This is a genomic window from Candidatus Poribacteria bacterium (assembly GCA_026702755.1).
In the GTDB taxonomy this organism is placed as follows: domain Bacteria; phylum Poribacteria; class WGA-4E; order WGA-4E; family WGA-3G; genus WGA-3G.
In genome coordinates, this window is record JAPPBX010000115.1 from 1 (window position 1) to 57,671 (window position 57,671).

Here is a 57,671-nt window from a genome sequence, read left to right on the forward strand (position 1 = left end):
CACGCTCTTAGGCAACGCCTTTAGTAATGTGACAATAACTTTGATAAATGTCAGTACAGTTTTCTTGCTGACGAGGTTTGAAATCTTAAAATCGCGTATCTTGTGGACCTAACTGTTGGAGTGTCTCCAAATCCTGCCACCATCTCGGAAAAACCTATACAAAAACGCGAACCTTTTTCGGAGAGATTTGACTAAACAAGTGGCAGTAAAGTGGAAGTGCCGCATGGGGAATTCACCTACGTTCCAGTTTCAAATTGAGTACAATACTCCAGTTAGAAGTGCGACGCTTTTGGATTTGACGGAAAATTACCTATGTGGGTGCTCCAATAATAGTAGTATATGTTTTCTCCAATAATAACGGAGTGGACACTTGAATAATAAGAGGAGATAAGATGCGCAAATTAATAGTCCTTGCGGCTGCTATAACAGCATATCTTGCTGCAATAGTGGTTTTGCCGAGTGTTGGTGTATCTGCACCAATGGGAAAGGTAGCAATTTTTACAGAGCAAGCCGGCTGGATGGGGCAACCTGCTGCAGCCAGAGAAGGTCTGGAAATGCAAAAAATGCTCAAAACCCCGACGGATGTTGTGATATTAACCGATAAACAGATTGGCGATTGGGCAGAAGATCACACGGATAATGGGGTCTCTGACATTATTGTCACATTCGGCTGGTTTCCGACAACCTTATACACCCCCGGTAACGCTGATCCTGACGGTTCCATCGCTGAAGAATTCCTTGAAGGCGGAAATGTTATCCTCAACACTGCGGATTATATTTTCTATGTCACGCAAGGCGGCGGTGCTAACGGAGAACAGGGTTTGAAGAACATGATGGACATCAACGCTGATATGTGGGCTGATGGCACAGCTATTAAACCCACTGCTGATGGGAAAAAGTATACCCCTACCCTCAAGGCGTTTACCTCAGCGCGAACGTTCAAGGAAGCACAGATTGACGATCCTTGGGAAGTTGAGGTGGTTTTCGGTGATAATGGTGCAGGGTTCTTGGATCCCGCGATTGTTCACGATACCGAAACTGATGGTCGCATCGGAATTGCCTACCAAGTACCAGGGGATGACAATCTCCCACGAGGTGAGCTCTTCACCGAAATGATCGATAATTACCTGTTTGAGGTGCTCGGGCCCCAATCGGTTGACCCGAATCAAAAAGTTACTACGACGTGGGGACATCTTAAGTCAAGATTCTAACCAAACGTCGTTGGAACTTCTATTAACACTTATCGTCCCGATAATATGCTTGGTATCATCGGGGCAAACTTAAAAAGAGAGGAAAAATTAATGATGCGCAACGTATTGACATTATTTTTAGTTTTGTTGATGGTTACATGCATTGTTTCAAGTTCGTCAGCTTTAGGTGATGTCGCTATCTTCAGCGAAAACACTGGATGGATTTCAAAAGACAATGCAGATATTCAGCGCGCAATCGTCTTTGATAACCTTCAAAACGCTGTTTCATCCGTTGGTGACGTTGTTTACAAAACTGACGAAGAAATCGGTCCTTGGGCAGAAGAACGTATCGATGATGGTAAGGCAGATATCCTTATCATTTTCGGTTGGTTCCCGACGACCCTTTATACCCCCGGAAATTCGCAGGTAGATGATTCCATTGCTGAACGTTTCCTCTACGGCGGAAATATCATTCTCAATTGTGCCGATTACATCTTCTATGTTACTGAAGGTGGTGGTGCGAATGGTGAAAACGGTCTGAAAACGATTATCAATATCAACGCCGATATGTGGGGCGACGGTACGCAGATTAAGCCTACAGCCGATGGCGAAAAGTATACGCCAACACTTGAAGCGTATACCTCCAATAGACCCTTCAAAAGTGCACAGATCGTTGATCCGTGGAGCGTTGAAGTCGCTTTCGGGGATAACGGTGCGGGGTTCTTTGATCCCGGTATTATCAAATTGAATGATAGTAGCGGACGCGTCGGTATCTGCATGCAAGAAGGAAATAATGGTGAATTGCCACGAGGACAGATACTTATTGAAATGATTGATTTCATTTCACAGCAAGCCGATGTGCTTACAGATGTTGAACCGGCAGGGAAAGCAGCTGTCATTTGGGGTAATATCAAAGTCACACGTTAGCCTCACAGTAAAACCGAAATTTTCCGCTCTTATGTCTCTGCCCTGAGGTGGAATATAAGAGCGGTTTCTATTTTGATGGATACTTACTTGCAGCACCCAGAGTTATTGGTGAATTATAGAAATAAGCAAACATTTACCGGTAGCTCCATAAATGCTTCTGTGGTGCCCTTGACAAGTTTCCCGTAAATTCGGTATAATAGATAGGCGTGGAAGGAGTGTGCTTTGAAACAGATTATCACACACGCAGACCCAGACCTTGATGCTATCGTCAGCGCATGGATCGCCCAAGATTTTCTCTTCCGAGAGAGTGAATCTGAGGTCTTGTTTGTGAGTCGCAAGGTTCCTGAAAAACTTATGCTGCATGCCGATTGTGTGGTAGATGTTGGGAACACATACTCGCCTGAAAATTACCGGTTCGATCACAAGCCTCCCGCATTTCAGAACAGAAACAGCACCTGCGCAACTCGGCTCATCTGGGAGTATCTGATTGACATCGGTGTTGATGTCGCGTATCTTGAACCTTTGGTACAGATAACATATCAAGGGGATACACACCGGAATTCAGAGGCACTCAAACAGAGCCGAATCGATGGACCGCATGCCGAATTAGTAAAACTAAAAATTGAACATAAAGAGACACCAGAGGTCTATCGACAGATGGTTCTCTGGCTGAGGAGTTATACAGAAAACTTATGAAGCAGCTTACATGTTTATTTGTTGCCCTATTTGCTATAACAGTCGTACAGGTGCAATTCGCAACTGCCGATGAATGGCACCAGTGGCGCGGTGAAAACCGAGAAGGTGTTTGGAACGAAACGGGTATCATTGAAAAATTTGAAGACGAAGAGATTCCGCTCCGTTGGCGTGTCTCTATCGGCAGTGGTTATAGCGGACCGAGTGTTGCTGATGGGCGCGTATACGTCACGGACAGACTCACAAAACCGAAACAGGTTGAGCGCGTTCACTGCTTCGATTGGGAAACAGGTGAATCACTTTGGTCTTATACTTACGATTGCGTCTATAAAATCGACTATACGGCAGGACCACGTGCAAATGTTACCGTTCATGATGGACTCGCTTATGCGTTAGGTGCGATGGGACATCTACACTGTTTCGATGCTACTACTGGTGAAGTCGTATGGAAAAGAGATCTCAATGCGGAATATGATATTCACATGCCGATCTGGGGCATCGCGTGTGCACCCATTGTTGAAGGTGGAAACCTGATCGTTCAAATCGGCGGGAAGCCAGATGCTTGTATCGTTGCCTTTGATCGGAAAACCGGCGAAGAGAAGTGGAAAGCATTGGACGATAACGCCTCCTATTCGGCACCGATTGTCATTACGCAAGCAGGCAAACGTGTCCTAATTTGTTGGACAGGTGCTAATATCGCCGCACTTGACCCACAAACAGGAAAAATCCACTGGCTTTATCCATTTCCACCGGAAAGTTTTGAGATCGCTATCGCGACTCCTATTTTCAATCAGAATGAATTGTTCGTCACAGAATTCCGTCAAGGGTCTCTGCTCCTGAAGCTGCCAACGGATAAGTTAGCAGTCGAACTCGGTTGGCACCGTAAGGGAAAAAACGAACAGAACACCGATGCGCTTCAGACGACTATGGCAACACCTGTCCGAATAGGCGATTACATTTATGGCGTGGATAGTTATGGCGAACTCCGCTGTCTTGACGCAGGAAACGGTGATCGGATTTGGGAAGACCTCACCGCTGTACGGAAAGCACGCTGGAGCAATATCCATTTCGTCAGTCATCCAGCAGCATCGGATAATAGGGTATGGATGTTCAACGAACATGGTGAACTTCTCATCACGGAACTTTCTCCCGAAGGACTTAACATTATCAGTCGCGCCAAATTAATCGAACCGACGCGCGACCAATTGAACCGAAGAGGCGGCGTTACATGGGCACATCCGGCGTTTGCCTATAAGCACGTCTTTGCACGAAACGACAATGAACTCGTTTGTGCAAACTTAGCAAAAAACGAAAAATAAAACTGAACCACGGAGGTTAAAGTATTGGACACGACTCGGACACCAGAGGTAAACTTACGCCCTGGCGAACAACTTCACGGCTTTGAGGTAAAATCCGTCACACCGATTCATGAATTGCGATCGGTAAACATTGAGTTAACACATCAGCATAGCGGGGCACGCCTGTTACATCTCTATACAAACGACACGGAAAATCTTTTCTCTATTAATTTCCCAACCCCGCCATCGGATGATACCGGTGTACCGCATATCCTTGAGCACGCGGTTTTGGCAGGCTCACACAAATTTCCGGTTAAAGAACCCTTTTTTGAGATGATTAAGATGAGCATGGCGACATTTATTAACGCCATGACGAGTGCTGATTTTACCTGCTATCCGGTATCAAGCAACGTCAAAAAAGATCTCTTCAACTTAGCGGAAGTCTACTTTGACGCGGTCTTCCATCCCTTATTGACGGAGAACACCTTCAAGCGCGAAGGACATCACCTCGCTCCCGTTGATCCAGAGGATCCGACCGGCGATTTAAAGATAACAGGTATCGTCTATAACGAGATGAAAGGTGCATTCTCAGATCCCGAGGCTCGTTTATACCGATCAATGATTTGTCAACTGCTTCCCGATACTCTTTACGCTTGGGAATCGGGTGGTGATCCAGATGCCATCCCGGATTTGACTTATGAGCAGCTCAAAGGGTTCCATGAAACCTATTATCATCCGAGCAACGGTTATTTTGTCCTTTACGGTGACATTCCAACGAGCGATTATCTTGCGTTCCTCGCTGATAAGTTGGATAGGATCCCCCAAAACGCTGCAAGTGCTGCCCTGCGCCCCTTGCGACCGGAAGTCACGCACCAACCGAAGTGGGACGCGCCACGACTTGTAACGGATACCTACCCTGTTGGGGCGGATGAACCGCTTACAGAAAAGACGTATCTCATGCTCAGTTGGATCATCGGAGATGCAACCAACCCAGAAGAGGTTGTCTTGGGTCGAATCTTGAGTCTCATTCTGCTTGGCAACGAAGCGGCACCTCTCCGTAAGGCGATTATTGATTCCAAGCTCGGTGCTGACATCGTGTTTTCTGGTGCAAGCTCTATTGGACCCGCAGCCACTTTTTACATCGCACTCAAGGGGAGTGAAGCGGATCGCGTTGAAGCGTTTACGCAGCTGGTCAATGACACCCTAACACAGATTGCGGATTCAGAGATTGATAGCGAAAAAGTGGAAGCAGCCTTTCAACAAGCAACCTATCATTATCAAGAAGTCGCGTCAATGTTCCCGCTTCGCATGCTCTACCGCGTCATCGAAGGCTGGATATATGAAAAAGATCCTGACACCTTCCTGAAGATGGGAGAAAGCCTCACTGATGTCCGTGAGCAGTGGCTGGAAAATCCATCAATTTTCAACCAATTGATCCGGGAAAGGTTTATTGAGAACCCGCATCGCCTGACGAATGTACTCTCTCCCGATGGTGACATGCAGTCAAAAACGGACGCTGAACTCGTTGAACGGATGAAGGAAACGCGGTCACAGTTGACTGATGAAGAAGTCCAGCGAATTGCCGCCGATGCTGCTGAACTTGAACGTCTTAATGGCGTCCCGAATTCACCGGAAGCACTCGCGAATCTGCCACAACTCCAAGTCAGCGATCTCCCTGAAAAACCGAAACATATTCCCACAACGGTTGAAAATATCGGTGAACAGGTCCTGCTCCGCAGCGATGTTTTTGCCAACGGTGTCAACTATCTTGTGCTAAACTTCGATTTGCAAGGGTTGCCAGAGCATCTCTGGACGTATCTACCCAGATATACCGATGCTATTAGCAAACTCGGTGCCGCTGATATGAATTACGAAGAAATGGCACAACGAACATCAGCGGTCACCGGTGGGATTGGATGCTCACCCGGGTTTTCTACATACGCGCTTGACCCGAATCGTTTCATGCAGAGCATGTCCTTTCACCTGAAAGCACTTGATGGTAAAATGGATGCCGCGTTGGATGTCCTGCACGATCTACTTTTCGCTGTGAATCCACGCGACACGGAACGTCTTAGAGATGTGATGGTCCAGGCTGTTGCGGAATACCAGACAGAAATGATCCACGACGGCTCAAGTACCGCAATTCATCATGCTTCGCGCGGACTCTCATCGAACGCGCATCTCGCTGAGATCATCTATGGTCTGCCACAACTCCGCAATAGCGAAACCCTCCTTAACAATTTTGACGAACTTAACACCGACCTTATGGGTCATATAGAAGGGATTCGCGATTTCCTGTTAGCACGTGGACGGGTGACCATCAGCTTCACCGGTTCCGATCCGGCTTTTGACACAACGCGAACCAAGCTTGGTGAATGGCTTGACGCGATGCGGGACGAACCCGTTACCTCAGAGCCAATTGCGTTCCCGCAGTTTGAGACACCACCGAGAGAGGGATTAGCCGGTCCCATTCAGATTGCGCACTGCGCGCACGTAATGCCGGCACCGCACTACTCCCATCCGGATTCGACGCTGCTGACAATTGGCGCACATCTCATTCGACTGGATTACATACTGAGTGAAATCCGCTTTAAGGGCAACGCCTATGGTGCGCGGTTTAGTTATAGTCCTTATGAAGCAGTTCTCTGTCAATCCTCGTTTCGCGATCCACACGTCGCACGCACGATCAATGTCTTTGAGGAAACCGTTGACTATGTTAAACAGGTAGAATGGACACAGACAGACATAGACCGCGCGATTATCGCTACGGCAAAAGATGGTGAGAGACCGATTCGTCCAAGTTCCGCAGCAAGAGAGGCACTGAGTCACCATCTCGTTGGTCAGACGCGCGAGATGCGAGAGGAACGCTACGCACAACTCCGACGTGCCACCCCTACTGAGGTGAAACGTGCATTGCTCCAACTCTTGGAGGAAAACGGAGATAAAGCCGCGGTGTGTGCCGTTTCAAGTCGTGAGAAACTGGAAGCCGCGAACAATGAATTGGCGCAACCTCTCGTCATTGAAGATATTTTAAGTTAAACCTATGTTTACTTATATACACCTACCTTTACAGGGACTGAACTTACGCAGCCCTCTTTGCTGGCGAGGTTTAAAACCTCGCCAGCAGTGAGCGGGCCTTAAAATTTACCAAAAACTTGCGTAAGTCCTAAGTAAAATGAAAGGAGTGAAAGATGAAAAGAATTGCAATTTTGACGATTTGTATCTTTGCTTTAGCAGCGGTTGTGGTGTTTGCCTCACAGCCGGTCGGTTTTGAGAAAAACTGGCATCATTGGCGCGGACCGCATGCTACGGGTGCCGCTGTCGATGCTAACCCTCCGACGACATGGAGTGAAACCGAAAACATCCGTTGGAAAATCGCTATCCCCGGGACCGGACATGCTGCACCAATTATCTGGGAGGACAAAATCTTCATCCAGACGGCTATTGAGGTTAAGGCAAACGAGTCTGAGGGGGATGATAATCCATTCGGCGGCTTCTTCGGAGGAAATAAGGAGCCACTGTATAAATTTGACCTTCTCGCCATCAATCGGAGCGATGGAAGTATTCTTTGGCAGAAGACGCTTCGAGAAATACAACCGCATGAAGGAACGCACGGGGATGCCACTTACGCTTCAAACTCGCCGGTCACCGACGGTGAGCACATCTACGCCTATTTCGGTTCACGCGGACTCTACTGCGTGGATATGATGGGCAATGTGAAGTGGGAAAAAGACATCGGTACAATGTATAAGAGGAACACATTCGGTGAAGGAAGTTCGCCTGTCCTTCATGGAAACACACTTGTTATCCAGCAAGACCACGAAGGTGATTCCTTTATTACCGCGCTTGACAAGCGGACAGGGGATGTACTCTGGAAGACCGATCGCGATGAAAGAACGACTTGGTCTTCGCCTGTTGTTGTAGAACATGATGGAAAAGCACAAGTAATTACGACAGGTACGAATCGTGTTCGTAGTTACGATTTGGAGACCGGAAAACTGTTATGGGATGGCGACGGCTTGACTGCTAACAGTATTCCTTCACCTGTTGCTGCTGAAGGGTTTGTTTATCTTATGAGCGGTTTCCGAGGTAGTGAATTGCAGGCAGTTTACCTTGCTAAGGCAAGTGGTGATATTACCGATTCTGGCGCAATTGCCTGGGAATATAATCGGGATACGCCGTATGTACCATCACCACTCCTCTATAAGGATGCAATCTATTTCTTAAAGGAGAACAGAGCCATCCTCACCGCCTTCGATATCAAAACGGGGGAAGCACACTATGGACCTAAGCGGTTACAGGGCGTTTCCGGTGTCTATGCGTCCATTGTTGGAGCAGGGGATCGCGTCTATATCGCTGGACGGAACGGTGTCGTCAACGTTATCCAGCACGGTCCTGAATTTAGCATCATAGCGGAAAACACCCTGGACGATAGTTTCAACGCATCGCCCGCGATTGTCGGTTCAGAGTTATATCTCCGTGGCGGTCAGTATCTCTACTGTATTGCGGAGTAAGTCGTTATCAGTTTTAACCATCAACTCGTCTACAGATACTTTTACGAAGGCGCGAGTTGATGGTTAAAGTTGTCAGTTACAAGAGAACTTTGTTAAACGAAAACCTCTTAACTGACAACTGACAGCCAATTATCTAATACGTTGCTCTTCCGCCACTGACATCGTAGCACTGCCCTGTCACAAAACTTGCTTCATCTGACGCTAAGAAATTCACTACAGCAGCGACTTCCTCCGGTTTCCCAACGCGTCCCAACGGAATCTTACCCACCATATAATCAATGGTTGATTGTGCCATACCTTCCAATATCGGTGTTTCAATGACCGCTGGAGACACTGCATTCACGCGGATATTATAGTCCGTTACCTCCTTAGCGAGTGCCTTCGTTAAGCAGATGACCCCCGCCTTAGATACGGAATATGGGATGAGCGTCGGATTACCCTCCTTGCCAGCAATCGAGGCGATGTTCACAATCCTGCCGTAGTCCTGCGCGATCATGGGAGCAATCACGGCTTTACAACAGAGAAAAACACCTGTCAGATTCACACCTATCACGCTGTCCCAATCCGCCTCTTCTAAGTCCGTCAATGGAAGTGTGCGTCCTGCAATCCCGGCATTGTTGACGAGAATGTCAACACGACCAAAGGTGGAAATAACTTTTTCGACAGCAGCATTGACATCTGAAGAAACCGAAACATCTGCCTGAACGGGCAGTGCTTTGCGTCCAGTAGATTCAATCTCCTGTGCGACCGCTTCGGCTGCCTCCATGTTTAAATCCATGATAGCGACATTCGCGCCTGCGTTCGCGAGTCTGATGGCAATCGCTTTACCAATACCTTGTCCCGCGCCTGTCACAATCGCAATTTTATCCGTTAGATTCATCAAAATCCCTCCTGAGTTCCAAAAAATCGTCCAATTCAACGCCGAACGCATCCGCTATCCGATTGATGTAGCTGAAAAAGCCAACGACTTCCACAATAGCGAAGAGTGCTTCGTCAGTGAGTCCATAGCTGCGGAGGTGTTCAAGGTCTGCTGGCGTAACAGTAGCTGCTGCTTTTGTTACTTTACCAGCAAATTCAAGGATCGCTTTTGTAGTCTCGTCAATATCGGCCTTGTGAAAATCCGTTACAATCTGTGCAATTTGTGCATCTGTGAATTGTGCCCGCAACTCATCCGCGTGTGCGATTATTCAGTAGTGGCATTCGTTCACTTTCGAGACGACAGTTGCAATCATTTCACGTTGCATTCGGCTCAGCGGAGAGTCCTCGTCAAACATTATCGCTATGTAAAGTTCAATAAAAGGACGCATGCTTTTTGGTCGGACACTGAGAAGTTTGACGATATTGTAAACTTGTCCTGCCCGTGCAATTGCAGCGTCATATTCCTCTTTCACGATACCGGTTGCTTCGGCTTCATCTACAGTGCGAATCCATGCCATTTTACTCTCCAATCACGACACCGTATTCACCTACGACCGCGCCTTTGTGCCCCGTTTGGTAGTGTAGGTGTCTTTCACCGACAATCGGTTGTGTGCTTTGCACTTCAACGGTCCCACGGACTTTTCCCATGGCACCTTCATCCATATCCGAACAGTGGAACGGCTTGATTTGGCGGTGCACCTGCCGACGAATCTCACCTTGCCGATTGCGGACGATGACGTTGACCAAGGCATCTGCTTCTCCGACGTTAAGGAATCGGAACCAGTCCCATGCACCACCCGCAATTTCAGGGAAAAAGAGTCGGATTCCGACCTGTCCCCCCTCGACCGATGCTCCGGGGAGGTCGACAATGGCTGTTCCGCTGTGCATGTGTCGTTCGGCGACAACCGGCTGATCGCTACGGACCTCTACGGAGGAATTTACATTAATGTCGTCTATAGGTGGTGTCCAACACTGAAAAGGTCTCAGTCCATCCATTCTTTTTGTCCATGTGGCTTGCGCGTTGTCATCTTTACGTGCGATCATCGTCACTTCCGCTTCTTCTGTTCCAACGTTGACGATCACGACCCAATCTTGCCATGCGGGTCCGACCTCTGGGAAAAAGAGTGTACGGGGCGCATCTGAAATCACTTGTCCGAACTGCCCGACACATGTCTTTCCTCCTTGATAGTGGAGATGGCGTTCACCGACAATGGGTTGTGAACTTTGCATCTCTACGGTGCCGGTAACGTTCCCCATAACCCCTTCGTTGAGATCCCAACAACAGAGAGGGTCGATAACGTGGTGTCGCTGCCTGAGTACATCGCCATTTCTGTTTCGGACAGTTATGTTGACGTGCGCATCCGCTTCACCGACGTTTAGAACCCGAAACCAATCGTGGGCACCAGAAACTAATTCTGGGAAGAAAAGTCGTTGTCCGACTGTTTCATACTCTTCAGCTGCCCCGACAAAATCAAGGACATTCGTACCTTGGTGCATGTGCCGTTCTGCCACAATCGGTTCGTCCGCAGTGAACTGCATAGAGGAGTTCTCTTTAATCTCCTCAACGTTTGGTATCCAAGACTGGAAGGAGCTTACTGTTTTTTCAGCGGACCAGGTCGGTTGTCCGTTCCGAGCATGTCTCGCTATCGCAGTTATACGGGTATCTTCAGTACCCACGTTCGTAACTTGGACCCAATCTTGCCATTGGGGTCCTACTTCTGGAAAATAAAGGGTCGTTGCTCCTGGCATTGGTGCCTCCTATTTAAATTTAAAGCCTTTTTTATTACGATACATACTCGCAACGTGTGATTACGAGAAATTAAGAACGTCATGATGAAGAGCACTGTTACTATTTTAACTTGCATTTATTTATATTTTCCACTACAATTTCAGACGCATTCAGTTTTCAGTCGTCAGTCGTCAGTAATCGCGATTAGAAACGGCTTCCACAAGGGAGCGGCACCATAAATGCCCTTAGTTTGCACTTATAGTAAAACCTACAATTAATTGACCTTGCAGAAGGGCGAGGATACAATCCTCGCCAGCGGTGGTGAGGTGTTTTGTGTTTTCCAAAGTGCCTCTTATTTTCGGGTTCTACTATAACATTGGGAAAATTGTTTGCTTTACAGAAATTTTACGCCTACATATCGCTAAATGACTTTCATAATTTGAGGAGAAGACAATGGCAGCGAAAAAACTTTCAGATGCTGAGGTTCAGGAAAACCTTGAACAACTCAACGGTTGGACAGTGGAGAACGGTAAGTTACATAAAGAATACCAGTTTGATACCTTTGTTACAGCGTTCGGTTTTATGACACAACTCGCCTTAATCGCGGAATCCATGAATCATCACCCTGAATGGTTCAACGTCTATAACCGTGTGACAATTGATTTGATGACGCACGATGCAGATGGCATCAGTGAATTGGATTTTCAATGGGCAAAGCACGCCGATTCAATTAGCGGTTAATCCGGTTACCTATAGATGGGAATGACACAACCCGCATTGGAGAGACGTATGAGGGTCTTAATTGGAAGTCGACAGGCACCAGAGATTGAGGAGATGTTGTCGGATGTCCCACCGGGTGTTGAGGTACACTTTTTACCACACGGTGAATCCTTACGTGAACACATCGCTGATGTTGAGATTTTGTTTGGACACCTTGGTGAAGATGCAATACTGGAAGCGACTGCGCTGCGTTGGGTGCACCAACCACATGCCGGTGTTGAAGGATTTATGTATCCTGCTTTCAAGGCGAGTGATATTATACTCACCAACTGTCGTGGCTTGTACGGTACGCAGATCGCAGAACACGCTTTTGCCTTACTTTTGTCCATCACTCGGCGGATTCCGGCCCAATTGGAATTCATGAAGACGAAGCATTGGGAGCGCGTTCCGTGTGTTGAACTGGCGGGTATGACAATGGGTATCCTCGGATTGGGTGGCATCGGGCGGGCGATTGCAGTACGTGCACAGGCGTTTGAATTTAATATCATCGCTGCTGATGTAGAACCGATTGACAAACCTGATACCGTGTCAGAACTCTTCGGTTTAGATGAATTGATGGCGTTTCTTGCGAAGTCGAACATCCTCATGGTATGTTGCCCAAGCACGCCTGAAACACATAAACTCTTATCGCACGCACAGTTCAATCAGATGCCTGATGATAGTTACGTTGTGAATGTCAGTCGTGGCAAGGTTATTGACGAAGAGGCATTGGTCGAGGCACTTCAGAGTGCGAAATTAGCCGGTGCTGGGTTAGATGTAACGTATACAGAACCGTGTCCACCGGAAAACCCTCTGTGGGAACAGGAGAACGTAATCTTAACTTCACACAGCGCGGGGTCTTCGCAGCACATTCGGAGACGCGCTATGCAACTCTTTATTGATAATTTACATCGTTACGTGGAAGGTGAGCCTTTAGTCAACGTCGTTGACAAACAGAAGGGATACTAAATCACAACTCAGAAATGGAGAGAAAATGAGTCAGAAAACATATCGCGCCGCTGCGATTGGGCATACCGGTGCTGGCAACTTCGGACATGGACTCCATACCCCATATAAAGATATAGAGAACGTCGAATTCATCGCTGTCTCTGATCCAGATGAGGCTGGCAGGGAGAAGGCGGCGGCAGAAGCGAGTGCTTCGCGCAGCTACGCTGATTATCGGGATATGCTTGAGAAAGAGGATCTTGACATTGTAAGTGTCTGTCCGCGCTGGACATCGGAACATGTCGATATGGTAACCGCTTGTCTTGAGGCGGGATGCAGCGTCTATTCCGAGAAACCGATGACGAGTACACTCGCGGACGGTGATAAGATCGTTGAGACCGCGAAAGCAAACGGTTTAAAGGTTGCTGTGGCGCATCAAGCGGTCTACCTCCCCGCAACGCATACCATCAAACAGATGCTTGACGAAGGGAAGATTGGCACGATCCAAGCCATCTACGCCAGCGGCAAGCAGGATCACCGCGGTGGCGGTGAGGATATGATTGTCCTTGGCACCCACACGTTCAATATGATGCGTTTCTTCGTCGGTGATGTCGCATGGATGCAGTCGCATGTCACAACAAACGGCAAAGAGATTGCATACGGTGATGACCATAAACCGACAGAACCTGTGGGAGCCGTCGCGGGTGATTGCATCAACAGTTACTTTGCTTTCAAAAGCGGTGTTTCCGGCTTCTTCGAGTCCCGGAGAGATCAGGCTGGTTCAGGCAGATACGGTATGGAGATCGTCGGTAGTGAAGGTATTTTCTCGCTTCGCGGTGATGTCGCGAATCGGCTGATGGTCTACCCGTATCCGGTGCTGGTGCCTGCAAATCCAGAGCAGCAGTGGGAGGCAATGGATTTAGACCAAACGCCTTTCTCTCAAGGGAATGAGCTGGCTATCCGAGACCTTATTGATGCTATTGAAAACGACCGGAAACCGATTTCTGCAGCTGAAGACGCTGTCGCTGCATTAGAGATGATTCTCGGTGCTTACGAATCTCAATTGTCTGGCGGACGTGTCCCGTTCCCGATTGCGAACCGTGAGCATCCCTTAAGCAGATAACCTCATAACCTTCTGCTGGCGGGGTTTCTAACCCCGCCATTCTGTGAGTTCCTTAATTCAAAACTGATATATGCAGAGCGAGGCCTCCGTGCCTCGCCATTTTTTTATGCAGGTATCGTCTTCCGAACACCATTTTCATAGCGGACCTGATAATCGGTATCCGGGACATCCATCGCACGGACAGCAAGTTCGCCGAATGTAATCAGCGGTTCAGAGAGTAGTAGCAGTTCATCAAGCGATTCGGTCGGTGTTTTGTTCGTTGTGTCCAGCACAATTTTGCGTCCACTCTGGGTAAACAGCGATTTGTCAATCTCCTCTTGAAACAAGCGATTCAGTTCCGGAATATCGGCTTCCTTGATGATCTGGTATTCGTGTGGATCTGTTTTCATCCGTTCCTTAATCGCCGCGTCGCTGGCGGTGACGTGGATCATCACGACATCTGGCAATCGTGCTTCGATAACCTGCGTTTCATAGCCGCGCTGCGCATTGATATGATATTTCGAGTAATACGTGCTTTCCGGGTCATCTCCATAGAAAGACGAGTAAACGAGTTCCTCAATGTGCCATCCGGCGATGAGTGTGTTCGGATAGTTTTTTATCACCTCAACGTGGTATTGAAGCTGCATCCGCTGCATTCGTTCCTTTACATCCTCTGGGAAATGGATGTACGCTGCTCTTGATTCAGGACTCAGCGTTGAATCGGGGATCGTAAAGTGATCATCTACGTGAACTCTCAATTTCCGATGTTGGTAATAGTCTGTCATTAGGTTTACTAATGTCGATTTTCCAGCATATTCGATACCCACAAAAATACATCTCATAAAAAAACCTCGCTATTGAATTGGTGTAAATGAACAGTGCTTTACCACAGTCTGTCCTTATATCTATCACGAAACAGGAAAAGTGTCAAGCGTCAAATCGTCTTGACATTCACACAATGAGCGGGTATAATAACTTTACCGTAAACAGATTGAACATAAGGAGACATACATGGAAAAAATTCAGACCTTCAAAATCCAAAATCCGGAGTACGGAGACACCTATACTGCTCACATCGAAAAAAATGGGGCGGGGTGGTTAGGACAGATACAAGAAGTTCCCGAAATAAAATGCGAGGAAAGTACGCCAGACGCACTATTGAAAGTCCTCAAAAACGAACTTCACGAGGTCCTAATAGCTCGGGCAGACGCTTGGGATAAGCAGATTGAGGAGGACATAAAAGCCGGAAGACTGGATCGACTTGGTGAAAAAGCCCTTGAGGATTTGCGAGCAGGTAGGTGCAAAGATCTATAAAACTAACGCTGAGTTTTGGAAAAACTATCAGGACTTGCCACGAGAGGTTCAACGACTTGCAGACGAAAAGTTTGAACTGCTGAAACGAGATCCAAGACATCCATCCCTCAATCTCAAAAAAGTTGGCGTGTACTGGGTAGCAAAAGTCAGCATTAACTACCGAACGCTGGCACGCGAAGAAAATGGCATCCTCGTCTGGTTCTGGATCGGGAAACATGACGAATACATGCGACAGATCCGATCCGCCTTTTAATGAGTCATGAGATTGAGATTTTATTCGACCCAAGGAGGCACAAATGGAAAAAATTCAGACCGTTGAAATCTACGATGCGGAATACGAAACAACCTATACTGCCCAGATTCAAAAAAACGGCAGTAGCTGGATAGGATGGATACAAGAATACCCCAAGGTGAAATGTGAGGAAGGTACACAAGCAGCATTGCTGAAGACCCTTGAAAACACACTTTATGAAACTTTAGAAGCCGACTGGGAAGCGTGGGATAAGCAGATCGAGGAGGACATAAAAACCGGAAGGTTTGATCGACTTTACAAGGAAACACTTGAGGATTTGCGGGCAGGTAGGTGCAAAGATCTATAATTCGATTCGACCTATAATATCTTTTCAAGAAAATTGAACCCAAGGAGACAAACATGGAAAAAATTCAGACCTTCAAAATCCAATATCAAGACTACCTTGAAACCTATACTGCCCACATTCAAAAAAATGGCAGTAAATGGATAGGATGGATACAGGAAGTTCCTGAGCTGAAGCGAGAAAAAGACACGCAAGAGGAATTGCTGAAAACTCTTAAAACCGAACTTCATGAAACTCTGGCAGATGAATGGGAGGCCTGGTGTGAGCAATTTGAAGAAGACGTGAAAGCCGGTCGATTAGACCGACTTTTCGATGAAGCCCTTGAGGATTTACGGGCAGGTAGGTGCAAAGATTTATAGGACCACTCATAGGTTTTGGACATACTATGAAAATCTGCCGCGAGAGGTTCAGCGACTTGCCGACAAAGGTTTTGAGCTGCTGAAGCAAGATCCAAGGCATCCTGCCCTGCACTTAAAGAAAGTAGGCACGCGTTGGTCTGCTCGTATTAATAAGGACTATCGCGCTTTAGCACGTGAAGAAGATGGCACTCTCGTCTGGTTTTGGATCGGCAAACATGACGAATACATGCGACGTATCTAATAATTAAATCTTTTACGAAATCACCTCACAAATAATACACCATGTTAACAATCGGCAATCTCAATATCCCAGACTTCCCACTATTGCTCGCACCGATGGAAGATGTGAGCGATCCGCCTTTCCGCGCCGTCTGCAAGGAAAATGGTGCGGATCTCATGTACACCGAATTCATCTCCTCCGAAGCACTTATTCGTGACGCGGCACCGAGTGTTGCCAAATTGGACATTTTTGAAGCCGAAAGACCCATCGGCATCCAAATCTTTGGGCACGACATTGATTCCATGCGCGCCTCTGTCGAGATTACCGAAAAGGTCCAACCTGACATCATCGACATTAACTATGGGTGTCCTGTCAAGAAGGTTACATGCAAAGGGGCAGGTGCCGGTATCCTACAAGACATACCGAAGATGGTGAAAATGACTGCCGAAATGGTCAAAGCCACGCAGTTGCCCGTCACCGTCAAAACTCGTCTCGGCTGGGACGATAAAACGAAATACATCGTTGAGGTTGCCGAACGGCTACAGGATGTCGGTATACAGGCAATCGCTATTCACGGCAGAACCCGCCGACAGATGTATAAAGGAGATGCCGATTGGACGCTCATCGGTAGGATTAAAGATAACCCGCGTATGACGATCCCTGTCTTCGGCAACGGTGATGTCGATAGTCCACAGAAAGCGGCAGAGATGCGGCAGCAATACGGTGTTGACGGTATCATGGTCGGACGCGCTGCGATCGGTTACCCGTGGATTTTCGACGAGATAAAACACTATTTCGCAACAGGTGAATTGCTCCCACCGCCTTCCATAGATGAACGCATCAAGGTTTTTAGAAAACACCTCGACTTTTCCATTAAATGGAAAGGATTAAAACTCGGTCTCGTTGAGATGCGGCGGCACTATAGCAACTATTTTAAGGGCATCCCACACGTCAAACCCTTTCGCTATCGTCTTGTTACATGTGATAGTTACGACGGTGTTTTAGGCATTGTATCGGAACTCCGGACGCATGCGCTAATGTTAGGGTTCTCATAGGAATAGGATTCCGGGAGCCTGAAAAAACACTTGACTTGAAAACCACATAATATTATCATAAACTAAAACTATACCTTTGCAGTAAAGGACCTGGAATGGAAAAAATACCCTTTATGAAACTCAGCGGTGCGGGTAACGATTTTGTCATCATTAATAATCTGGCGGAAATTGTTGATAGCACCGATACAGATTTTGTGCAAAAACTCTGCCAACGCCGTATGTCGGTTGGAGCTGATGGTGTTCTGCTCGTCGAAAAAGCGGACGATGTCGATTTTCGCATGCGCTACTTCAACGCTGATGGTGGTGAAGTAGAGACCTGTGGAAACGGCGCACGCTGTATCTCTAAGTTCGCCTATCTGAATGGAATCGCGTCTGAAAAAATGCGGTTTCTGACGAACGCTGGAATTTATGAATCCGAGATAGTGGGTACGAGCGTTAAAGTCCGTATGAGTGATCCCACGGACATTCGACTCAATGTCCCACTCCAATTAGACGATGGGATGCATACCGTTGGGTTCGCGAACAGCGGTGTACCGCACGTTGTTTTCTTTGTAGAGGACTTGGAAGGAACGGATGTATTTGACTTAGGACAACAGACACGCTATCATGACGATTTCAAACCCAATGGCACTAATGCGAATTTTATCCGTGTTCAGTCATCGGGATTAATTGACATCCGGACGTATGAACGTGGCGTTGAAGATGAGACGCTCGCTTGTGGCACAGGTTCAATCGCTTCCGCTATTGTCGCTGCGACATTAGGAAAAGTTGTATCTCCTGTTGCCGTCAAAACAGCGAGTGGCGTGGTTCTTAAAATCCATTTTGACGTAGAAAACGGAGAAGCTCAAAACGTCTACCTCGAAGGCGATGCTCGCGTTATCTACGTCGGTGAACTCACAACAGACGCATGGGATTATTAAAAATAGCAGGAAAACCCACACCGTTGGGTTTCCGTAGCCAGCAAGGAGGGTTTACATGTTTCAAGGCTCTTATGTTGCACTCGTCACACCATTTAAGGACGATGAATCGCTTGACGAATCGAAACTCAAGGAACTGATTCAATTTCAGCTTGACGGCGGCACACACGGCATCGTTCCGTGTGGCACAACAGGTGAATCTCCTGCGCTGTCTGAGTCTGAACACGATAGGGTGATAGAACTCACCGTCGAAACTGTGAGTGGGCAGGTGCCTGTTATCGCTGGCACGGGTTCCAACTCGACGACACGCACCTTGCGTGCGACAGAGCACGCGAAAGCCGCCGGTGCGGATGCTGCCCTGATTGTCACCCCCTATTACAACAAACCGACCCAAGAGGGGTTATATGCCCACTACATGAAAATCGCCGACACGGTGGACATCCCGATCGTTGTCTACAATGTCCCTGGACGATGCGGGACTGACATCCTTTCACCTACGATCGCAAGGCTTGCGGAGCACCCGAATATCGTCGCTCTCAAGGAAGCGACTGGCGAACTGAAACGCGCCAGCGAAGTCGTCAACTTATGCCCCGATGACTTTGTCGTGCTTTCCGGTGATGATGTCAACACCCTACCAATCATGGCTGTTGGTGGTAAGGGTGTTATTTCAGTTGTGGCGAACATCGCACCGGCAGATGTTGCGGAGATGTGTAATGCTTTCCATGCGGGGAATCTTGAACTCGCCCAAAAACTTCACTATAAAACGTTGCCGCTGGCGGTTGATCTCTTTATTGAGACGAACCCGATCCCTGCGAAAACCGCGCTCCAGTTGATGGGCAAACTCAACGGGAAACTGCGATTGCCGCTCGCACCAATGGTGTCTGCGAACCTTGAGTCCTTGCGGAATACGCTTTCGGAAACGGGTTTGATTTAGTGAAAAAAGTGGAAGGTGCGATGTTCCAATCGCGCCTTCTTTTTTCAATTAGGGGCATCAAAATGTCTGACGGTTCCATGGAACAAGTCCAAAATCGTGCGAACTCTGACCTGCGTCGTCAATTTCGCTCTTTTCGTGGTTTTATAAAGAAACCTAAAAAGGCTTGGTCTGCCCCTACCTTAAAGTGGTTTTCACTCTACAGCATTGGGATTTTGGCGGGCATGTGGGCTTTTATTCTTGACTGGACTAAACTGGAGCCATGGATCGGGATAGCCATAACTGTAGGAATATCAGTGATTATAGTTGTGTCTATCCTGTTTATAGAAAATGATCGTGCAGCCAGCGAAGGATGGTCCCGAATCCATCGCTATGTGAATGCCCTTATATTTACTGTGGGTACAATCGTTGTCGGATTTGCAGGTTGGATTGGCGGTACAGCAATGCATAGGCAGGTAGAACCACTCGCAAGCAAATTCATATCGCCGTGAACTATCTTATGCACTAAACATTCAACCGCGTCTACAAACAGTTTTAAGGGGCGATATCCTTCACGCAGCGAAACCCGTTATTGATATATGCGGCTGATGGGCTGCTCTCATTTCGGAAAGCCACACGCAGAAAATCCGGTGGTGTCCACCAAGAACCGCCGCGCGTCACACGCGCAGATGTAATCGTCTTGAAATTAGATAAAACATCTTCCAAACTCCCATCAGCAAACGGATTCTGACGCGGGGAATTCGCATAAAAATCAGCATCCCACGCGTCAAGACACCACTCACGCACATTGCCACCCATATCATACAATCCATATCCATTTGGTGGGAAGTTTCCAACTGGTGCGGAATGTGCATAACCATCATCAACGTCCAGATTTGCCCATTCAAGATGCCCTGCGAGCATATCGGCGAAGTTACACTGTGTTCCGTCCGGCGGCGTGGCACCCCACGGATACTTCTTACCTGCTAAACCGCCGCGGGCAGCTTTTTCCCATTCTGCCTCAGTCGGTAACCGTTTACCCGCCCATGTCGCGTAAGCCATGGCATCATACCAATTCACACCAACAACAGGATGCCAATCCGTTGGTGAAAGATTCAAAACCTGATTCCCTAAAGGTGTATACCCGGTGGCTCGGACAAATTCGTTATACTGACCGACAGTCACCTCGAATATGTCCATATAGAACGCATCCAAGTAGACGGTATGTACGGGCAGCTCGTCGCTATCTCCCTCAGAGTCGGTGCTGCCCATCTGAAATTCGCCTGCAGGAATAAGTACCATCCCTTCTGGAACACTTGGTGATTGGGCGACTGTCGTTCTCATGAGATGATCTCCTTCGGGCATCAACACCATCAGGAGCATCACAAGTACCGTAAATACTGTTTTCATAAGATCATCCCCTTGAGAAATTCTCTGGCAACAGCCGATGCACTGTGTCAATCACCAACTGCTCAACGCCGGTGGCGAATCGAGTTGGTGGACCGAAATAGAGCATCGCACCACCACCCTCATAGCCGCCCTCGGCTAACACGCGTTCCGATGGGATATAGCACGGAAACGCATTTGCGTATGCCCCTACCCACAACTTTTCGGCATCTAACTCGTTCTTCAGACGCAGTGAATAATCAACAACGACTTCACTGGCAAGGAAAACAACACCGAGTTCATCGCCGAAACTCCACGCTTGTACGGGATAAGAGAGTTCCGTTTGTATCGACTGTCCTTTCTGTAAGCGTTCGAGGTGTTTTTGTGCATGATAGGCATCGTGACCGCCTGCTGCTACACGTGCCTCCCATTCTTCACGGGTCGGCAGTGTATCAAACGGCAGATTCACTCGTTCAAACGCACCCCTTGGGACTTTAGAGAGTGGATTGGCATCCCTTTTCAGCATCCGTTGGACTTCCTCTGAAAGTGCTTCTCCGTGTGCTTTTGCATACGCGAGGCGAGTACTAAAGACTTCTTCTTCCCCATCTGGCATCGGCATCATTCGTGATTCGGGGTTTGCATCGGCACCACATCCGATTGTGATTAAGGCAGTTACGCCCGGAAGTGCGTCTTGGATCGCATCTTGTGCGTATCCTGCCCAGTCGCCGCAGATATGATTGTCCGTTCCAGCCAATGTTGTACAGTGGCAAGCGTAACTTGCCCACACAGCGCGCAGTGTGCCGTCTAAATCCCTGACTTGCATACACGGCAGTGAGTGATCCACCGGTCCACCCTCGGTTCGCCGATTTTTGGCGAATCCGAGTTCTCCAATACCCCATGTCAACCGTGATGGCTCGCGATTTGCGAGTGCTTCCAGTGCGACGGCTTCCATCCAGTCGGTAAGTTGCTGGGTGTATTTATCAATCGTTTCCTGTTGTTCCGGCGGTATATCCGAACTAAATAGAAACGGCGCGGCGTTTGTTAGACAGGGCGCGCTATGCGTGTGCGTAAAACATGCTGCAAAGTGGGCGCGGGAAATCCCTGTTTTCTGCTTGATTCGGCGCGATACCTCTTCGGTGAGTTCATCCGGTAAACCGCAATTTTCAACCGTCACTAAAACAACCGGTTCATCTGTATCATTACCGATAGCAAGTGCCTTCGACCATATCGGCTGGATAATACCGTCGGATTCTGTGCGGCGACTCCCATAACCACTGAGCCGAATCGGATAGTCTGGCGTAATATCTACTTCTGCAACGCCAACCTGAATAACGCTATTTTTATCTGTCATACCGAGTTACCTCCGCGATAGACCTTACTGCCTACATGCCGCTGGCGAGGTTTTAAACCTCGCCAGCGAGGGTGTGAAAATTCTATTTGAGTTAGAATCGTAGGGTGAATGCGAATAGATGTTTGTTTGAATCATAGGCACCATTTTCTATGTTTGTCGTGTATTCCAAATATGTGGTGCCAAGCCTCAGAGCGACACCGAGAGAGGAATAGAACTCTGAATGTGCTCGTCCTATACCAACTCGGAGTGCCACAGTCTTTGGAACTGCTCCTGTCCACGTTTTGTGTAATTCACCACCAATAGCGAAACTAATTCCGTTCTGTCCTGTGTCTCGCCAGAGGTCTGTCGCCACTGTAACCCATCGCAGAGGTTCATAGGCGACACCGATGCCGAATCGGAATGGAAGCGGTTCCACCAAGTCTGCGCGCAGGATGTTTTCAAAAAGGATCCCGATCTGCAGCGGTGGGTTTGTCTGCGCTGCGTTGAGCCAAACCTCTCTTTGAAAACCAATATCCAGTTCCAACCGGTTGACTGTCCTCTCAAGCGTTGGCTGTCGTTCATGGACGATCTCCCGAACCCGATCGCCGAATTGCAATTCATCAATGATTGCCTCAATCAGTTCTTCGGGCATCTCTACGTCTACTTCAGGTCCATGGCGTGCTGCCAAATTTAAGGTCGAAATCGTTGTGCCTCGGTCTACGGCTTGCCGTACCCATTTCAGGCGCGCACCTGCTGTAGATTTTCCAAACTCGCGACTGAAGCCTGCTATCCAACTGCCTTCTTGGAGCAGATTGTAATCTGTGAATAGATCCGTTGTAGCGGTAAACTGACGCGAGTTTCGGTTATATTCGGCATGCGTTCTGTCAAACGTGAAGTTCGCAAAATTCGTGGATCTCGCGATATAGCCGACACTCATACCCCATTTACTGAACGCTGACGAATAATAGAACGCTGGTGAGACGTTGATATTGGCTTCAGCGGCGAATTGCGTCGTTCCGTGTTTCGGTAACTCCGTCCAGTGGATGTTCCCAGCAGCAATGCCGAGCGCGAGATTATGGTGTTTAACAGATACCAGCGCGGCTGGATTCCCAAATATACCCGCATCATCTGTCAGCAGTGCGATACGGGTGCCGCCCATTCCCGCAATGCGGAGCATCTCGTTTGCGGTGCTGGATGATGGCATAATCGCGGCTAAGATACAAAATACCCAAAAAGTCGTGAGGAGCTGACATCTCGTTCTATTGTGAATCCACACTCATCACCTCAGCGAAAATGTCCTCCAGCGAATGTTTCACCTCACGCAACTGACGGAGCTGGACCCGGGTCTCGTAAGCGAGTTTGAAGAAGAATTTTGTATCCGTTTGTGCCTGATTGTCGGACGTAACTCGGAGGCGTTTATCCGGATGTAGTTCAACCTGATAATTGTGTCGTTCTAACGCAGCGATGTAAGACTCGCTGTCCCCGACAATCTTCAGATCAAACAACTGTCCTTTGTTCTCTTTGAGTGCTTCTATGTGTCCTTGAATAGCAAGGCTTCCGTGTGAGAGGGCAATAATCTCTTCGCATGCAAACTCTACATCTGGAAGTAGATGCGAAGACAAGATCACATTGATGCCCTTATCCGTTGCAATGTCTTTGACGAGTTCCAACATCTCCTCTCTACCGCTGGTGTCCATCCCGTTTGTTGGTTCGTCAAGAAGTAGTAACTCTGGATCGTGCGCCAGTGCCTGTGCTAACTTCACGCGTTGTTTCATGCCAACTGAGTAGCCGTCTATGGACCGATAACGCTCTTCATCCAAACCGACATAATAGAGCACTTCATGTGCGCGTTGTAGTGCATCGCGCTTCGGCATTCCACAGAGTTCGCCTGCGTAAGAGACAAGCTGAACGGCGTTCATCCCCTGAATTAAACATTCATCTTCCGGCATGTATCCGATCTGTTTCCGAATCTCTAATGGATCTGTTTGCACATCCAGCCCGAACACAGCGGCTGTACCTTGATTCGGCTGGACGAATCCGAGGAGCGTTTTTAGTAAGGTGCTTTTTCCCGCACCATTAGGTCCCAGTAAACCGACAGCACCGCCTTGAACTTCTAATGAGAGGTTATCCAGGGCAGTCGTTGTACCAAAAGAGAGTGAGACGTTTTTTATTTCAATAAGCATTTTTTAACTATGGTAGATTTTAGAGTTAATTAGACGTTGGTCCCTGTGAGTTTGCGGGCAGCCACAAGGGCTGCCCCTACAAGATGTCTACTTGTTTTTATAATTCGATGGAAGAAAGGTTCGATTTACGCGTGTGCCTATCTGTGTTAAGATTTCATACGAAATTGTTCCAGCACGGTGCGCAACTTCATCAACAGTGATTTCCGCATCCCCTTGGCTTCCTATCAGCACCACTTCATCGCCAACCGACACGTTATCTTCGGGTTGGAGTTGTACCACGCTCACGTCCATGCAAACCCTTCCGATAATCGGACGGCGTTTCCCACCAACCAACACCTCACCACTGTTGGAAAGCACACGAGGATAGCCATCGCCGTAGCCTACTTGCACCATCGCTACGCGGGTTTGTTGTGGTGCCTTATAGGTTAATCCGTAACTTACACCTTCCCCCTCTGAGATAGCCTCTATCCAACCGACACGCGTTTTCCATGTAAGTGCCGGTTTTAACGGGATAGGTTTTTCAGCTGCCGGGTAGATACCATACAGACTCAAACCCGGACGCACGGCATCAAAATACGACTCAGGAACTGAAAGTGCCGCTGCACTGTTCGCTGCGTGAATCATCTTTCCACTAACGTGCACAAGGACAGACAAAAACCGCTTTAGCTGCGCCGATACAAAACTTTTATCCGCCTCGTCCGCCGTAGCAAAATGTGTGAACAACCCCTCAACTTCAAGCCGATGTAGCGTTTTCAGTTTGCTCAGAAACGCCATCGCTTCCGTATAACACACACCGCTCCGATTCATACCGGTATTGACGTTGACATGAACCTTTACAGAACCAACCTCATGCAATGCCTTTGCAAACTCCCAATCACCTATTGTCGGTGTCAATCCATATTCAACGATTGGTGCCGCCTGCACAGGCAAAGAACTAAACAGAACCAGAATCGGTTTGTGGATATCCGCTTGACGTAGCGTAATCCCTTCCTCAACCGTTGCGACAGCGAACATATCAGCGGTTGCGTCCAATACCTCTGTGACACGAACCGCACCGTGCCCATAAGCATCCGCTTTTATGACTGCTATCAACTTTTTCCTGGTATGTCCCTTGATTGCTTCAGCATTGTGTTGGATTGCTTGCAGATTGATTTCTGTGTGTGTTCGGAAGTAATGCATGTCGTCTTTTTTAACCTTACAGCGTCAACAGGAAAATTATACCACAACCGACACAAATTTGCGAGGTGTTTTACGCCTCAGCTGTTAGACACGCTATTGTGCATCCTGTTTTTGAGGGGTTGTAGCACTGCCTTGAAACCATGAAAACAGCAGAATAAATACGATTGAATTCGCCAATAGCATCGTCGAGATCGCGTTGATTTTTGGCGTGATACCGAACTTCAGCAGCGAATAGATATGCACGGACAGTGTCGTATAACCGACACCAGCGGTGAAGAACGTGATAACAAAGTCATCTATAGAAAGCGTGAAGGCAAGCAACGCGCCGCCGATAATTCCGGGGGCGATGAGAGGGAGCGTTATCCGCCAAAACGTCTGCCACTCATTCGCGCCAAGATCGCGAGCCGCCTCTTCTAAGGTATTATCATAGCCTTGGAGGCGTGCTCGCACGACAATAGTAACGTACGCTATGTTGAAAACGCCGTGTGCGATAATCACAGTGATTAAACCCAATGGAATACGGGCTTGCACATAGAAGGTCAATAACGCAATCGCCAGTACGATGTCTGGAATGATAATCGGAAGATAGAGGCATCGCACGAGCGCGGTTCGGAAACGGAACCTATATCGTTCTATCGCGAGCGCAGCTGCTGTTCCAATAACGGTAGCGATAACAGTGGCAACACCTGCTACCATAAGGCTATTTCTACAAGCACGCCATAGTGCGTCATCTTCAAACAACTTCGCATACCAGCCGAATGTGAATCCTTCCCAAACGGAGATCTGTTCGCCGCTGTTGAATGAGAACACCACGACCGCTAAGATTGGGACATAGAGGAATAAAAAAACTAATCCTATGTTGGCTTCAAGAACTCGCTTCATTTTTTAATTTTGCCCTAACGGGAGCAGTCAGGTTGAATTAGGTTCATCCTGTTGTAAAGCACGGAAGTACAGGACTGTACCGACCAGAACTATACCCATCAACATAAATGAGAGTGCAGAGCCAAAGGGCCAATCCCGCGCCGTTTTGAATTGTCGTTCAATCACATTACCGATATAACTCACTTTTCCGCCACCGAGGAGGTCTGGCGTTAGGAACGCACCTACCGTCGGGATAAAAACCAACATAGATCCGGCAAGGATACCGGGGAGGCTGAGTGGCACCGTTACATGCCAAAATGCACGCCGCGGAGAGGCACCTAAATCTTGCGCGGCTTCAAGTAAGGACATATCCAATTGCTCCAGTGCTGCATACAAAGGGAGTATCATAAACGGTAGGTATCCGTAAACAAGCCCTATCTGTACGGCGAGTGGCGTGTTTAGCAGTTCCAATGGACTCCAGTTAGGAAATACTGATCCCAAAAGGCTGTTCATGAGTCCTTCGGTGCGTAAAATCAGTATCCACGCATAAGTTCGGATAAGGAAGTTCGTCCAGAACGGAACGACAACGAGTAGTAGTAAGATACTTCGGTGTTTCGGTTTATAGCGTGCCAGATAATAGGCAAATGGATAGCCGAGCAACAGGCAGATCGCAGTACAGACCAGAGCAGTGGACACTGATCTCCAGAGGATACCGAGGTATAGTCCATCAAACAGGCGTTGATAGTTTTCAAGTGTGAAATGCCATCGGACTCCGCCGTACGTCCCGCGTTCCAGAAAACTGTAAATGAACACTGACACGAGCGGGAGCAGGAAGAAGCAGATAAGCCAGAATACAACAGGGAAGAGGAGTATCAAGAGGTGGTAATTACGACGCATATTTGTTATTGAATTTGAAGTGCCGTTTCGGTTCTTCAAATGGACTGTTGATAACAGGGTTGTCTATGTTAACTTTTGCCATTATCGCTCCTATTCATCTTCGATCTTCATCATGTTTTGCACGTTCTTAATCGCTTTGTAGATGAGTCTCTTGTCCTGATCAAGTTCGTTTGCGATTTTATGGAACACTGTTGCTGTGTCGGTGTTCCCGTCGAAACCCTGCATCACCATGAGCTCCCAGATTTTCTTTTGGGTATCCGCAGCATTCTTAGCTATGTTAAGCATCTGTTCAATTTGTCCGATCGAGATGGTGATTTGGTGGATCGGGTAATCTTCATTTAATATCGCAATAATTTCATCAAGTTCGGGGTTCTCCCAATTTTCAAAAGCTTTCAGGATGGTCGCCCAAACCACAGTGGCACTCAGCTGCGTTTGCGTCTGTGTCCAATGTACTTGCTCGATTCGGTGAGGTTTGCACTTATACATACGGATTTCAGGAGTATCTTTTACTCTTACATACCAGATGCTGCCTTCCTCGCCTCTAAATATAGGGGCTTGACTCTCATTTAAACCGATGAACTCCAGTCGCCTATCAAGGTCTTGCTGCTCTTGCTCATAGTGCCACACATAGTCTTTTTCAACGGTGCCGAGTTGTGCTGCTTTCGGGATATCGCCCGCCTCAAGATCAGTATTCATCACAATTTGCCCCTGCATCCCGTGCAGTCCGAACAATAACACAATATCCAACTTGACATCCTCGTATTGGATCGTATGTGGGTTATCCGACCCATAGAGCTCGAAACTGAAACCTGTGACATCGGGGTTCAGTTTGAACAATTCGGTGATCTGTGGGTATTTGCGAAGGATATACCGCCACATCGTTATGTAGCGACCCCGCAAAAATGGGAACAAGCGCACCTTAAACGTGATGTATTCCGCCCTGTTATTTCTGTAACGGTACATAAAAATGTTGGTACCGTCGTATTTACGGAAGCGGTAAATCCGTTCCGCGCTCGGAAACCGGTAATTATGCCCTAATCCGAAGGGGTAAGCAATTTTCGGTGTGCCAAAGATTTGAGGCTGATCGACAGATTCGCCATTGATCTTTTTTATCTTCAACGAGCCGTAGCACGCTCTATTAAAGCTGATTTGCCCCTCAACACGGTTTTGAGGATTAAACGGGTCTGTCGCGCTAAATTCAGAGTAATCCGAATCTAAAACTTGCTGTCCGTTTTTTATTTTCTGCTGCTCCATTGCGGACCTCCAAGGGGTCCAGTGATAGGGTCATTCAATTCTCGGTTTTGATTTTGGTTTTTGTTGACAGATGTTAACGTTTTTTCGTCCGATCGCGAGCACAGCTCGCTCCTACAAGGGAATTATATTCGTATAGGTAAAGTAAATGTTTAAAATTGAATGACCCTGGGTCCAGTGAGTTGTCCTTTTTCAAATTAAAGGCAAATTCAGTTCGTAGTAGGGCAATTCATTGCCCGTTCCTAGGCGGTTCTCACTGCGTAGCAGTGCGATAAATCGCACTGCTACGAACTAATCTATTTATGATTTAAATGAGTTGCCCATTCTAAACTTACTGCCTGTTCGCGGTAGCCCAGTTCGTTGTGCTCTACACCTCATTTTCAGGTGGACAGAGAAAGTCAATCTGCAAGCCTTCTCGTTCAAATGCCTTTCGGAACGGTTCCTATCTTGTATCTAATGCCTGCAAGATAGTTGCTTTTCTATGATGGTCCCGCTCATAGGCCATAGCAACCGCAATAAATTTTCTATCAGCTACGTCAAAATCGATTAATGCTTCGGTGGTTGAAAACTCCTCAAAATCCGTTTCACTGTCTTCGGCAAACCCGCTCAATTCTTGTGTCGGATTGTTCGGAAGTTTATCAGGGTGTTCATAATGGTCAATTGGTTTTTTCGGCATAGAATCTCCTCCTCTGCTAAACGTTGCCTGCCTAATGTTATACATATTATCACAAATACCAAATCCTTGCAACCAAGGTTGTTAAGTGCAGGTATGTAAATATCTTGACATTCAGATTAGGTTGAACGGAGATAGAAAAACACCCATGAAACCAGAAAACGCATTGAAACCAATCAAAAATCAGCAAAACCCAACTTTATGACTAAATTTGTTTTAACTTTACTAATGTTGATATATATGCTATAATATACACATAATGTATTTGAAACGTTAGCACACAGCAGACCACCTCTGCAGAACCCAACACGATTCTTCAAACACTTCTCATTGAAACTAAACTTCTATAGGTGTTATGCCTAACGCTTCAGAAAATCTCAGGAGATAAAAAATGAAAACACTGAAAACTTCAAAAAAGGACAAAGAAGGGTTCGCACAACCCCGCGGCGAGACACGCAGAAAAATCTTCACAGGCAATATCTCCATCTTCCTTAACGATGCTTTTTATCAATCAACTCGGCACAAAAAGGACGATTTAGGAGAAGAAAGGAGAAGAATTTTGATTATCTCGAAATTGACAGATAAATCAGTTGCCATGCGGTCTGGAACATGATCGTAAGGTTTTTGTAGGCGCAGAAATTTCTTCTCCCGATCCGAGAGGCTTTGATATATTTGATAAGCCTCATCAACGACTGACAACTAAAAGCTGACTAACTATTGGTAACTGATCTATTTTCATTTGATTACAAACAGAAAATGAGATAAACTATTTTTTATATTTGCTTTGATGTGCGCAATTATAAAAAGTTACAGCATCAATAGAGGAGACAAACCTTGGAAAAGATACGTGAACTGATTTCGCTGTTGGAATCTGGGATTGAGGACTACGATGCCCAGATGAAGATTTTACAGACAGAACGCTTAAAGTATATTCGACTTTCCATGACAAATGGATTCGGCGAGGAGGAAGGCGATTCTAAGCAATCGTGGCTTCTCCACCTCAAACAACTTGAAGACTCACTCAAGCTTCGGCAGAACAGTATACAACAAGCAGTCCGAGAAGCCGCAGACGATATTCAGAAAGAGGAAAATGCATGAGATTTAGATTCGCGTCTCCTGATATAAGAAAATGTGTAGTATGTGCGCTGCTCCTAATGTGCTTTTTGGCTATCTGGACAGCGGATGCACAGGAAACAAATAGCAGCCAAATTATTGAAAAGGCGATCCAACAGCAAAATTTGGGGTTGGCTTATCTCGAAGAATCACAACCCTCAAAGGCAGTCGAAGCGTTTACAGCACTTATTGAACTTCTCCCCAATGAAGCGATCGGTTATGGCAATCTTGCTGTCGCATACTTGCGCTTACAACAAGCGGATACTGCTGAAGAGTGGGTCAAGCGCGGCATCGCTGTTGCACCGATGGACAGCCAGTTACATTTCATTCTGTCTGAGGTCTATCAACTACAAGCCGGAAAGCGTGATTTAGCCGTAGAGGCGATGAAGGAAGCCGTGCGGTTAGCACCCGATGAGTTGGAGTTTCGTTACAAACTGGTTCGCCACTATAGCGCACAGCGGAACGATCCAGAAGCGCAGCGGGAAGCAGCTCGACATCTACAGGAACTTCACGCCCGTTCACCGGTAAATGTTGTTGTGCTATTGAAGTTGTCACAAGCCTTGTTAGCTCAGGAGCAATTGGAAGCCGCTGGAAAACTCTGTCAGGAATTGATGCTCCTTTTAGGCGATACCGATCCAGAAAAACTCAAATACCTTACACAAGGAATAGACGCAATAGAACAGGGTGCCCTGAAGATTGCTACGCGGAACATGAAAATTTTTGAGAACGTCCATCGGGCAAGTCCTCGCTATCAGCAAGGCATTGGTGAGTTGGTAACCGACATCCTTGGGCATCCGATAGAGTCGTTTGCTCCGGGGTTTCAGGCTCGGATCACTGCCAAACAAGACGCGCCGATTACGGTGGATTTTGTGGATGTCACCGAGCAAATCGGACTTGCCGACGTAGAAGGCGTGCATACAAGTTCCACAGATGTTTCGCTGATTGACTACAATGGCGATGGAAATTTGGACCTCTATACAACACTAAACGGGATGCTCTTTCAGAATATAGGTGGGACGTTTGTCGCTGTTCAGCAGGTTCAAGAAATATTAGAGCAACAGGCTTTACAACCGCATACCGCTGCATTCGCAGACCTGGACAAAGATGGGACACAAGAATTTCTACTGCAAACTCGTGAAGGGATAGTGTCCCTCCAAATGGATGCAGATGGGAATTGGGGAACATCACCTCTCGTCCAACATCAGAAGCCAGAATTCGAGACCGGTGTGCTTCTCCCTGTTGATTTCGACCATGACGGCGATCTTGATCTCTTTTCAGGACGAACCGACATCACGATGTATCGGAATAACGGCAATGGTGTGTTCATAGACGTTAGCGAGCAAACCTTTGTAACAACGGACGCAGATGACGCGTCTCCGGTGCAACGGACGCTTACTGGAGCACTCTCCGCCGATTTTGATGACGACGGAGATATAGATATTTTTGTTACGCATAGCAAAACGGGATGCACTCTCTTCGATAATCTCCGTCAAGGAAAACTCCGTGCGGTTTCGGGTGAAACGGGGATTCCGCAGGATGTGCGTTATACCACAGCTACTGCCGGTGATTATGACAATGATGGCGATCTCGACCTGTTCTTGGCTACAGCAGATTTTACCTATCTCTACCTTAATAAAGGGGATGGGAGTTTTGTCAGCGAGCCGGATTTGCCGACAAGTGTGCAAGATCTTCCACCTGCTCTATTGAAAAACATTGACTACGATAACGATGGATTTGTTGACGTATGGGTTAGCGGGCAAGATGGAATGTTCCTGTTTCGGAACGGTGGTAGTATGGCAATGTTTGACGAACCCTATCCGTTGATAGGATCAATCACTCCTACGAGTGGTGCACTTCTCCTGAGTGCTAAGGCTGGAACTGTTGGTGATTATGACAACGATGGCGATCTCGACCTCTTTTTCATCAATGATGAAGGACAGCTACGAACACTGCAAAACGAGGGCGGAAATGAGAACAACTGGATACAGGTGCGATTAGAGGGTATCACTACAGGAAACAATAAGGTCAATAGAGATGGTATCGGCTCGAAATTAGAGGTGAAAGTTGGTAGTCTGTATCAGCTGCGATATGTGACGGGACAAGTATCCCATTTCGGGTTGGGGGCATTTGATGCTGCGGATGTTGTTCGCGTCGTCTGGACGAACGGTGTGCCACAGAACGTTGTCCAACCACAAGCGAAACAGCGTATTTTGGAAAAACAGGTATTGAAAGGATCCTGCCCGTTCCTCTATGTATACGACGGGAAACAGTACCAATTTGTCACCGATCTGCTCTGGCGGGCACCTTTGGGACTCGTCACCTCAATGGGTTTTGTCGCACCCGATGAAACAAAAGATTTTGTGAAAATCTCAGGGACGCAGATACAACCAAAATCAGGTAAATACTCCATTCAGATTACAGAGGAATTGTGGGAAACCGCTTATTTTGATGAAGTCAAACTCATAGCCGTTGATCATCCAGCGGGCACCGAGATTTTCGTGAATGAGCAGTATACGCCGCCACCTTTCGCGGAGTTCAAGGTTTACGGTGTTGCCGAGAAACTATTCCCAACATCTGCTGTCAATCACCGTGGTGAAGATGTATCCGATGCCCTGAAAAGGTTCGATTACCACTATGCTGTTGAACACGCACCCGGTCCCTATCAAGGCGTTGTTGAACCACACGCGATTGTCCTTGACCTCGGTGATGTTCCCAATGACATGCTTGTGACGCTATTTCTTAGCGGATGGATTTTTCCGACGGATACCAGCATTAATGTCGCGCTGTTCCAGAATCCTGAAATTAATCCCAGTTTTCCATCAGTTGCAGTAAAGGACAAAGCAGGAGCGTGGCAAACCGTTATTGATATGATCGGGCTGCCTGCTGGTAAGAACAAGACGATTACCGTCGATCTGACAGGCAAATTTCTGTCGGATGATCGGCATGTTCGGATCGAAACCGATATACAGATCTATTGGGATGCCGCATTTTTTACCGTCGGGACACAAGACGTACCCATAGAGATGACGACGCTGAATCCAGACAGTGCAGATTTGCACTACCGAGGTTTCTCCGAGATGTATCGTCCGAATCCACACGCCCCTCATCTGTTCGATTACCAAAAGGTGACAACCGAGGCACAGTGGCGTGACCTCGCTGGGTATTACACCCGTTATGGCGATGTCAATCCGTTATTGCAAGAGGTGGACGATATGTACGTTATTCTCAACGCCGGGGACGAAATCACGGTAGAATTTGAAGCGTCGCGCTTACCAACATTGAAAGCGGGATGGGTGCGAGATTTTATTCTCTATAGCGACGGATGGGACAAAGATGGCGACATCAATACGCTCACATCACAAACGGTTGAACCGCTGCCGTTTCATGGGATGTCTGCCTATCCGTATCCTGAAACTGAGCATTATCCAGATGACGAGGCACATCGGCAGTATCGGCTTGAATACAACACACGACGCGTCGAACATCGTTTACCGCCTTTGGACCCTGATACGAGAAAATAGAATAGTGCACCCACATGACACTTGATTCCGATTATCATGATGGGTGTACGATTTTATCGCCAATGCGTCGTAGAGGGATATACAGACAGAGCGTTGCAATGACCAGGATACCAGCCAACACTGCGTAAGGATAGGCTTCCTTAGCATAGAGCCACCCGCCGAGCAGCGGTCCCAAAATGCGTCCTAAACTTAAAAAAGCATCCATAATACCGATAGCCGCACCTTGACCAATCTGGGTCTGCTTGGAAATCCATGATGTATTCGTCGGACGGATCAACTGATTACCGATACCAGCGATGGTAAGATACAAAGTCAGCGATGGGAAAGAATAAGCTGCGAGCAGTAGCACGATACCGAGCGCGTTGAGCAGCAATCCGGTAAGAATAATCCGCCGCTCGCCAAACTTATTAATTAATTTTCCAAGCAATCCACCCTGCAATGGCACAACAATCGCGCCCATGACCATAAACATCCACCCCATCTCCCGTTCTCCATAGTCCCAACCCGCTTCGATGAACAGCGGAAACGTCATCTCCAATCCTGCGAAGCTGAAGGTTGAGAAAAACGCCACAAGAAACAGGGGTGTAAGCGGCGATCTCAAAGTCGTCTGACGAAAGATTTCACGCGGAGAGACCCATTCATGCCGATCTTCGAGTTCCTCACCTGTGAGACCTTTCCGAAGCGATTCTGGAAGTAAAACGAATGCAAAGAGAAACGTAAGTAGCGACAGACCGCCTGCGACAAAGAACGGCATATTGTGACTTCCCATGATACCGCCAATTGCCGGCCCGAGAATGAAACCGAGCCCCATCGCCGCGCCCATTAACCCCATGCCTCTGCCACGTTCCTCCGTTGTAGTAACGTCGGCAACGTAAGCCATTACACTCGGCAGCACCGCCGCTGAAGCGATACCCGCCGCACCGCGGGCAATCAAGAGCCATATATAGGCTTTCGCCAGTCCGAAGCCGACTAAGGCGGCAGCGTTCCCAAGCAATCCGATCAGAATCAAAGGTTTTCTGCCGTGTTTGTCCGATAATCTACCCCAGAGTGGTGCAAACAGTAGTTGCATGCCGGAATAGATAGACATTAATATAGCAATTTCAGTGGTGGTTGCCCCAATATCTTTGGCGTAATAAGCGAGGTTCGGAATGATGATGCCAAACCCAAGCATCACAAAAAATAGGGTTAGGAACAGTAGGAGAAGTTTCGGTTTGTCCATCTAATTGAACGCGAAAATTCGCGATGAAAAATACGTGTCCTTTCCAATTGATAGGTATGATTGGGGAGCAGTTTATAAAAAATAATATCCTTTATTATAGCAAGTTTGAGACAGGTATGTCAATCTAAAAACCAGATTTACATATAATTTCGCCGCGTTAAATAGCAGAATTTCTCCGCGAAAAAGGAGAATTAGAAATGCGTTCACTGGAAAATTTATTATGGTAATTTTAGAATATTTCTGATATTATTAAAGAAGATTTCATAGTTCTTAATTCATTCAGCAATCACACTTAAAAATTGGAGGACGGATGGCATCCGAATTTGTTCATCTACACAATCATAGCGAGTACAGCATGCTTGACGGCGCGTGCCGTATTGAGGACATGGTCAATTGGGCAGTCGAAAACAGTGCCCCCGCTGTCGCACTCACTGACCACGGCAACATGTTCGGCGCATGGGAATTATACAGTAAAGCGAAAGAGGCGGGTGTCAACCCAATTGTCGGTTGTGAGGCGTATGTCGCACCCGGTGACCGGAAAACGCGCGGGAAGGAACAGGGCGGTCCTTATCACCTTACACTGCTCGCAGAGGATGCAACCGGTTATCACAATCTCCTGAAATTGATATCGCTTGGGTATACAGAGGGATTCTACAGCAAACCTCGCATTGATATGGAAATCCTGCGCGAATACCGTGATGGCATCATCGCGCTGACAGGATGTATCCAAGGACAGGTGCCGCAACTCCTCTGCTCAAGTCGCCGAGAAGAAGGCATCCAACACTTCAAGACGCTGATGGAGATAATGGGAGAACGGAATCTCTACGTTGAGGTTCAGAACCATTATATTGACAAGGAGCAGGAGGCATATCCGATAATGGTGCAGTTGGCGAAAGAATTTAACCTTCCGCTCGTCGGCACAAACGATTGCCACTACCTCCGCAAATCCGACCACGGGATGCACGATGTCCTCCTTTGTATCCAGACAAAGAAAACTGTCAACGACCAGCAACGGCTGCGGTTCGACAACCATTTCTACTTTAAAAACGTTGACGAGATGCGGGAGGTGCTTAAGGCTTATCCACCGGAAGCCATCGCGAATACGCTTGAAATAGCCAATCGGTGTAAACTTGAGCTTGATTATGGTGAGAGTGTGATGCCGAAATATGAGGTACCTGAAGGACATACAAATGACAGTTATCTCAGAGAGTTGTGTTGCCAAGGCTTGCGCGAAAAGTGTGGGGAACTTTCTGAAGAAATTCAGCAGCGACTTGATTACGAACTGGATATTATTAACAAAACAGGTTACCCCGGCTACTTCCTCATTGTGTGGGATTACGTTAAATACGCACATAAACAGGGGTATCCGCTCTCTGCACGCGGCTCTGCCGCCAGTAGTCTTGTGTTGTATGCGCTCGATGTGATTACCTTCAACCCGATGGACTATGATTGTCTCTTTGAAAGGTTTCTGAACCTTGAGCGTATCAGTCCTCCCGATATTGATATTGATTTCTCCGACCGGGCGCGAGAACATGTTATCGATTATCTCGTTAAAAAATACGGTGAGGATTCTGTCGGTAAAGTCGCGACCTTTGCCACACTGGGTGCCAAAGCTGCGATCAAAGATGTCGGGCGCGCACTTGAAGTGCCTCTTGAGGATGTGGCAAAGTTGACGGAACTTATTCCGTCCATTCCAGGCATAACGCTTGATGAAGTTTTGAAAGATGTACCAGAATTTCAGGCACTCGCTGAACGTCCTGAAAATAGGGAGTTGATGGATCTCAGCAAAGCCGTTGAAGGAACCAAACGGCACGTCTCCTGTCATGCCTCTGCGATTGTTGTCTCAAACGGTCCGTTGACAAATTACGTCCCGTTATTCAAAGATAAACACGACCAAGTTGCATCGCAGTTTGAAGGAAAAACAGTTGAAGGTGTCGGTATTGTCAAGTTCGATTCCCTCGGTCTACGAAGCCTCACTGAGACATACGACTGCCTACAGATGATTAAGACAAATCACGGCAAGGACATTAAACTGGAAGAGATCCCCTTTGATGATAAGAAAACCTACTCGCTTATCAGTGAAGGACTCATCGCCGGTTTATTCCAATTAGAAGGCTCCGCCGGTATGTATCGAGTTGTTATGCAGCTCAAACCGGATAACTTTGAAGAGTTCTCCGCAATCCCCGCGCTCTATCGTCCCGGACCGATAGAAAGCGGTATGATGCAACAATTTATAGACCGAAAGAACGGATTGCAAAAAGTCGAGTATCTGCATGAGTCGCTTGAAAATGCCCTCAAAAACACCTACGGTGTGTGTATCTATCAGGAGCAAGTGATGCAAATCGCACGCGATATGGCAGGCTTTACGCTCGGTGAAGCAGATATCCTTCGCGATGCGATGGGAAAGAAGAAAGTAGATTTGCTCAAGGAGCAGCGCCCAAAATTCATCAAAGGCGCGACCCAAAAAGGAATCCACGCCGAGGAGGCAGCGGAGATATACGACCTACTTGAACCCTTCGGCGGTTATGCTTTCAACAAGTCCCACACCGTTGCTTACTCTATGTTAGCGTACCACATGGCGTATCTGAAAACCTATTACCCACACGAATTTATGGCAGCAATGATGACGGGAGAGGCAGGTGATTCAGGGAAAGTTACCCGTTACCGCGCCGAATGCAAAAAACTTGCTGACTTTTTGGATGTGGAAATCAATCTACTTCCACCAGATGTCAACAGCAGCAGAAGAGAATTCATGGTAGATGGCACCGATATCTGTTTCGGGCTTGTTGCTGTAAAAGGTGTCGGTGATGGCGCGATAGATTCAATTGTGGAGGCACGGGAACAAGGCGGTTCGTTCACATCGCTACAGGATTTCTGCGAGCGCGTGGATACAAAACAGGTCAATAAACGTGCTGTCGAAAGCCTGATTCTGAGCGGTGCATTTGATTCGCTTGAAGGACATCGAGCGCAATACCTCGCGAGTTTAGAGAATATCATGAAAGCAGCACAGAACGCCCAAGCGGAACGCGATCGTGGACAGATAAGCTTTTTTGGGGATGGCGAAGAAGCACCGGCGGCAACGGTAGCACTCGTGGCAGCACCGGAATTGGACCCGTTAGAACGGCTTATGCGAGAGAAGGAGCAGCTCGGTTTCTACGTTTCCGGGCATCCGCTCGAAGAATATAGCGACATCATCGAAAACTACACGAGTGTAAGCACCCAAACCCTTAATGGACACCGTATTGACTCTGAGGTTGATGTGGCCGGTATGATCACAGAAGTGAATAATCACACCACGAAAAAAGGAGCGTCCATGGCGGTCATTGAATTGGAGGATTTGGAAAGTGCCGTAAAAGTCGTCGTTTTCCCAGAGGCATACAAAAACGCTGTTGAACTCGTAGAAGGAAAAGTGGTTTGGATTCGTGGAACCATCAAGCTTGATAACAGAAGTCGCAACAATTCTGATGAGGATACGCAAAATGAGGTGCGGCAGATCCAAGCGGACAAAATATTGGATATTGAGTCTGTCAGTGAGCAGCAGACATCTGCGCTTGAGGTAACGATTCCAGAATCTGACATCGAAAACACTAAGAAATTGGAAGCTCTTCAGGAAATTGCGCGTGCCAACCAAGGCGACCATGATCTGATTTTGCGCCTCATGAGTTCCCGTTACGGTGAAGTTATCGCGCGGTGTGCTCAGAAATACAATATTGCATATAAACCGCAAATTATTGAACAGGTTGAAGGGTTATTTGGTGCGGATTGCATCAAGCCGAGCAATCGCACAATACGCGGGAATAAGAGCCGTATTTCGCAGATGGATTATGTGTAACTTCCAGTAGATGCGCTTTGCATCAAATTGCATAGGAGAAGATTCACTTATTATGCAGTATCGCACACTCGGTAAAACAGGACTTAGCGTCTCAGAAATTGGATACGGTGGTGGCAGGGTTCGTCCAGAGCACGATGAGACATCGCTCGTTAAGATGCTCCATTACGCTATGGATTGTGGGCTTAACTATCTTGATACCGCACCTGATTATGGTGGGGGTTACAGTGAAACGATTATCGGCAAGGCAATTGCGGGACGGCGAGAATCGTGCATCGTTGCCACGAAGACGGAAGCTTATGACCCCGATGGTATTGCCACCGATGTGGAAGGGAGTCTGCAACGTCTCGGTACTGACTACATTGATGTCCTGCAGTTCCACGGTGGTTGGTTTTATACCGACGATGTTGACACGATTCTCAATAAAGGGGGGTTAGAGACGTATCTCAAACTGAAGGCGGACGGGAAAGTTCGTTTTATCGGTTTCTCTGCAGACGGTCCCTCAGGTGGGACAGAGCAATTTATTGCTACTGGTGAGTTTGACATGATGCAGATTCATTACAATCTGATGTATCAGAGCACCTGCGATGCGTTCGGTAGACGCGGAGTCATCCCCGATGCTGTTGCACAGGAGATGGGGATTGTGTTGATGCGTTCTACCACCAGCAATGCCTTCCAGAACCTCATGAAGCACTGCTTTCCCAACGAGATGGCGGATGTTGATGTAGATAGTTTCCTGCTCAACTATTCGCTCTCGAACCCGATGGTGAACGTTGCACTGATGAGCCTGCAAAGCATTGACGATGTGGATTGGACAAACGCTGTGTCGGACAATGTGGACGGACGGTTAGATTTGCGAGCGGTTCATAGGAGATAGTTTTCTGATCCACCGCAAAGGTCAATTACGTTTAGTCCCGATGCCGACTTATAGCCAGCATTTGAATCTCATTGAGCGATTATGACAGCTGACCACCGATAGCCAACAGCCAACTCTACAGAACCTCCCGCGTAAACGTATAGACCACCCGCAACCACGACGCATAATAGATACCGTTCGCATAGCAGAAATAGAGCAGCTTCAACCCCACAATACCAACTAAACAGACAGACAACACGGCGAGCAGCCCAAAATCCCATGCGCGCATCTTCAAAGCCCGCAAAGAGGTCCGTTGCACCGCCGCTTCCGGCGAAAACCCCCGGCTCTCAACAGACTCACCGAGATGCGTCGCGTGCCGGATATTCCCCGCCAAGATAGGTCGGAAACTATTGAGAACCCCCCGACAGGTCGCCAACAAATTCAATCGGAAATACCGGAACCCTCTGAGCCTTTGGGAACGGAAGACAGCCGCCGCCTCATTCGCAATCACCGGAATGAAATGCAGGGCAGTCGTCACCATAAAAGCGAGTGTCGCTGGCACACGTAACTGCGCTAAAGCGAGGAGCAGATCCCGCGGTTGCGTCGTCCAGACGATGAAACATCCGATCACAAGCGTCGTGTTGAAACGAAGGGATTGGACAATCCCGTGAAACAATCCCTCCCGATAGACACGGATACCGCCCGTCATCTTCCCGAAGATCGGGAATTCCGCTGGCACGAGCGTAAACAGTACTGTGCGCGGAAACTCGTTATAGAAGATCGCCTGACTGTAAATTAATCCCCACGTCGTAAAAAAGAGAAAGACGCAGAGCAACCCGATCTGCCGCCATGTCGGGACAGATAACGCCACAAGTGCGAGACTCCCCAAAAAACAGACGAACAGTGCCATTGGACTGTCCAGCAAAATGACGAGACATCCGCCTATCAGCATCATCAATATTTTCGTGCGGGGTTCCAGTTTAGTATTCTGCATCGTGCGATTCTTCTGTATCTACCTCCCTAACAAGTATAGCACCCTCATGCTCCATTTACCAATTAAAACTTCTCTTGCCCGCCTGATAAGGGGTTAAGTGGAAAAAGTTTCCAACCCCGACGGTTCCGTGCACCACCTTTTTCTGTAGGAGCGAACTCCGGACGGAATTTAATTTGACTGAAAAGCCAAATTTGAGTAAAATCGTTTATAGTAGGGCAAGTTTATGATAAAATAAATTGTGAATAATATGTCCTAACTCCAGTTTCTATGATTGAATCTATATTTTTGTTCAGGGTAAAACAAAAGGAGAAAATAATGGCAACAGAAATTCGTGAGCAAGACGGTGTTACGATTATAGAACCCAGCGGAAGGATAGTCGGATTAGCGGTATCAGAACTCCGGGAAACAATCTCGCAACAGATAGAGGCTGCTGATACACCGCGCATCCTCATTAATTTTTCGGATGTCAATCAGGTCGACAGTGGAGGACTCGGTGCCCTTATGGAGGCACGTGCCTTGGCAAACCAAAAGCAAGGACGCATCGGTGTCATCAATGTCGGGGAAAACATCAAAAACCTACTCGTTCTGAGCCGAATTGTAAGTCAGTTTGAGCATTTCGACAGCGAAGATGCTGCAGTCGCGGCACTCTCCGCATAAAACCTGACGTTCAATGTAAAAGGGGTTGGTCCCACCAACCCTTTTTTCATTGCATAGCACCTACTGATAACTGATAACTAATGTAGAAGATTGCTCCTCCAGAGGAGGCAAACCGTTTAACAAACCAACGTCACAACAATAAATTCCTGACCCTCCGCATAAGGCACGCCCCACTCAAGCTGCTCACCACACGTGACATGCCCCACACTACATTGGTAGGACCCCGCCGCCATCCCCCGAATAGAGATATGCGCACATTCCGTATGCTTGGACGGCTTCGATAAAACCAACTCCAACCGCCGCAAATCCTTCGTAAGTGTTACCTTCTCAATACGCGCCTTCAACGTCTCCAACTCCACGCCGAGCGGCACAAAAGATGCCCTAACACCCAACCCATCTTGTGGGACAAGCGTAAAATCGTTCGCCGTTTCTGCGACAGCGCACCCGTAGCCAATAAGCCCAAAATCCGGATCTTGAACGAGATAGGATTTCAGCATACTCAAGTTGCCGTAGAGTCCCATACCCACCTCACCAGAGAAGCAGCCGTTCCGATAGTAGTTATATTCCGGCGACCCTTTCTCCGGTGGATTGAACCGCCACTCCCGACCGTTGTACCCCTTACCCGACGGATCCACACAACTCCAGACCGCCAAAGTCGCGCCGTAAGCCTTCTGCAGGAAATGCAAATCACCCGTTTGCTCATATCTGTCGAACAGCGGACGCGCCAACAGCGGTGTCGGATAACACCCGATATACCGCATATTCGTGCAGTAGGAAAACCACATCGGTGTAGCGTCGCGACTTGCGAGGATTGTATCCACAGTCCGCTTCTTCAGCGATTCATCGTCGGCGACCTGCGCCAAGTAGTATAACGCCGCCTTTGAGGCGTGATCGAAACAATACTCCGATGCGAACGGATATTCCTCCTCAAGGAAAAACGGGAGACACCCCTCAATGGCATCTCGGAGCGTCTGGTGTTCGGCATCCATCCCCTCTATTTTCAACGATCTCAGTAGATGTGCCAGAATCGGTGACCCCATCGGTGCATGCGTTTTCGACATATTACCGCGATGGTAATCGATGTAATTCTTCGTCTCATAGACGCTCTCGTAGGTAGAATCGAGATAGGACGCGAGTGCCGTGTTATAGGCGAGGTCGAGATATTCCAATGGCTCACGGCTCGTTTGTACCCCGTGCAACTTAGTAATCCGATACATCTGATAATAGATGTTATAGACGTGCGGATAGTTATAGATACGCCAGACGTAATCCCACCGCCGCCACGAACCCTCCCTCAGCCCGATGAGTGAGTTCAACACCCGATAGTTGTCTTTGTCCTGCAGTTTGCCGTAAAGGAAATTCTCAATAAATTCATCCAAGGCGTGGATCTCCTGCTCGTCAGGATAATAAGCGTTTTTCCCAGCGAGGAATACGGGTGGTGCGAAACACCGGTCGTCGCTGCCCCCCATATCAATCGAACCACAGGGTGCCTCCTCTTCCACAATGAGCCTTTCAGCCTCGTTGTTCCAGATACGAAAACTATAGTGGCAGAGGTCGTCCGGATCCTCAACCCGCTGATTCTCGACGATGAATTTCGCACGCGCTTTCATCAAATCTTCTATCGCTGCAATCCCCTTGAACAGCAGGTGTGTCCAATCACCATTTCCGTAACGGATTTTCACCTTCTGCTCTCCCATCGAAGTGAGACGAACGGTATACGTATGGCGGTCACCCATCATTGCGACAGGTTCAACGTCGATGCCACCGTCCATCTCAATAGCCGTAATCCGTTTCTGGCACCGGAGCAGCAGATGCGCTGTCGTGTCAACAGGAAGCACCATTCCCGGCACAATCTTCACAGCGACCTTGCCTTGCTGATACAATGTCTCGTTGACATCGGCGTAGTCCTTAACACGACATAGCGTAAATGCGAAAGTCCGTTTTTCACTCGGAGCCAAAGTAAGCGATCGGTGTCCGTTATACCAAGGCTCAACTGCTGTCGCCTCGGAAAACAGATAAAACATGGAACCCTCACCCCTCATCATCTCGGTATTTGGGAACAATCCATACCCTGAAATTGCCTCAAATGCAGTGTCGCCCTGCGGAATAAAGAGCAAATGGTCGCCTTTGCCGCTTGCACGGGTTGCAAGGATATAGGATGAATGCCCGGAGACAAACGAACTCTCAATCACGCGTTGCTCAAAGACATACTTCGTAGACTCAACCGACCTGTGATTGAATCCCTGTTTCTCGTCGCCGATGTTGTAATTCGTATTCAGCGTGATCGGCAACCCCAACTCACCGACTTCGACCTGTGTCTGCGTCCTGTTCTCAAGCGTGATCGTCCACAGAATCGCATCGTCGTCAAATTCATAATGTTGCTCAATATCAAGATGTTGAAGTCCGCCTCGGTTGACAGAATCGCCGGCATAACGGGTCGTTATCGAATCATCGTCATAAGTCACTGTGCGGACATCGTCGCTGAGGAAGGTATGCATCGCGCGCCACGACTCTTCATCCGCAAGTCGCGCCTTCAGCACGACATCACCAGTCCAGCAGTGCATGGGGATCCGTTGTGCCTTTTCCGGGACGTGCCGTTGCTTCCACCAGATATTGAGGCGCGTGTTCTGCTCATTCCCAAAGAAGTTTGTGCCTTGCGCGTCTTCTGTCAGGTACAGACCTTTGATAACACCGCTCCGTCTGTCCACATCAAGGATGTAATGTTCATTTGTTAAACGGAGATAGGCATCGTGGGGAGTATAGCGTGCGTATCGGACCTGTAGCATAATATCCTGCTCACTTTCGGTTTTAACTTGAGAATACCCGCTCCGATAGAATCTGTCAAGAAAAAACAAATCTCCTGTAGAAAGTATCTCCGAATCCCGACGCTTCAATCTTCTTGTAGGATCGAGCTCCCGATTGCGAACCTACACAAATACTGCCCTTCCAAGATTAAAAACACCGAAATACAAACAGCCAGCAAAATTCGCGCAATCAGCGTAATCCGCGATTCAGACAAATGTTTCTATTGACAGCCTCCTAAATCTATGATAAACTTCGGCGTATCCAAACGACTCTCACGGAAAATTCTATAACGAAGGAGACGATCAATGGCAAAAGTCAAAGTCCTGATTGCCAGCGGAATTAGCCAAGAAATCGCAGATATGCTGCAGGATGCCCCACCGGAGATGGACATCCATTTTTTACCGAAAGACGAATCGCTCAGCGACCACCTTTCAGATGTTGAAATCCTCTACGGAACAGTGCCAGAGGCGGCACTCCCTTATGCGACCTCCCTTCAGTGGGTGATGCAGCCATTCGTAGGCGTGGAAGGCTCAATGTATCCCGCCTTCAAAGAAAGTTCGATCACACTCGTGAACAGCAAACGGTTGTATGGACCACAGCTTGCCGAACATGCGTTCGCGCTTCTGCTCGCGCTGACACGCGGCATCAATACACAACTCGATCTGATGCGGGAGAAAAAATGGGAGTGGCTGCCGTGTGTTGAGGTATCAGGGATGACGATGGGGGTACTCGGACTCGGCGGTATCGGTAGAGCTGTCGCGCAACGCGCCAAGGCGTTCGATTTCAACGTGATCGCAGTGGACCCGGAACCGATGGACAAGCCAGACACAGTTGATGAATTGGGTCAACTCGATTGGTTGCCAGAGTTCCTATCCCGCTCGGAAGTGTTGACGGTTTGCTGTCCAATCACACCGCAAACCCACAAACTGTTATCCCATGCAGAATTCGATGCCCTGCCAGAGGGCAGCTTCTTCATCAACGTCAGTCGCGGTAGGGTAGTGGACGAAGAGGCACTGATTGCCGCACTGGAAAGTGGAAAATTAGCGGGTGCTGGATTAGACGTAACCTATACGGAACCCTGTCCAACAGACAATCCGTTATGGATGCTCCCGAACGTGATTCTAACGTCCCATACTGCTGGCGCATCACAGAACATCGCCAAACGTGCGATGGAACTGTTCATCAATAACATGCACAAATACGTGAATGGTGAACCGCTCACCAACGTTGTGGACAAGGACAAAGGCTATTAGGCATCTATCGCAAAGGCTTCTAACGCTTCCGTATCAATATCAACACCGATGCCGGGCATATCATCAAGGACGAAAGCCCCATCTTCAACCCGCGGTTTTCGCGTGGTGATCTGCCCCTTCATTTGATATGCCTCTGGAGAATGTTCCATAATCAGGAAGTTCGGGATCGTCGCTGAAAATTGGACTGTTGCGGCAATCGACAAGATGCCGCCCCCGCCGATGTGTGGTGTTACTGGAATGTTGTAGGTATCCGCGAGGCTCGCAATCCGTTTCCCTTCGGTGAGTCCAGTGCGCGCAATGTCCGGCATCGTGATGTCGCAGGCGCGACGCTCAAACACCTCCCGCAATTCAAAACGGGTGCGGGTCCACTCCCCAATAGCGACCGACATATCTAACGCTTGTGCTAACGCTGCCTGTCCAGGGATATCCTCCGGCACCGTCGGCGACTCTAACCACATCACATCCAATGCCTCAAGCCCGCGTCCGAGTAGAATCGCGTCAGGGATGCTGTATTGGGTATGGACATCCACCATCAACTTGATCTGTGGACCCACCCGCTCGCGCACGGCTGCAACGATCTCCAAAATCTCCTCACGGCTGCTGGTCGAGTGAATCTTCAATCCACCATAACCTTGTGCGACATATTCCGATGCCTTGGATGCCGCTGCTTCGGGTGTACTTCCACCCACACCAGCATACAGAGGTATCGTATCCCGATATCTACCGCCAAGCACTTTATGTACCGGTTTCCCCGTCGCCTGCCCGATGATGTCCCACAGCGCGATATCACAGCCAGCGAGCGCATCGATAAAAAAGCCGGTATAGTGTCCGCGCTCCCGCATCGCCGTGAACATGCGTTGCCAGAGATATTCCACATCAAACGGATCTTTTCCCATCAGTATCGGACGACACAAATCCTCAACGATTGTTTTTGAGGTGCGCGGCGAGACAGGACTTTGCCCTTCGCCATACCCCACGATTCCGTCTGACGTAGTGATTCGGACAACCATCGTTTCATGGTGCCGTGCGTAGATACAACGCCATCCCTCATCTGGCAAGTAATAATTGTCGGTCCGCTGTTCGGATGACCTGTCGGTTTGGAATCTGAGCGCGAACGCTTCAACGTGTGTAATTTTCATAACTAAATATCCCCTGATGCTCACAACGGATTTTCTTGAACTTTTACGTGAATAAACGTAAAATACAAGGAGAAGGTTCACATTTCTGCGAGAACACGTCAAGGCTTTTCACCAACCGCCTATTCACTCGCTAAACTCTCACGATGTCTCCTTTAAGTCCACGGACAGGTCCGCCGATGCCCGAAAAAATCACCTTACGCACTATCCTCATATCGTTGCTACTCCTGCCGTTCATTTACAAATGGCATATTGAATGTGAGGCATTGCGATACACCTTCCCAACGTTGATGGCACCATTCTATAGTGTTGTTTTCACACTGCTGGTCATTTCGGTGTTTAACATCGTGTTAAAAAAATATGCATCGAAACACGCGCTGACAGGGGGTGAACTGATCAGCCTCTACGTGCTGATGTCAATAACATTACTGTTCATGTCTTATGACATGTTCCTTCCCCTCGTCTCAATTATCGTTCATGCCTTCTATTTCGGTACACCTGAAAACGAATGGCGCGAGTTGTTCTGGGACTATCTACCGGATTGGTTGACAATCAACGATCCGAGCGTGCTCCGTGCGTTCTACCTCGGCGATGAACCCCTTTTTGAAACCCATTATATGATACAATGGTTGATTCCGACGTTCTGGTGGTGTATATTTACTTTCTCACTAATCTTCGTGATGCAGTGTATTAACGTTATTATCCGTAAGCAGTGGACGGAACAGGAACGTCTCGTGTATCCGATTGTCGAACTCCCGTATCAACTCGCCTACAACACAAATCGATTCTTACGGAGCCGAGCAATGTGGTGGGGATTCGGCATCGCGGCTATTATTAGTCTCGCCAACGGACTTAACATCTTTTTTCCGTCAATTCCGGCTTTTCCGAATAAACACATACCGCTCGGTGGGTTATTCACTGAAAGACCGTGGACAGCCCTTCTCCGTGGTGGGAATGCGATCATCGTCTATCCGTTCGCTGTTGGACTTGGTTTCCTGATGCCGCTTGAGTTGCTTACATCGTGTCTACTCTTTTTCTTTTTATATAAGGTGCAATATTTCGTCGCTATCCTAACCGGACTGGAGAACGTTCCGGGTTTTCCTTATCCTTATGAGCAGAACATCGGTGCGTATATCGGCATCTGTGCGGTTGCATTGTGGGGCACGCGTAGGCAGATCTGGCGAGCATTTCGTACAGCATTTATCCAACGAACAACAGCGGATGAGAAAGAACCGATGCGCTATCGAACCGCATTTTTGGGAATCGTTTTCGGTGGTATATTCATCATCGGATTTGCGATGCGTGGTGGGATGGCGATGTGGATCGCTGTGCTATTCTTTGCTGCACATTTTGCTACAATTGCGATCCCGTTGACGCGTATTCGTGCACAAATCGGTTTTCCTATTCACTCAACGACCTTTATCGGACCGCACCACAGTCTTGTTAGCATGCTCGGCACACGACGCATTGGCGCACGGAACTTGACATGGTTCTCGCTCTTTTTCTGGTTTAATAGAGACAATCGGAGCCATCCAATGCCACACCAACTTGAGGCGTTTAAGCTTGCTGAACGGGGTAACCTCGACGTAAAAGGATTATCGCGTTTAATGCTTATGCTGACAGTTATCGCGATGCCGTTGTGCATCTTCATGCTGGTGGATACGTTCTTTGGACTTGGCGTTAATTCCGGCAAGGTAGGCGGGCAGATTAACAGTTTTGGTGGACGAGCGTACCGCTTTCTTGAGGGTTGGCTCACCTCACCCCAAGATGCAAACCCGGGGCATATCGCTGCGATAACGATCGGTTTCTGTGTTACGATCCTGCTCTCTGCTGTACGCAGTCGACTGTTTTGGTGGCCGATTCATCCACTCGGTTATGGGGTATCTTTTCATCTTCACCTTTTCTGGGCGGCGTTTATCATCAGTGCCCTCGCCAAATGGAGCGTGCTAAAATACGGTGGACTCGGTCTCTATCGGAAAACAGTACCGCTTTTTCTTGGACTCGTATTAGGGGATTTTGTCATCGGGAGTTTTTGGAATATCTTAAGCATTTTCCTTGATAGACCGACGTACACCTTTTACTATTAGGGTGGATTCTCAAAATATGTAAACACCTTGTAGAAGTGAGTTTGCTCGCGACCCTCCCATTATAGTAAAAACCGAAAAATTGTAGACTTTACTTTTCCCTATAATGTGCTATCATAATATGACCTCAGTGGTGAATTCGACCCGTCATCGCGTCCTTTAAGGTGATAGAAGTCGAAGGCGTTAGCAACTTTGAAGGCACATAAGACGAAGTTGTGAATTACAGATATACGATAAGTTAATTTTCACAAGGCATATAGATATGAAAGTTATTCGATCAGATATGGTATCACCAGAATAGGAGAAACGCACATGAAACGACTCGCTTGCCCTCTCTTCATCGCTTTGCTCATATTTTCACGCGCCTTCGCAGCGGACGACAAACTCGCCTCTGGTGCCGCCAGCCTCTATCACCTTGCCAGTATCTTGGGTATTGAGGTATCGCGTGAGCAGGTCGAAAACATTGTCCTGGAAAGAGCTCGGGGACCTTATGTTGTCAATTTTGTCATCATTGACACTGCGGGGAGAATCGGAATTGAGTTGCAGGAACGCGACCTCGACTACGAGCAGTTACAGACACTTGAAACACCTGTTATTGCCTGTCTTAAAACTACACTTGATGACGAAAGCGATTCGGAAGCAGATACCACTGTTATAGCAGACTTTATCGTCGTTGAATCCGCAACCGAAAAATCGGTACGTGTGTTTGGTGCACCTCAGAAATCTTCGCGAGCGGCAGCGACATTCATTTCCCGCGACCATTTTTTGGAGCACTGGACGGGACAAGTCTTAACATTAAGACCCGCTCTCTCCGCAGAAGCGACACAACTTCTCCAAGATATCATAACTGGAACGGCTGCCTATAACGCCAAACTTAAAAGCGGTGAGGTCGAATTCTCAATTACGTTGAGTGAACGAATCCGACAAGAGAAGAATTTCCTTGAACGTCTTTTCGGATGGGGTCGGAACCTCTTGATGTCATCGGAAAAAGAGAAGGAGGAGGTCCAATATGAAGACCAAGGGTATTGGCACATCACCTACCGATTTGATGGCGATCACCAGTTTTACGATGTCAAGATGCGAAAAAAGAGAGAGTTAAATGGAAAATCCCTCCTGAACTGGCACGAAATGCACCTTCAATATCAGATAAACGGTAGAACGGTGTATTTCAGGGAAAATCCCAAGACTGAATGGCAACAGCAATCCGCGCATAAAAGCAGACCTCCTTGGGGTGCAGACATACCATCGGATGTTTTTGAAGAACAGTTCAACCCTCGCCGGTGGAGTCCCCCACCGTGGGGATCTAAATTCACAAGAATGATTAATTTCTACAAACCCGTTGATGTGCAGCGGGTTAAAGTTAAGGAAATACCACACAACCTTTTGACGCTGCAACGCACAGATTTTGATGCAACTCATACCATTGAAATTTGGCTGGATCCGCAGAAAGCGTACCGACCGACCCGAATTTTAGCACACCGTAGATCTCTTACCCAGTTGTTCATAGAGGGGCGTGATGGCAAGATCACACCCTTACCGCGTGAAAAAACATACCGCCTCACCTCTTATATCTACCAGTTCGCACAATTTGAACCCGATATCTGGTTCCCGAAAACTGTCACTATGGAACACTCGTCTGTCGTCGGTGATGAAGATAAACAACCGCCATCAGCACATCGCAGGACAACCATGCAAGTGCATCGTGCGGTTTTTAACATGCCGATTTCGGAAAAAGAATTGGGCATAATACCAGACAGATAGTCCTACAAAACGAATGGCTGGATAAATATATCTGAAACACGCTTGACTTCACCAAGGGTATATGTTAATCTATTCTTTAGAAACTAACATCCTATATTTCCTCGAAAGGTAAAGTTAATGGAAGAATGGATCACAAATCTTATTAGTGGGTTAGCCAGCCCGCTCATTTTCCTGATAATTGCGGTGATGCTTTACACACTCGGCAAAGGTGCGGACTGGCTTGTTGATGAAGCGGTAATTCTTTCAACCCGATGGGGCTTAGGAAAAGCGGTCATCGGTGCAACAGTTGTGAGCATTGGCACGACAACACCAGAGGCGGCTGTCTCCGTCCTGTCGGCAATACAAGGAGAACCCGGGCTTGCGCTCGGAAACGCCGTCGGTTCAATCATCTGCGACACAGGACTCATCCTCGGATTAGCATCCCTCATCGCTCCCTTACCCCTCAATCGCCAATTGGCTTCACGGCTGTCAAATGTACAGGTAGGTGCAGGTATTCTCTTGGTGGTAGGCTGTTTCCCGTGGGCATCTCCGGCGAAAGTTTTCAGTCAAGGCGGCGTTCTACCTCAACTCGTAGGTGTTGTCTTCGTTGTCCTTCTGGCATTATACATCTGGCAGTCCATCCGATGGGCAGGTGCGACACCGTCAGATGCTGAAAGCACAGAAGAAGAGAATGAAGAAGCATCAGGGGCATTCGGAACACTCTTTAAACTCATCGGGGCAATTGCCATTGTTGTTGTCTCTGCTCAGATCTTGATTCCAAGTGTGATCGAAATAGCAAAAAGGATTCAGGTACCGGAGCATATTATTTCAGCGACACTTGTTGCGTTTGGTACATCGCTCCCTGAACTGGTGACAGCGATAACGGCGGTTAGGCGCGGGCATGGCGAATTGGCAGTCGGAAACATTATCGGTGCGGATATTCTCAATGTGCTTTTTGTCGCCGGTGTTTCTGCTTCCGCTACGCAAGGCGGTTTACAAGCAGACGGTCAATTCTTCCAGTTCCTGTTCCCAGCGATGCTGTTTATCTTGATCGTCTTCCGATGCGGTATCTTCGTGTCAGGCGACCAGTTGAAACGTCCGTTCGGTGTCGTGCTAGTTGCGACATGGCTTTTGGTGACGATTCTGAGTTATGTGTTGTCAATTGAAATGCATTAATAGTTGTCAGTTATTAGTTATCAGTTGTCAGTTAAGAGAACCAAATGGTACTGATTAATAAACTGTGGTTCTTGATAAATTTGTGAAAGTATGTGATAGTATAATTCTAAGTTTTGACGAGTGTTCAAAAGTTTCTTCAAAGGAGGCACGGCAATGAACAACGATCAATCACCTGAGAAAGAAGTCTATCGCGCCCCGGCTTTTGCTGATTTCAAACCGGAACTCGCGGCACCCGGATCCACACCGGAACGGTTGGCGCACTTGAAGGAGCACGGCTTCGTTATCATCAACGACTTTGTTGATAATCCGTGGATCCCAATTCTCCGAGAGGCAGGCAGACGGGTTACACAAGCGTGTGCGCCAGAAAACGGCTATGACATCATCGATTGCTCAAAGGGATACGTTCACCGCGGCGGAGAGAGTGAACCTTGGGCAATCCGAGGCATAATCCACCCGGCTTTTAAAGAACCCGCTTTCGCTGAATTTTACGGGTCGCCAGGTTTCACTGGCTTTGTCCAGTCTTGGTGTGGCGCGGCACCTGAAGACCTTGTCATGACGAACATCCTGCTCTGGTGCAATCCACGCAAAGGTGAGCATAAACTCGGTTGGCACAGAGATACGACATGGTGGGGTACTGGAGAGGGTTACTTCTCACAAGAAAGTCGCACAGAAGGTCCCGAAGCCTACTCCGAGGAGGTTGAGCGGATCCGTTGGAAAGAAATTCAGGAAGAAAATGAGAAGCGGATTACCGAACCGAAAGGTGTGGGTATGTTCTTAGCACTCGCAGATGATGAATGCCATGAACTCGTTGTGGGAAGCCACAGCCGCTGGCGAACTCCTCTTGAGCATGACGTGCTGCTCCCAAAATCCATGAAGGATCAGGGTGTTCCCTATACACCGAGTTGGAACGGCACAGATCCACTTCCTGGACAGGTCGCGATTCGGCTCAAGGCTGGCCAAGCACTCATCCGTAACGGCACGACGATCCATACCGGACACACCGTCCCTGAGCGCGAACGCAATACATTGTCAATCGGTTGGTCGAAATGGGGTGGTACGTCCGACGAGGAGCCAAAGGTCGTCGATGCGCGATTCGCGTGGCAACTCGACCCCGCCGTCCGTGAGGCACTTCCACACGAATGGATGAAGACAGCCTGGGATCGCTGGGCAGCAAACATCAAGCTCGGCGATAGGCTTGAAGACCGTTATGCTGGTTTTGACATCGAACGCATCAAAGCAGGCGAAGTCGTTGGGTGGCGAACCGAATTGGAACGTCAAGCCGCCGCTGCAGGCGACGCGTGGGAACGCTATCAGACGGTGTCTGAATCCTAAAAGCAGAAAATTTAGAGGCGGATCTTTGGATCCGCCTTTTTTGTTTTTATAGTAAAGCCCGTAATTACCTATACACCAACGCAAGGGCAAGGATACCGGTTTTCCCTCCTCAGTAATGAGCGTCCGCCTGTGCCAGCAGTAGTGTGTTTAGGGCGAGGATAAAATCCTCGCCAGCTGCGGTGAGAGTTTCCTTTATTGAAAACCTGTCTACATGTTTCAATCTTTACTATAAATTGTCCAAACTTTAGTATATAACGTGAGTTTGATATAAATGCAAATGTAGGTTGGGTTTCACTCAAGGACCAACCACTGGTGGCTGATAGCCATTAAGCTGGTGGGGCAATTAGACGCACAAACGAGCGGGAAACCTCATCTAATTCCTCTCGAACTGCTGCATCAAGCTCCCAACCGACACCGCCAAGCGTATCGTCAAGTTGTTCAATCGTATCGCTGCCACTGATTGCGACAGTGACTTCCGGATGCGATAATACCCACGCCACGGCGAGTTGGGCGGGTGTTTTACCTAACTCCGCTGCGAGCCGTTTGAGGGTTATGATTACCTGTCCGGTCGGACCACTCATCCGTTGCGCGAATTCCTCGCGTAATCGCGTTCCCCATAAAGTGCCAGCGGGTGGTGGTTCATCGGGTGCGTAGACACCACTCAACAGACCAACGGCTAACGGACTATAAGCCATAACGCCTAACCCTTCCTCACGCACCAAGCCGAACAACTCCGTCTCCATATCCCGGTTCAGTAGGTTATACATGTTCTGAATGCCCATATAGGGTGTTGCGTTGATTCTATCAGCGATCCAGAGTGCTTTGCACGCCTGCCACGCTTGATGATTACAACAACCGATATAGCGCACTTTACCCGAACGCACGAGATCATCCATCGCTCGGACAGTCTCCTCCTGTGGTGTCATTTCATCGGGCGCGTGGATGAGGTAGACATCAATATGATCAGTGTTGAGACGCGACAAGGAACGCTCGACCTCCCGCATGATATGGTATCTTGACAATCCCTGATCGTTCGGACCTGGACCGATCTGGCTGAAAACCTTTGACGTAATTACAACGTCATCGCGTTTGCCCTGAATCGCTTTACCGAGAACTTCCTCAGAACGACCAATGTTGGCGCGATCGTCCATAAGCCCATAGATATTGGCGCAATCAATGAGGTTAATACCAGAATCAATGGCGTGTTCAATGAGTCTTTGGGCTTCATTCGCGTCGCCTTGTCCTCTGAGTCCCAAGCCCAATGCGAGCGGACTCACTTTAACGCCTGCTTTTCCAAAATTGACATATTCCATAGATAGATTTCCTTACCCTCTCGTAAATTAATTTGTAGCGGATCTTGGAATTAATTGAGACAGACCAAACCAGTGCGATTAGGAAACCGCACCATAGGTTTTAATTTACAGACTGTTCGTGGTACTTCGGAGGAGCGTCTCTACAAATGCTGCAGAAACACCCAAGCAAAACCCCCCTACGGGGCTTGATCGGGGGCGCGACCGTTTTTCTACACAGATACTGAAGAAACACCCAAGCAAATAAACCCTACGGGATTCAAGAGGTTTTTGAAGTCTTCAAGGTTCCTGTGTAAAACTAGGTGCGGTTGATGAAGATTAAATAAATATTTCGGTAATTGTTACAGATCGCGAGCACAGCTCGCTCCTACTAAGAGACTGTTGATGCATTACCGAATTAAATTCTTAAACTTCATCAAACCGCACCTACCTTGTGGGGACCTCCGAGGGGTACTCGTTAAAATGTCTATTCATTTCTAAACTCCACTATAGTTTATCTTCTAATCACCGGTTTTACGGGCATCTGTCTGCATTCGCAAGGCATTTACAACCCGTTGCATATTTTTCGGGATCGGTGCCGAAAAAGTCAAGTTTTCGCCTGTGGCTGGATGTTCAAAGCCGAGCATGCGCGCATGCAACGCCTGACGTTTCAACTGAGCGAGTGCGTGTTTCAGTTCCGTTGTATCGGCATCATTCAAAGCACGCTGTTCACCGCCATAAATCGCGTCACCAACCACTGGGTGACCGATGTGCTGCAGATGTACACGGATCTGATGGAGCCTCCCAGTTTCCAATGTCAGCTGAACAAGCGCAAATTGAGAGTAGGTTTCTAAAACCTCATAGTGTGTGACAGCGTGTCGTCCGCCTGTTTCAACTGTCGTCATCCGGCGTCGATCCCTTCGACTCCGAGCAATTCGAGCGTCAATCGTTCCTGTGGCTTTCGCAGGGGTTCCGCATACGATAGCGACATATTGGCGCGTAATGCTATGCTGTTCAAACTGCGCGGAAAGTCCGCGATGTACGACATCGGTTTTCGCGACAACGAGAACACCCGACGTGTCCTTATCCAGTCTGTGAACAATTCCTGGACGCTCTACGCCGCCGATGCCGGAAAGGTCTGTCGGACAGTGCGCGAGCAACGCATTTACGAGCGTGCCGACATTCACACCGTTCGCAGGATGAACAAGCATGCCTGCGGGCTTATTAAGCACAATCAAGTCGCTATCCTCGTGAAGAATGGCAAGCGGAATTCGCTCAGGTTGAAGCGTCTCCAAAGGACGTGGCGGCGGAAGCATCAAACACACGCGGTCGCCGTCTCGGAGCGCGTAACTCGGTTGTTTAGTCACTTTACCGTTGACGGTGGCATCACCATTACGAATCAGTCGCTGAAGATAGGTCCGAGATACCCCCTCCGTCGCGTTGAGAAGAAAGCGATCCAACCGCTCACCAGACTGATTCGTTTGGATGTCGTAAACCCGGATTTCATTTTTCATTGCGGAATTCCGCCGCATCCATCGGTGGATGTTCTGGCTGCCAAGCGTTGATACACGAAAAATCTTTCCTTTTGTCTCAAATCAACTCGGATTTGAACTTCAAGGCATTATACACGCTCGGCTCATATTTGTCAATCGCTTCGATCACGGTATTCAAATATTCGAGTCATTCCTCGCCGTACAATTTTGATTTGACACTTAACATGGAATATGATACTCTTTATTCATCTGATCTCTAATGCCCGACAATAGGGTGACATCATGCGAAATATCAAACTCGTGCTTGAATATGATGGCACGAATTACCATGGATGGCAAACACAGCCGAACCTCCCAACTGTCCAAGAGACAGTTGAAAAGTCCTTAGCAAAACTAACCAAAAGCCCAATACAAATTATCGGGGCAGGGAGGACCGATAGTGGTGTCCACGCGGAGGGACAGGTAGCAAACTTCTATACGGATTCAGAGATACCGCTCGTTGCATTCCAGAAAGGGCTGAACGCCATTTTGCCACGGGATATTGTTGTCTGTGCTGCGACAGAGGTGCCAGCGGAATTTCACGCCCGCTTCAGTGCCACAAGCCGGCGTTACCGATACACGATTTTGAACAGGGCGTACCCCGCCGCACTTTTCCGACACACAAGCTACCTCTTCCCGAAGGGAATTGATGTTTCGCGAACGAATGACCTCTGCCAAATTCTGGTTGGAAAACAGGATTTCTCCTCTTTCCAAAAGACAGGAAGCGATCGGCTAAATCCTGTGTGCGAAATCTATGAGGCTCACTGGTGGAAGAAAGAGCCGTACATCTACTTTGAAATCGAAGCGGACGCGTTTTTACGAGGCATGGTTCGTGCGATCACCGGCACCATCTTAACTCTTAATAGCAAGTTTTGGAAATCTGCAAGCTGCACCAAACATACGAAATGTCAAGATGCCGAGATGGAGCTCCGCCATATTTTGGAGGCAAAGAATAGAGATGCAGCAGGGGTATCAGTCCCAGCACACGGGCTATCCCTGATTCAAGTGAAATATAACAACCCACAACTTTTACGGTGAATAGTCGTCAGCAATCAGCAGTCAGTCAAGAGCGTATTAAGGGTATTACAAACAATGGCAATCGCCACAAGCATATGCTGAAAGCGAATAGCCGACAACCGAAAACTACCTAAAAGGAGTTCTTCATGAACTATGCCCAGGTCTTGAATGAATTGGAAACTTTAGTCAATGAAACCTTTGCACTTTGGGAGCACAACCGCGTCGGCTTCCAATGGCGACACTATACATGGAATCACAGCATGCGTGTGCGTGCGACGAGTATGGAACTCGGTAGACGGGAAGGCGGCGACGTGAAACTGCTTGAAGTTGCTGGCACACTGCACGATATCACTAAACGATATGACGGTGATTTTAAGACCGACAAGGAAGGAAAACGTGTCTTCAACCCTGAAGGTTTCTGGTTAAACGAGACGCTTACACCAGCAGGTCAGAACATCGTTACGGAACTTTACGACAAGCATAACCTCCACGGTACGGTCCATCACGAATCCGGGGCAGTTATTACTGAGAATATCTTGGCGATGTACGACTTTGAACCGGATTTCGTAGAAGCTGCGACAGCTGTTGTCTTCGCACATCTAAAGCCTACGAACCTCACAGAGGAGAACTTTAAACTGCTCTACAACAGGATTGAAAACCAGATCCTCTATGATGCAGACACTATGGATCCGAACGTCGGTTATACAGGTTTTTTCCGAAACATTCACATTCACTCCTATTTCGCACTCCAACGCGGAAGTTTCGATTTAGAGGATTATGTGCGGAGTCTGCCGCGCTGGATTAACTCCAAGCAGGAATTCGTTGACAAACTTCTAACCGAATCCTCTCGTGAACTTGCCCAAGGGCGACAGGACAGGAATCAGGAGCTTTTCTTGCAAATGGTAGATGAAT

General features: G+C 48.0%; 51 protein-coding genes (1 of these 51 running past the window's edge). 31 read left to right on the plus strand and 20 right to left on the minus strand.

The features are described from left to right. Positions 1-392 precede the first annotated feature (392 nt). From OXH39_22665 to OXH39_22690, 6 genes are all read left to right on the plus strand, one after another. Positions 393-1,211: a hypothetical protein gene (locus tag OXH39_22665; protein MCY3553274.1), complete on the plus strand. Its 819-nt coding sequence runs from the start codon at positions 393-395 to the stop codon at positions 1,209-1,211. A gap of 90 nt (positions 1,212-1,301) precedes the next feature. Continuing rightward, positions 1,302-2,117 carry a hypothetical protein gene (locus OXH39_22670; GenBank protein ID MCY3553275.1) on the plus strand — a complete coding sequence of 272 codons (816 nt, stop codon included), beginning with the start codon at positions 1,302-1,304 and terminating at the stop codon, positions 2,115-2,117. 222 nt (positions 2,118-2,339) lie between these two features. After that, positions 2,340-2,813 carry a hypothetical protein gene (locus tag OXH39_22675; GenBank protein MCY3553276.1) on the plus strand — a complete coding sequence of 158 codons (474 nt, stop codon included), beginning with the start codon at positions 2,340-2,342 and terminating at the stop codon, positions 2,811-2,813. Beyond that, a complete protein-coding gene (locus tag OXH39_22680; GenBank protein MCY3553277.1) occupies positions 2,810-4,129 on the plus strand; it encodes a PQQ-like beta-propeller repeat protein in 1,320 nt (439 codons plus the stop codon). Before OXH39_22675 ends, OXH39_22680 begins: the two co-directional genes overlap by 4 nt. Positions 4,130-4,153: 24 nt before the next feature. Continuing rightward, positions 4,154-7,147 (plus strand): insulinase family protein, encoded by a 2,994-nt coding sequence (locus tag OXH39_22685; protein MCY3553278.1) that lies wholly within the window; start codon positions 4,154-4,156, stop codon positions 7,145-7,147. 152 nt (positions 7,148-7,299) lie between these two features. Then, complete coding sequence (locus OXH39_22690) at positions 7,300-8,622, plus strand: PQQ-binding-like beta-propeller repeat protein (GenBank protein MCY3553279.1); 1,323 nt, start codon at positions 7,300-7,302, stop codon at positions 8,620-8,622. A gap of 133 nt (positions 8,623-8,755) precedes the next feature. Here OXH39_22690 and OXH39_22695 read toward each other — a convergent pair whose 3' ends face one another. Genes OXH39_22695 through OXH39_22710 form a run of 4 tightly spaced genes read right to left on the minus strand, consistent with a single transcriptional unit; the run spans position 8,756 to position 11,289 of the window. Further along, positions 8,756-9,502, minus strand: coding sequence for an SDR family NAD(P)-dependent oxidoreductase (locus OXH39_22695; GenBank protein MCY3553280.1), 747 nt, complete (start codon positions 9,500-9,502; stop codon positions 8,756-8,758). Then, positions 9,486-9,788 carry a peroxidase gene (locus OXH39_22700; GenBank protein ID MCY3553281.1) on the minus strand — a complete coding sequence of 101 codons (303 nt, stop codon included), beginning with the start codon at positions 9,786-9,788 and terminating at the stop codon, positions 9,486-9,488. Before OXH39_22700 ends, OXH39_22695 begins: the two co-directional genes overlap by 17 nt. A gap of 21 nt (positions 9,789-9,809) precedes the next feature. Then, positions 9,810-10,058, minus strand: coding sequence for a peroxidase (locus OXH39_22705; protein ID MCY3553282.1), 249 nt, complete (start codon positions 10,056-10,058; stop codon positions 9,810-9,812). 1 nt (position 10,059) lies between these two features. Further along, entirely contained in the window at positions 10,060-11,289 is a 1,230-nt protein-coding gene (locus tag OXH39_22710) for a hypothetical protein (protein ID MCY3553283.1), read from the minus strand. Between the two features lie 433 nt (positions 11,290-11,722). Between OXH39_22710 and OXH39_22715 the strand changes: the two genes are divergently transcribed. Genes OXH39_22715 through OXH39_22725 form a run of 3 tightly spaced genes read left to right on the plus strand, consistent with a single transcriptional unit; the run spans position 11,723 to position 14,096 of the window. Beyond that, positions 11,723-12,010 carry a 4a-hydroxytetrahydrobiopterin dehydratase gene (locus tag OXH39_22715; protein MCY3553284.1) on the plus strand — a complete coding sequence of 96 codons (288 nt, stop codon included), beginning with the start codon at positions 11,723-11,725 and terminating at the stop codon, positions 12,008-12,010. Positions 12,011-12,058: 48 nt separating this feature from the next. Further along, positions 12,059-12,997 carry a D-2-hydroxyacid dehydrogenase gene (locus tag OXH39_22720; protein ID MCY3553285.1) on the plus strand — a complete coding sequence of 313 codons (939 nt, stop codon included), beginning with the start codon at positions 12,059-12,061 and terminating at the stop codon, positions 12,995-12,997. Positions 12,998-13,022: 25 nt separating this feature from the next. Next, positions 13,023-14,096, plus strand: a complete 1,074-nt coding sequence (locus OXH39_22725) for a Gfo/Idh/MocA family oxidoreductase (GenBank protein ID MCY3553286.1) — start codon at positions 13,023-13,025, stop codon at positions 14,094-14,096. A 104-nt stretch (positions 14,097-14,200) separates the two neighbouring features. Here the strand turns inward: OXH39_22725 and OXH39_22730 are convergent, their stop codons facing one another. Next, positions 14,201-14,917 carry a hypothetical protein gene (locus OXH39_22730; protein ID MCY3553287.1) on the minus strand — a complete coding sequence of 239 codons (717 nt, stop codon included), beginning with the start codon at positions 14,915-14,917 and terminating at the stop codon, positions 14,201-14,203. Between the two features lie 169 nt (positions 14,918-15,086). Between OXH39_22730 and OXH39_22735 the strand changes: the two genes are divergently transcribed. The 9 genes from OXH39_22735 to OXH39_22775 all read left to right on the plus strand — a co-directional run bounded on the left by OXH39_22735 (position 15,087) and on the right by OXH39_22775 (position 19,958). Next, positions 15,087-15,389: a hypothetical protein gene (locus OXH39_22735; protein ID MCY3553288.1), complete on the plus strand. Its 303-nt coding sequence runs from the start codon at positions 15,087-15,089 to the stop codon at positions 15,387-15,389. Between the two features lie 34 nt (positions 15,390-15,423). Beyond that, positions 15,424-15,642, plus strand: a complete 219-nt coding sequence (locus OXH39_22740) for a hypothetical protein (GenBank protein ID MCY3553289.1) — start codon at positions 15,424-15,426, stop codon at positions 15,640-15,642. 43 nt (positions 15,643-15,685) lie between these two features. Next, positions 15,686-15,988 (plus strand): hypothetical protein, encoded by a 303-nt coding sequence (locus OXH39_22745; GenBank protein ID MCY3553290.1) that lies wholly within the window; start codon positions 15,686-15,688, stop codon positions 15,986-15,988. A gap of 53 nt (positions 15,989-16,041) precedes the next feature. Then, the gene (locus OXH39_22750) at positions 16,042-16,344 is read left to right on the plus strand and encodes a hypothetical protein (GenBank protein MCY3553291.1); all 303 of its coding nucleotides are present in this window, start codon (positions 16,042-16,044) and stop codon (positions 16,342-16,344) included. Then, on the plus strand, positions 16,298-16,585 hold the full coding sequence (locus tag OXH39_22755) for a hypothetical protein (GenBank protein MCY3553292.1): 288 nt from the start codon (positions 16,298-16,300) through the stop codon (positions 16,583-16,585). The genes OXH39_22750 and OXH39_22755 overlap by 47 nt, the downstream gene beginning before the upstream one ends. A 41-nt stretch (positions 16,586-16,626) precedes the next feature. Further along, positions 16,627-17,619 (plus strand): tRNA dihydrouridine synthase DusB, encoded by a 993-nt coding sequence (dusB, locus tag OXH39_22760; GenBank protein ID MCY3553293.1) that lies wholly within the window; start codon positions 16,627-16,629, stop codon positions 17,617-17,619. A gap of 95 nt (positions 17,620-17,714) precedes the next feature. Then, positions 17,715-18,539, plus strand: coding sequence for a diaminopimelate epimerase (dapF, locus tag OXH39_22765; protein ID MCY3553294.1), 825 nt, complete (start codon positions 17,715-17,717; stop codon positions 18,537-18,539). A 55-nt stretch (positions 18,540-18,594) separates the two neighbouring features. Then, positions 18,595-19,470, plus strand: a complete 876-nt coding sequence (gene dapA / locus OXH39_22770) for a 4-hydroxy-tetrahydrodipicolinate synthase (GenBank protein ID MCY3553295.1) — start codon at positions 18,595-18,597, stop codon at positions 19,468-19,470. Beyond that, on the plus strand, positions 19,470-19,958 hold the full coding sequence (locus OXH39_22775; GenBank protein ID MCY3553296.1) for a hypothetical protein: 489 nt from the start codon (positions 19,470-19,472) through the stop codon (positions 19,956-19,958). Before dapA ends, OXH39_22775 begins: the two co-directional genes overlap by 1 nt. Before the next feature lie 43 nt (positions 19,959-20,001). On the opposite strand, the gene OXH39_22780 is transcribed toward OXH39_22775, so the two are convergent. The 9 genes from OXH39_22780 to OXH39_22820 all read right to left on the minus strand — a co-directional run bounded on the left by OXH39_22780 (position 20,002) and on the right by OXH39_22820 (position 29,209). After that, a complete protein-coding gene (locus OXH39_22780) occupies positions 20,002-20,856 on the minus strand; it encodes a formylglycine-generating enzyme family protein (protein MCY3553297.1) in 855 nt (284 codons plus the stop codon). Positions 20,857-20,860: 4 nt separating this feature from the next. Continuing rightward, the gene (locus tag OXH39_22785) at positions 20,861-22,183 is read right to left on the minus strand and encodes a neutral/alkaline non-lysosomal ceramidase N-terminal domain-containing protein (protein MCY3553298.1); all 1,323 of its coding nucleotides are present in this window, start codon (positions 22,181-22,183) and stop codon (positions 20,861-20,863) included. Positions 22,184-22,274: 91 nt separating this feature from the next. Further along, positions 22,275-23,366, minus strand: coding sequence for a hypothetical protein (locus OXH39_22790; protein MCY3553299.1), 1,092 nt, complete (start codon positions 23,364-23,366; stop codon positions 22,275-22,277). 55 nt (positions 23,367-23,421) lie between these two features. After that, the gene (locus tag OXH39_22795) at positions 23,422-24,345 is read right to left on the minus strand and encodes an ABC transporter ATP-binding protein (protein MCY3553300.1); all 924 of its coding nucleotides are present in this window, start codon (positions 24,343-24,345) and stop codon (positions 23,422-23,424) included. Positions 24,346-24,432: 87 nt separating this feature from the next. Next, on the minus strand, positions 24,433-25,524 hold the full coding sequence (gene alr / locus OXH39_22800) for an alanine racemase (GenBank protein MCY3553301.1): 1,092 nt from the start codon (positions 25,522-25,524) through the stop codon (positions 24,433-24,435). Between the two features lie 93 nt (positions 25,525-25,617). Next, complete coding sequence (locus tag OXH39_22805; protein MCY3553302.1) at positions 25,618-26,406, minus strand: ABC transporter permease; 789 nt, start codon at positions 26,404-26,406, stop codon at positions 25,618-25,620. A gap of 27 nt (positions 26,407-26,433) precedes the next feature. Then, complete coding sequence (locus OXH39_22810; GenBank protein MCY3553303.1) at positions 26,434-27,282, minus strand: ABC transporter permease; 849 nt, start codon at positions 27,280-27,282, stop codon at positions 26,434-26,436. 90 nt (positions 27,283-27,372) lie between these two features. Beyond that, complete coding sequence (locus tag OXH39_22815; protein ID MCY3553304.1) at positions 27,373-28,536, minus strand: hypothetical protein; 1,164 nt, start codon at positions 28,534-28,536, stop codon at positions 27,373-27,375. A 439-nt stretch (positions 28,537-28,975) separates the two neighbouring features. Beyond that, complete coding sequence (locus OXH39_22820) at positions 28,976-29,209, minus strand: hypothetical protein (GenBank protein MCY3553305.1); 234 nt, start codon at positions 29,207-29,209, stop codon at positions 28,976-28,978. A 388-nt stretch (positions 29,210-29,597) separates the two neighbouring features. Here OXH39_22820 and OXH39_22825 point away from each other — a divergent pair, with 388 nt between their 5' ends. From OXH39_22825 to OXH39_22835, 3 genes are all read left to right on the plus strand, one after another. Continuing rightward, a complete protein-coding gene (locus tag OXH39_22825; GenBank protein ID MCY3553306.1) occupies positions 29,598-29,819 on the plus strand; it encodes a hypothetical protein in 222 nt (73 codons plus the stop codon). Between the two features lie 221 nt (positions 29,820-30,040). Continuing rightward, positions 30,041-30,304, plus strand: a complete 264-nt coding sequence (locus OXH39_22830; protein ID MCY3553307.1) for a hypothetical protein — start codon at positions 30,041-30,043, stop codon at positions 30,302-30,304. Continuing rightward, positions 30,301-33,840, plus strand: coding sequence for an FG-GAP-like repeat-containing protein (locus OXH39_22835; protein MCY3553308.1), 3,540 nt, complete (start codon positions 30,301-30,303; stop codon positions 33,838-33,840). The genes OXH39_22830 and OXH39_22835 overlap by 4 nt, the downstream gene beginning before the upstream one ends. A 34-nt stretch (positions 33,841-33,874) precedes the next feature. Here OXH39_22835 and OXH39_22840 read toward each other — a convergent pair whose 3' ends face one another. After that, complete coding sequence (locus OXH39_22840; GenBank protein ID MCY3553309.1) at positions 33,875-35,059, minus strand: MFS transporter; 1,185 nt, start codon at positions 35,057-35,059, stop codon at positions 33,875-33,877. A gap of 310 nt (positions 35,060-35,369) precedes the next feature. Here OXH39_22840 and dnaE point away from each other — a divergent pair, with 310 nt between their 5' ends. Then, complete coding sequence (gene dnaE, locus OXH39_22845; GenBank protein MCY3553310.1) at positions 35,370-38,891, plus strand: DNA polymerase III subunit alpha; 3,522 nt, start codon at positions 35,370-35,372, stop codon at positions 38,889-38,891. A 52-nt stretch (positions 38,892-38,943) separates the two neighbouring features. Then, on the plus strand, positions 38,944-39,765 hold the full coding sequence (locus OXH39_22850) for an aldo/keto reductase (protein MCY3553311.1): 822 nt from the start codon (positions 38,944-38,946) through the stop codon (positions 39,763-39,765). A 115-nt stretch (positions 39,766-39,880) separates the two neighbouring features. Here the strand turns inward: OXH39_22850 and OXH39_22855 are convergent, their stop codons facing one another. Beyond that, positions 39,881-40,738, minus strand: coding sequence for an energy-coupling factor transporter transmembrane component T (locus OXH39_22855; GenBank protein ID MCY3553312.1), 858 nt, complete (start codon positions 40,736-40,738; stop codon positions 39,881-39,883). 315 nt (positions 40,739-41,053) lie between these two features. Between OXH39_22855 and OXH39_22860 the strand changes: the two genes are divergently transcribed. Continuing rightward, on the plus strand, positions 41,054-41,395 hold the full coding sequence (locus OXH39_22860; GenBank protein ID MCY3553313.1) for an STAS domain-containing protein: 342 nt from the start codon (positions 41,054-41,056) through the stop codon (positions 41,393-41,395). 116 nt (positions 41,396-41,511) lie between these two features. On the opposite strand, the gene OXH39_22865 is transcribed toward OXH39_22860, so the two are convergent. Further along, positions 41,512-44,250 carry a DUF5695 domain-containing protein gene (locus OXH39_22865; protein MCY3553314.1) on the minus strand — a complete coding sequence of 913 codons (2,739 nt, stop codon included), beginning with the start codon at positions 44,248-44,250 and terminating at the stop codon, positions 41,512-41,514. Between the two features lie 255 nt (positions 44,251-44,505). Between OXH39_22865 and OXH39_22870 the strand changes: the two genes are divergently transcribed. Then, the gene (locus OXH39_22870) at positions 44,506-45,453 is read left to right on the plus strand and encodes a D-2-hydroxyacid dehydrogenase (protein MCY3553315.1); all 948 of its coding nucleotides are present in this window, start codon (positions 44,506-44,508) and stop codon (positions 45,451-45,453) included. Here the strand turns inward: OXH39_22870 and OXH39_22875 are convergent. Beyond that, entirely contained in the window at positions 45,450-46,592 is a 1,143-nt protein-coding gene (locus OXH39_22875) for a mandelate racemase/muconate lactonizing enzyme family protein (GenBank protein ID MCY3553316.1), read from the minus strand. The genes OXH39_22870 and OXH39_22875 overlap by 4 nt on opposite strands. Positions 46,593-46,768: 176 nt before the next feature. Here OXH39_22875 and OXH39_22880 point away from each other — a divergent pair, with 176 nt between their 5' ends. The 4 genes from OXH39_22880 (at position 46,769) to OXH39_22895 (ending at position 52,921) form a co-directional block, all read left to right on the plus strand. Next, the gene (locus OXH39_22880; protein ID MCY3553317.1) at positions 46,769-48,676 is read left to right on the plus strand and encodes a hypothetical protein; all 1,908 of its coding nucleotides are present in this window, start codon (positions 46,769-46,771) and stop codon (positions 48,674-48,676) included. A gap of 309 nt (positions 48,677-48,985) precedes the next feature. Next, a complete protein-coding gene (locus OXH39_22885) occupies positions 48,986-50,434 on the plus strand; it encodes a hypothetical protein (GenBank protein ID MCY3553318.1) in 1,449 nt (482 codons plus the stop codon). A 117-nt stretch (positions 50,435-50,551) separates the two neighbouring features. After that, positions 50,552-51,589, plus strand: coding sequence for a sodium:calcium antiporter (locus OXH39_22890; protein MCY3553319.1), 1,038 nt, complete (start codon positions 50,552-50,554; stop codon positions 51,587-51,589). Between the two features lie 153 nt (positions 51,590-51,742). Further along, on the plus strand, positions 51,743-52,921 hold the full coding sequence (locus OXH39_22895) for a hypothetical protein (protein MCY3553320.1): 1,179 nt from the start codon (positions 51,743-51,745) through the stop codon (positions 52,919-52,921). Between the two features lie 326 nt (positions 52,922-53,247). On the opposite strand, the gene OXH39_22900 is transcribed toward OXH39_22895, so the two are convergent. Together OXH39_22900 and OXH39_22905 are read right to left on the minus strand one after the other, a co-directional pair. After that, on the minus strand, positions 53,248-54,234 hold the full coding sequence (locus tag OXH39_22900) for an aldo/keto reductase (GenBank protein ID MCY3553321.1): 987 nt from the start codon (positions 54,232-54,234) through the stop codon (positions 53,248-53,250). Between the two features lie 497 nt (positions 54,235-54,731). Next, positions 54,732-55,724 (minus strand): RluA family pseudouridine synthase, encoded by a 993-nt coding sequence (locus OXH39_22905; GenBank protein ID MCY3553322.1) that lies wholly within the window; start codon positions 55,722-55,724, stop codon positions 54,732-54,734. 261 nt (positions 55,725-55,985) lie between these two features. Between OXH39_22905 and truA the strand changes: the two genes are divergently transcribed. Both truA and OXH39_22915 read left to right on the plus strand, forming a co-directional pair. Further along, positions 55,986-56,780 (plus strand): tRNA pseudouridine(38-40) synthase TruA, encoded by a 795-nt coding sequence (gene truA, locus OXH39_22910; protein ID MCY3553323.1) that lies wholly within the window; start codon positions 55,986-55,988, stop codon positions 56,778-56,780. A gap of 125 nt (positions 56,781-56,905) precedes the next feature. Further along, on the plus strand, positions 56,906-57,671 hold the 5' portion of the coding sequence (locus OXH39_22915) for an HD domain-containing protein (protein ID MCY3553324.1). Its footprint extends 248 nt past the window's final position; 766 of the gene's 1,014 nt are visible here — the first part of the coding sequence; it begins with the start codon at positions 56,906-56,908; the stop codon falls past the right edge of the window.

Coding starts and splice junctions, on each gene's coding strand:
- OXH39_22665 (MCY3553274.1), top strand. CDS start 393: ATGCGCAAATTAATAGTCCTTGCGGCTGCTATAACAGCATATCTTGCT.
- OXH39_22670 (MCY3553275.1), top strand. CDS start 1,302: ATGATGCGCAACGTATTGACATTATTTTTAGTTTTGTTGATGGTTACA.
- OXH39_22680 (MCY3553277.1), top strand. CDS start 2,810: ATGAAGCAGCTTACATGTTTATTTGTTGCCCTATTTGCTATAACAGTC.
- OXH39_22690 (MCY3553279.1), top strand. CDS start 7,300: ATGAAAAGAATTGCAATTTTGACGATTTGTATCTTTGCTTTAGCAGCG.
- OXH39_22695 (MCY3553280.1), bottom strand. CDS start 9,502: ATGAATCTAACGGATAAAATTGCGATTGTGACAGGCGCGGGACAAGGT.
- OXH39_22705 (MCY3553282.1), bottom strand. CDS start 10,058: ATGGCATGGATTCGCACTGTAGATGAAGCCGAAGCAACCGGTATCGTG.
- OXH39_22710 (MCY3553283.1), bottom strand. CDS start 11,289: ATGCCAGGAGCAACGACCCTTTATTTTCCAGAAGTAGGACCCCAATGG.
- OXH39_22715 (MCY3553284.1), top strand. CDS start 11,723: ATGGCAGCGAAAAAACTTTCAGATGCTGAGGTTCAGGAAAACCTTGAA.
- OXH39_22720 (MCY3553285.1), top strand. CDS start 12,059: ATGAGGGTCTTAATTGGAAGTCGACAGGCACCAGAGATTGAGGAGATG.
- OXH39_22725 (MCY3553286.1), top strand. CDS start 13,023: ATGAGTCAGAAAACATATCGCGCCGCTGCGATTGGGCATACCGGTGCT.
- OXH39_22730 (MCY3553287.1), bottom strand. CDS start 14,917: ATGAGATGTATTTTTGTGGGTATCGAATATGCTGGAAAATCGACATTA.
- OXH39_22735 (MCY3553288.1), top strand. CDS start 15,087: ATGGAAAAAATTCAGACCTTCAAAATCCAAAATCCGGAGTACGGAGAC.
- OXH39_22745 (MCY3553290.1), top strand. CDS start 15,686: ATGGAAAAAATTCAGACCGTTGAAATCTACGATGCGGAATACGAAACA.
- OXH39_22750 (MCY3553291.1), top strand. CDS start 16,042: ATGGAAAAAATTCAGACCTTCAAAATCCAATATCAAGACTACCTTGAA.
- OXH39_22755 (MCY3553292.1), top strand. CDS start 16,298: ATGAAGCCCTTGAGGATTTACGGGCAGGTAGGTGCAAAGATTTATAGG.
- dusB (MCY3553293.1), top strand. CDS start 16,627: ATGTTAACAATCGGCAATCTCAATATCCCAGACTTCCCACTATTGCTC.
- dapF (MCY3553294.1), top strand. CDS start 17,715: ATGGAAAAAATACCCTTTATGAAACTCAGCGGTGCGGGTAACGATTTT.
- dapA (MCY3553295.1), top strand. CDS start 18,595: ATGTTTCAAGGCTCTTATGTTGCACTCGTCACACCATTTAAGGACGAT.
- OXH39_22780 (MCY3553297.1), bottom strand. CDS start 20,856: ATGAAAACAGTATTTACGGTACTTGTGATGCTCCTGATGGTGTTGATG.
- OXH39_22785 (MCY3553298.1), bottom strand. CDS start 22,183: ATGACAGATAAAAATAGCGTTATTCAGGTTGGCGTTGCAGAAGTAGAT.
- OXH39_22790 (MCY3553299.1), bottom strand. CDS start 23,366: ATGCCATCATCCAGCACCGCAAACGAGATGCTCCGCATTGCGGGAATG.
- OXH39_22795 (MCY3553300.1), bottom strand. CDS start 24,345: ATGCTTATTGAAATAAAAAACGTCTCACTCTCTTTTGGTACAACGACT.
- alr (MCY3553301.1), bottom strand. CDS start 25,524: ATGCATTACTTCCGAACACACACAGAAATCAATCTGCAAGCAATCCAA.
- OXH39_22805 (MCY3553302.1), bottom strand. CDS start 26,406: ATGAAGCGAGTTCTTGAAGCCAACATAGGATTAGTTTTTTTATTCCTC.
- OXH39_22810 (MCY3553303.1), bottom strand. CDS start 27,282: ATGCGTCGTAATTACCACCTCTTGATACTCCTCTTCCCTGTTGTATTC.
- OXH39_22815 (MCY3553304.1), bottom strand. CDS start 28,536: ATGGAGCAGCAGAAAATAAAAAACGGACAGCAAGTTTTAGATTCGGAT.
- OXH39_22820 (MCY3553305.1), bottom strand. CDS start 29,209: ATGCCGAAAAAACCAATTGACCATTATGAACACCCTGATAAACTTCCG.
- OXH39_22825 (MCY3553306.1), top strand. CDS start 29,598: ATGAAAACACTGAAAACTTCAAAAAAGGACAAAGAAGGGTTCGCACAA.
- OXH39_22835 (MCY3553308.1), top strand. CDS start 30,301: ATGAGATTTAGATTCGCGTCTCCTGATATAAGAAAATGTGTAGTATGT.
- OXH39_22840 (MCY3553309.1), bottom strand. CDS start 35,059: ATGGACAAACCGAAACTTCTCCTACTGTTCCTAACCCTATTTTTTGTG.
- dnaE (MCY3553310.1), top strand. CDS start 35,370: ATGGCATCCGAATTTGTTCATCTACACAATCATAGCGAGTACAGCATG.
- OXH39_22850 (MCY3553311.1), top strand. CDS start 38,944: ATGCAGTATCGCACACTCGGTAAAACAGGACTTAGCGTCTCAGAAATT.
- OXH39_22855 (MCY3553312.1), bottom strand. CDS start 40,738: ATGCAGAATACTAAACTGGAACCCCGCACGAAAATATTGATGATGCTG.
- OXH39_22860 (MCY3553313.1), top strand. CDS start 41,054: ATGGCAACAGAAATTCGTGAGCAAGACGGTGTTACGATTATAGAACCC.
- OXH39_22870 (MCY3553315.1), top strand. CDS start 44,506: ATGGCAAAAGTCAAAGTCCTGATTGCCAGCGGAATTAGCCAAGAAATC.
- OXH39_22875 (MCY3553316.1), bottom strand. CDS start 46,592: ATGAAAATTACACACGTTGAAGCGTTCGCGCTCAGATTCCAAACCGAC.
- OXH39_22880 (MCY3553317.1), top strand. CDS start 46,769: ATGCCCGAAAAAATCACCTTACGCACTATCCTCATATCGTTGCTACTC.
- OXH39_22885 (MCY3553318.1), top strand. CDS start 48,986: ATGAAACGACTCGCTTGCCCTCTCTTCATCGCTTTGCTCATATTTTCA.
- OXH39_22890 (MCY3553319.1), top strand. CDS start 50,552: ATGGAAGAATGGATCACAAATCTTATTAGTGGGTTAGCCAGCCCGCTC.
- OXH39_22895 (MCY3553320.1), top strand. CDS start 51,743: ATGAACAACGATCAATCACCTGAGAAAGAAGTCTATCGCGCCCCGGCT.
- OXH39_22900 (MCY3553321.1), bottom strand. CDS start 54,234: ATGGAATATGTCAATTTTGGAAAAGCAGGCGTTAAAGTGAGTCCGCTC.
- OXH39_22905 (MCY3553322.1), bottom strand. CDS start 55,724: ATGAAAAATGAAATCCGGGTTTACGACATCCAAACGAATCAGTCTGGT.
- truA (MCY3553323.1), top strand. CDS start 55,986: ATGCGAAATATCAAACTCGTGCTTGAATATGATGGCACGAATTACCAT.